This is a genomic window from Ruegeria sp. CJ2, from assembly GCF_056536745.1.
Map to the genome: position 1 here is coordinate 228,163 of NZ_JBQFQF010000002.1, position 54,247 is coordinate 282,409.

A 54,247-nucleotide genomic window follows, 5' to 3' on the forward strand; every position below is an offset into this window, starting at 1 on the left:
TGTCGCACCCAGGGCGAACCCGCCAAACCCGGCGGCCAGAACTGCGGCGCGGTAATTGCTGCCCATCACCGGGAACAGCACCCAGATGACGAACATCACGGCAAACAAGGTCTGCGCGGCCATGATGACAATAATGGCCAGCCCCAATTCGGCAATGGTCCACAGTTGAAGGCTCATCAGCGACATGGCCAGAAACGCGCCCAGCGAGAATTCGGAAATCAGCGCAAGCGATGGCGTCCGAGCGACCGGCGGGGCTTTGGGAAAGAAAGCCGATCTGAGATTGGCGATCACAATACCCATGATCAGGCAGGGCACGAACAGGGGCAGCTTCAATCCGGCCGCACTGATACTCTCATGCAGGACATACCCCGCTATGATGGCGAGGTTGAGATAGAGGATCACCCGCGTGATCGTCAGATGATCGACTTTCGACGCCGCCTCGGTCGGATTGTCCGGCAGACCGACCGTGTGTTCTTCGCCCGGGCGTTCGGGGGTCAGGTTCTTGCCTTCGATCAAGAGGCGGGCAATCGGGCCACCGACCAGGGCCGCAAGCACCAGCCCCAGCGTCGCCACGGCGACGCCCAGCTCCGTCGCACCATTCAAACCCGTAACCGCACCGACTTCGGGTGCCCATGCAATTGCCGTTCCGTGACCCCCGATCAAGGCGGCGGACCCGAACAAAACTCCGGCCTGTGCGGGATAGCCGAAAACCACAGCGCCCAAGGACCCAATCCCGTTTTGCAGGACAATTGTCACCAAAGTTAAAATAAGAAGAAGGACCAGCGGTTTGCCGCCCGAAATTAAGTCAGAAAGCCTTGCGTTCAGGCCAATTCCCGCAAAGAAAACCACCAAAAGGAAGTCTCGAGCTGCTAAGCCGAAGTTAAGCTCAACACCGGCAAATAGGTAGAGGAACAGAAGGAAGAACGAGGCCAGCAAGCCGCCCGTGACAGGTTCGGGAATGTTGAACTGCCGCAGCACGGGAACCCGGGCGTTGATCTCGGCCCCGATCAGGTACACGGCGAAGCCCATCGTCACAGTAAGAAAGTCCGGAACCTCGAGCATTTTATCTAACATCGGATCACTCCTGAGGTCTGGGCGGGCATTCCTCTCCTACGACGGTACCGTCATAGGCTTTTTCACCACAGTTGTTCAGCGCGTGCCAGACGTAGCCCTTCCCGTCTTCGGTAATGGCAATAATGCGATCGACTCCATAGTGGATGTTCTTGACCCCAACAAACGCGCGGGCCTGCCCGGACTTCAAAGCGTCTGCGATCGTTACGGCATCATAACATTCGAACCAACTGGGGGCCGTCAACGGCTCTGGGCTTTCGGCGGGCACCAACCCTGACATTGTCGAGACCTGCTCATCTGTTTCAAAACAAGCCCGATACCGGATCGGAGAGCTGTCGGCATCAATCGCCTGAAATGCCGTGTATGCAAGGGGAATGGACGTTTCGCCATCTTCGGCCAATAGAACGATGTCCTGATCCGAACCGGGTTCGACCGAATAATAGAACCCGTAGACCTGTAGGTAATACATTGCCGCACCAGCGATGCCAGCGGACACAAGCAACAGGATTGCAAGCAGTTTTCCGGTCATAGTTTCCACATCCCGATCACGCGGCCTCTTTCAAACTTGCGAAAAATGCGACAGGTTTCAATCCAGTACAGGTTGAGTTGAGGCACACGGAATGGACCCCACCCTTGCCGCCGGATTTTTCGGCGCGTTGTTCGCGATCATGAACCCGATCACCAACCTGCCGGTCTTTCTGAGCGTGACGGATGGCCTGTCGCCCACTGATCAGAGAAAAGTAGCAACCAAAACCGCGCTCTACTGTCTGATATTGGGTGGAGCGTTCGCCGCCGTTGGCAACAAAACCCTTGGTCTTTTTGGCATCAGCGTGGACGACCTGCGTGTCGCGGGCGGTTTGGTCGTCCTCATGATCGGGCTGAACATGCTGAGCGGCACCGAAAGCACCACCCATCACGGCACGGAAGGGGAAAAGCAGTCCTACCCCAAGCCCGAAACCGTGGCTTTCTATCCGTTGGCTTTCCCCATTCTTGTTGGTCCAGGCACGATCACGACGCTGATCCTCTATGCGCACCACGTTACCAAACCAGTTGACGTCATGGTTTATTCGGGCGTTTTTCTGGCGGTGCTGTTCTTGCTGTTCATCACCTTCTGGAACGCGTCGGCACTGGCCAAGCGGTTGTCTGCAAACGCCCGCGTGATCATGAGCCGTTTCATGGGCATGATCCTGTCGGCCATCGCAATCGGGATGATTGCAGATGGCCTGAAGGTTCTGCTGCCCGGTTTGGCGTGATCGCGGCATCAGGCCTCGAACCCGGCGGCCTCGGTCATCACGAATGCATCGGCACATTGCTTGGCCAGCGCCCGAACCCGCCCGATATAGGCCTGACGCTCGGTGACAGAGATCACCCCGCGCGCGTCCAGCAGGTTGAAAATGTGACTGGCCTTGATGCACTGGTCGTAAGCCGGGTGCGCCATGACGATCCGCTTGCCGGTTTTCGGGTCGTCATGTTCCTGCGCCAAAATGGTGGCGCATTCGGCCTCGGCCTCTTCGAAATGACGCAGCAGAACCTCGGTATTGGCCACGTCAAAATTCCAGCGCGCGTATTCTTCTTCGGTCTGTTTGAAGATGTCGCCATATTTCAACGGGCTGGGGGACTGAGGGTCGTTGAAGGGCATGTCCATCACATGGTCAATACCCAGCACATACATGGCCAGACGCTCAAGGCCATAGGTCAGCTCGCCCGAAACAGGCGCACAATCATGGCCGCCAACCTGCTGGAAATAGGTGAACTGGCTGACTTCCATGCCGTCACACCAGACTTCCCAGCCCAGACCCCACGCGCCCAAAGTCGGGCTTTCCCAGTCATCCTCGACAAAGCGGATGTCGTGCAGCTCCATGTCGATCCCAATCGCCTCAAGCGACCCCAGATACAATTCCTGCAGGTCCGGCGGGCTGGGTTTGATCAGCACCTGATACTGATAATAGTGCTGCAACCGGTTGGGGTTTTCGCCGTAACGCCCGTCAGTCGGACGGCGCGAGGGCTGCACATAAGCTGCCGCCCATGCCTTTGACCCCAACGCGCGCAACGTGGTCGCCGGATGGAACGTACCTGCGCCAACCTCCATGTCATAGGGCTGTAGAATGGCACATCCTTTTGAGGCCCAATAGGATTGAAGCCGCAGGATTATCTCCTGAAAAGAACGAGGTGCGCTGGACTGTTCGGTCATGACTTTCCCTTTGGGCGGATTTGCGCCCGGTTCCGGTGGGTTTTGCCCTTCCTATGCAAGGGGCCAATGGGCGTCAACGTCCCAGTGCGCCTTGGCTGTCACTGGACCGCCACACTGGAAATTCCCCGTAATCGGGGCATGGCGTTCAATGGTCCAAATCGCTTAGTCTGACCCAAAGATAAAACACTGCGGACACGGGCAGACAATGACACGCATATTCACTGCAATTCTATTTCTATTCTTCTTCGGCGTGCGCGCCGTTTTTGCGCAGCAGGACGCGGGCGTCTGGGTTCAGGTCGAAGCACAGCCCTCACTGCGCGAGGCGCAGGAACGGGCGCAGGCCTACGCCAGCGTATTGCCGGACGTGAACGGATTTCGCCTCAACTCTGGCTGGTATGCCATTGTAATCGGACCATATTTGCAAAGCGACGCCGAGCAGGTCCTGAGGGTGTACCGGGCTGAAGGTCAAATTCCTGCAGACAGCTACATTGCGTTCTCGAACTCACTGGAGCAGCAGTTCTGGCCAGTCGGGGTCAACATTCTGGATCGCGGGGTTGTGACGCCTCCCGTCGAACCCGCAGCCGAGCAGCCCGTGACAGGGCTGACGCCGCAAGTTTCAGATGAAAGTCGCGCGCAAGCCCTGCAGAGCGAGCGACTGTTGACCGCGCAGGAACGAAAAGAACTGCAGACGGCGCTGCAGGCCGCGGGGTTCTACAACTCGACAATCGACGGCGCGTTTGGTCCGGGCACACGCCGATCTATGGGCGATTGGCAGCGGTTTAACGGATTTGAGGCCACAGGCGTCCTGACCACCGCCCAAAGGCAGGCACTGATGGATGACTACAATGCGCCTCTGATCAGTGTTGGTATGTCGCGCCATTCTGACCCTCAGGCCGGGATAAACATGGACTTGCCGCTGGGCGTGCTTTCATTCGACCGGTACGAGGCCCCGTTCGCGCATTTCAACGGCACATCAAGTCTTGATGCCAAAGCCCTGCTGATCAGTCAGGACGGCGGCAAGGACACATTGCGCGCGCTCTACGAAGTCATGCAATCGCTTGAGATCGTTCCTTTGGACGGCCCCAGACAATTGCGCGGGGACAGCTTTACGATCGAAGGACGCGGAAACGACATCGTATCCTATACCGAAGCACAGTTGAAAGACGGCGCAATCAAGGGCTTTACGCTTGTCTGGCCTGACGGGGACGAGGCCCGCCGCGCGCGTGTTCTGGCCGCGATGAAAGCCAGCTTCACGACAACTGACGCCGTTCTGGACGCCGGTGCAGGGGCGAACGCAGATCAGCGTGTCGACCTTGTTTCCGGGTTGCAGGTTCGCAAACCGCGTCTTTCACGCTCGGGGTTCTTTGCGGATTCCAGCGGCACGGTTCTTACCGTTTCCGAAGCAGCCGACAGCTGTACACGCGTGACACTGAACGATGAGCAAGAGTTGCAGGTTGCCTGGACCGACACGGAATTGGGTGTCTCTGTCTTGCGCCCCAAAAACGATCTTGCGCCGATCAGCATTGCCGAATTCAACTCTGACACGCCCAGAATTCAGTCCGAAGTGGCGGTATCCGGGTTCTCTTACGAGGGGGCATTGGGGGCTCCGACGCTGACATACGGTCAGGTCGCAGACATCCGGGGCCTGAACGGAGAAGAGGGTGTGAAACGCCTCGCACTGGCCGCCCTACCCGGCGACGCAGGTGGCCCGGTTTTCGACGATAGCGGTCAGGTGGTTGGCATGTTGCTTCCAACCCCGTCAGACGGGCGCACCCTGCCCGCCTCGGTCAGTCTGGCGGCGTCGGCAGCGCGTCTGAATGAGATTTTGGACAAGGCTGGCGTATCGGGGCAATCCGGGCAGGCCACGGCGCAGGTTACCCCAAATGAACTAAATCGTCGGGCCACGGGAATGACGGTATTGGTTCACTGTTGGGACTGACCCACCGCCCACTTATCCAAAGCGCCGCCCTTTCGGGCGGCGTTTTTTAGACAATATCCGGAGTGACCCGGATCAGCGTCGGGACCGGGGCGTCGAGTGCTGCCCGCACAGCCTTTTGCATTTCATCCAGACTGGCAGGTTCTGCCGACAACGCGCCAAACGCCTCAGCCAGTTTGCAGAAATCGGGATTGTGCGCGACGACGGCATTGGGCGCAATCTGGCCATGGACCATGCTGTCCTCGATCTCTTTTAACTTACCGTTGTCCCATAGAATTATGGGCAGTGACAGACCCAGCTCAACCGCGACGCCCAGCTCCATCATCGTGTAGTGGAAACCATAGTCGCCCGCGATGACGGCTGTTGGCTTCCCACGACGGGCAACGGCCCCACCGATCCCCGCAGGCAGCGCATACCCAAGGGTGCCGAACCCCGTGGGGTGATGCCAGAGATAGGGATAGGCCATATCCCAGACCTCTTTCGCGACATAGGCGAACTGGGTCATGTCTGAATAGATCATCGTATCAGCGGGCAACGCGTCGCGCAGCGCGTCGATCACGGGCACAACACCCGGACGTACGGCATCGACTTCGGCTCTCCAACGGGTCCGGGTTTCGGCCACCTCTTCCTTTGTCCAGCCGGTTGCGGGTTTCACGTGGTCAATAGAGGCCCACAAAGCATGGGCGAAACTCTCACCATCCATCTGAAGTTTGACCGCAGCGCGATGGTGATCCGACAGCACTTTGGGATCCAGATCCACGCGGACAAGGCTTGCCGTGTTGCCCAATTCGTTACGCCACAGGTCAACTTCGCCCAGTTCTGCGCCCACCGCCACGACCAGATCGGCCGATGCGATCACCTCGGTGCTGCCCGGCCGCGACAGGTGGGCCCCAAAATCCAACGCATAATTCAAACCCGCCATGCCGCGCCCCGCAAAAGTCGTAAAGCAAGCGGCCCCCAATTGCGTCAGTATCTGACGCCAAAGGTTCGACCGCGTTCCCCCGCCCAATATGATCAATGGCCGTCGCGCGATGTTGAGCATTGACAGAACCGGGGCAACATCCGGCGGCCTGACGCTGGTCCTGAGCCCGAATTGGTTTGGAAACGGCGCGGCGTCTGCCTCAGCCTCAAGCTGGGCAATCGGCACCTGAATATGTTTGGGACGCGGACGGGCCAGTGCAAACTCCTCAAACGCGCGTTCCACCAAGCCATATGCAGCCTGCGCGGTATTGGCCTGACACGACCAGTCGGCCACCGTCTCGGCAGCGGCGCGCTGATCTTTCATCTGGTGCAATTGACCGTTCATGGCCTGCGTTTCATCCAGACAGGAAGAGATAACCAGCATCGGGACAGAATCCGTATAGCCCTGCCCCATCGGAGTCATGATGTTGCACAAGCCCGGTCCGGTTATCACATAGGCCACACCGGGTTTTCCTGTCGCACGTGCATAACCGTCCGCCATGAACCCCGCACCCTGTTCGTGCCGCGCCAAGACATGCGTTATGCCCGCCTCTTCGATACCGCGGTACATCTCTTGGTTATGGACGCCCGGAATGCCAAAAATCACGTCGACGCCGCGCTCTTTGAGCATATGCGATATCTGCGCCCCAAGCGGTCGTTTCATCAACTTCTCCAGAATTGAACGGTGAACAGGGCATACACGGCCAGCAATTCAAGCCGCCCCACCAGCATGCCGACGGAAAGCAACCACTTTGCCGTATCGCTGAGCCCTGCGAAATTCCCGGCCGGGCCGATCTGTTCCCCCAGCCCCGGCCCGACATTGGCCAACGCAGTCGCCGCCCCGGACACTGCCGTGATAAAATCCAGCCCGGTCAAAGCCAGCGCCCAAGCCAGAATGCCCATCGACAGCACGAAGAACATGAAAAAGCTCATGACAGAGGTCAGAACGTCCGTTCCGATGGGTCGCCCATCATAGAGCGGCATGAAGACCCCATGCGGCGATCGAATGCGCCTGATCTGGGTTTTGATCGAGGCAAACAGCAACTGATAGCGGAACACCTTGATGGAACATGCGGTTGATCCCGCACAGCCGCCGATCAAGCCAATCAGAAAGAAGACCATCACGGGGAAGCTTCCCCAGGTCATGTAGTTCACACTGGCGTACCCGGTGCCCGAGATGATTGAGGTGATATTGAACAGGGATTGCCGGAATGCCTGTTCCCAGTGATGCGGGAAGACCCAAAGCAAAAACACCGTCATGACCAGCACAAGCACTATGATGGTGACCAGGAATGCCCGTATCTGGCTGTCCTGCCAAAGGGATCGTGTATTGCCATTTGCAAGCTGAACATACCGCACGAAAGGAAGCGCGGCGAGGATCATGAAAATTGCCGCCGCGTACTCGGTCGGTCCGGAAAACGCCGCAAATGAGTCGTCATAGTTCGAGAACCCGCCCGTTGCGATCGTCGTCATCGCATGCACCAAGGCATCGAAGAAGCTCATGCCAAAGCCCGCATAAACCAGAACGCAGACGAAGGTCAGAAACACGTAGATCAGTGAGATTTGCCCGGCGATCTCCTGCGCGCGCGGCAGGATTTTCCCCATGGTTTCAAACCCTTCGGAACGGAAGATCTGCATCCCTCCGACACGAAGTTCGGGCAGGAAAACCATCGCCACAACGATGATTCCGATACCTCCAAGCCACTGAAGCACACCTCGCCACAGCAGCAACCCCTGCGGAAGATCGTCCAGACCCGAGATAACGGTTGAACCGGTCGTGGTCAGGCCCGACATCGCCTCGAAATAGGCGTCAACGAAGCGCAGTTCAGTCTCGCCGAACAGAAACGGAATTGCGCCAAAGAAGGGCAGGGCCACCCAAACTCCGGTGGTCAGCAAAAAGGTCTGTCGAATTGTCAGACCTTCCCCGACCCCGTTGGAACAGCTCATTGCCAGAACCACACCGGTCAGGACGGTAATAACGCCGCTTTCAAGGAAAACGTGCCATTCGTCGCGCCCCTCGATCAGGTCCGCAATCAACGGCAAAATCATGGTCGCCCCAAGAATGGCGACCAAGAGGCCAATCACATATCCAACCGGGCGCATATCCGTCATGAGGCGCAGCGTTGGCGCGCCTGCACGACGGTGTCAAGCAATAGTCCGGTTTTACTTCTCCGATTTGCTCGCCGGAGTAGGCATTGCCGGAGGTTTAGATGGAGCACGCGTTCGCCGAACGGGGGCCGCAGGCTTGTCCGCCTCGGCCTTCTGCGTGACGGGTTTATTAGCCGCCGGTTTTGCAGCCGCACGTTTTGCAGCCGTCGGTTTCGCGGCGGCAGATTTGGAAGTCGCAGGCTTGCTGGCTGCCGGTTTCGCGGTCACCGGCTTAACAGTTGCTGATTTCGCCGGTTCAGGCTTGCTGGCCATGCGTTTTGGGGCAACTGGTGCTGCCGAAGCCTTGGGCGCAGGTTGAGCAACGGCAGGTTTTTCCTGTGCAACCTTCGCTGCAGGCTTCCGCGCTGCCGCCGTTTTCGGCGCGGCCGGTTTCGCGACAGTTGTTCGACCGGCGCGTGCAGCAGGCTTCGCCGCGACGCTGGCAGGTTTGGCTTTAACCGCAGCCACTTTGGGCTGTGCTGATTCGGCCTTGGGTTTGGTTGCTGTCTTCGCGGCTGCCACGGGCTTTGCCTTCACGGGCGCCGCGGCCTTGCGCGCTGTCTTCCGAGCGGCTGGTTTGACCTTTGGCTTGGTTTTTGGCTTGGGCGCAACCGGAGCAGGTTCAGACGCAGACGCATGCAGGGAATGCACTGAGACAAACGGCATATCCAATGCCGATCGCGTCAAAATTTGCATTATTTTCATTTGGTTACTAACCGCATAGCCCGCCATCCTGATGGCGGCAGCCTGAAATTCCAATGGCTGGATAATCGGGTTCATACGTAGTCTCTCCTCTGAAAGAAACGCAGCCCGCCGAAGTTCAAAGAGCCCTGCCCGCCGCGAAAATTCGGACGGAAAGCGATGTCGCGCAGTGTCAGGCGTCGCACGTCTCAGCTTCCTTCAGGAGTGGCCCATACCGCCAAGAAACGGCCCTGCCACGGCTGCATTCAACCTGAGTCTACTTCAAAGATTGTGCTGTTGCAGCATTTTTTGCTGCAACGCGGCAAGAACGTGCCATTAGGTCGATACTGAGACCTCAAAAGCTCACCCGACGTGGAACAGGGTTGAGAACAACTTTGGGTCCAGGCTGGCTGACACAAAGGTCGGACCTTCTGTCAGGACAGACACTGCGTCATGGCTGTGCAGACTTTCCTGATGGCTGGCGACAACGCGGAAATCACCCACGTGATGATCCGCCAGCAACTCGGCGCAGAACAGCCGCGCGGCATCCTCCACGAAAATAGGGTTGGCGGCGTTCAGTTCTGCAAAGGCCTGCTCATCCTCACGCTTGACCATGACCTGCGTTTCGGTCGGGACAGCCCTGCGGCACAACGCGATCAGGTCTTCGAACCACAGGCAATCTGCGTCGCAATCCACAACAACCGAAATCCGCGCTACCGAGCGCTGCGAATGCGGTGTCGCCAATTGGCCCCGTGTGGACCGTGCATGTTCGCTCAGTTCAAGCGAACAGGGACAGGTCGAGGAATAGACATAGTCAAGATGCATGATCTTCTGGCGCACGCCATTCTGTTCGACCAATTCCAGCGCAATGTCATAATACTGATAGCCCTCAAGCCCGGAACGCAGGCTTTTCACCCTGTCAGGATACGAAAACCGCATCTGTATCCGCGCGTCAAAGCTGTCCAGATCGGTCATGTAGTCGTTCAGCGCAGCCTCCATGACCTCAAAACTGAAGGTCCGCTCGGCATGCTTGTAGAAGGACCGCATGATCCGGGACATGTTGATGCCCTTTTTCTCGGCATCCAGACTGACCGTGCCGGTGACCGAGGTCTCAAGCGTCAGGTCATCGCCCTGTTTGCGGTGGAACCGGATCGGCAGGCGAAAATTCGAGATGCCGACGTGCTGAATCTGCTGTTTCGCCCCTCGGATCAGGCTGGAGGGGCCGTTTTGCAGATCCGGCAACGTGGCGCGATAGGCCGCGTCGACCTCGAACCCCTGCGGATACTCGCGCGACAGCGACGGGTAGTTCACCGGCACCAGCCCCGGCACCAGACGCGCAATGGCGGGATCAAGCTGGCTGATCTCGGCCTCGGTCGCAGTTTCAGCCCATTTGCGCAGCGTCTTAAGCGCAGCAGCGGCTTCATCATTGTCTGGGGCGTCGTCAATGTCACGGGGATGCACGTTCATCGATCGGGTTCCTCGGGGTTGGTCGCCGGACTATATACAGCTTTGGCGTGTTTACCAATTACTCTCTATACGTCGGAAAACACAGCCCGGATCGAATTTTGGTGCGGGATAAGCAATTTACCACCCCACACACAAGTCTTTGACGCGACCCTATCAGGTCCGGAGGCACGCTTAACGCTGAGAAACGTCCAATGCTTGCCTGATATCGGCAAGCAGGTCGCCTGCATCCTCAAGCCCGACCGAAAAGCGGATCAAGCCCGGTGTAATGCCCAACTCGTCCTTTTGTGCGTCGCTCAGGCGTTGATGGGTTGTCGTTGCAGGATGGGTCGCAATCGACTTGGCATCACCGAGGTTGTTGGAAATCACCGGGATCGTCATCGCGTTGAGGAAGGCAAACGCGGCCTCTTTCCCGCCTTTGATGTCCAGCGACAGAACCGTGCCGCCCTTACCACCCAGTTGCGACTGAACCAAAGCGTTCTGCGCGTGAGTCTTGAGGCCGGGGTACAGAGTGCGTTCCAGTGCTGGATGCCCTTCCAGCGCCTCGGCAATGATCTGTGCGGACTCGGCCTGCGCGTTGACCCGCAGAGCCATCGTTTCCAGACCTTTCAGCATCACCCACGCGTTGAACGGGCTCAGCGCCCCTCCGGTGTGTTTCAGATATGGCTCAATGGTGCCGCGGATGAAGTCTTTGGTGCCGATGATGACGCCCCCAAGCGCCCGCCCCTGCCCGTCGATGTGCTTTGTCGCAGAGTAAACCACCACATCCGCGCCTTGCTGGATCGCACGCGAGAAGACTGGGGTCGAAAAGACATTGTCGACGATCACGGTTGCACCGACGGCATGAGCGAGTTTAGCGACGGCTGAGATGTCGATCACTTCAAGGGTCGGGTTCGACATGGACTCGAAAAACACCGCTTTAGTGTCCGGGCGGATCGCTGCTTCCCACGCGTCCAGATCTGTGCCGTCTACGAACGTCACCTCGACACCATAGCGGGTCAGGATGTTTTCAAGGATATACAGGCACGATCCGAACAGAGCCTTGGCCGAAACCACATGGTCGCCCGCCTTCAGCATTGACACCAGCGCCGCGTTCACTGCCGCCATGCCCGATGCAGTGGCAAAGGCGTCCTCGCCGCCTTCCAGCGCGGCGATGCGCTGTTCAAACATGGACACGGTCGGATTGCCGTAGCGGGCATAAATGAACTCGTCCGGACCAGTTTCGATGAACCGCGCCTCGGCCTGTTCAGCGTTTTCATAGACGAAGCCCTGCGTCAGAAAGATCGCCTCGGACACCTCGTTATATTGGCTGCGACGAATGCCGCCATGGACGGCTTGGGTGCGTTTGTTCCAGCTCTCGCTCATCTCATTCCTCTCGGCCCTTGTCTGGCAAGGGCATCAAAAAAACCCCAGACGCGGTCAAGCGAAAGGGGCCTTTCATCCTGACCTTTTAGCGGTGTTGTTTAGCGTGGCCCGCAATCCGGTAACAAATCGCCACGTATTGCGTTGCGCATACGCCTCAGTTGTCAGCGCGTCAACCCTGACCGGCGCAACGTCACGGTTCTGTAACCTTCCTTTCACCGAAGCGTCATAGCGTTATGAAACATCGGCACCACAACATCTTGTGTGAGGCAGAGCAGATGCCAATAATCAGGATTAACGCCGTGGGCGATGCCATGGCGCTGCACCAAAGCCCGCGATCCCCGCGCAGTGTGCTGCGGCAGACCCAAAGCACTGTTGGGCCGGTGATAATCATGACCCATGGCTACAAATACAGGCCAGATGACGAAAAAGCCTGCCCACACAGGCAAATATTGTCCCTGAGACCAACGCCTGTGTCATGGCATTGCCCAAGTTGGCCACAGCAGTTGGGATTTGGATCGGGGTTTGAAGATGAAGGTCTGGGAATTGCGTTTGGCTGGAATGCCCAGGGTCCGCTTTGGGCCGCCCGCCGCCGCGCCATCGAAGCCGGTCGCGCACTGGCCGACCTGATCCAGGAGCTTCATCGGCTAAACCCGAATCGCCCGATCCATTTCCTCGGCCACTCAATGGGGACGGAACTGGCGCTCGAAGCCTTGCACCACATTGAACCGGGATCGCTGAACCGCATCATATCCATGACCGGGGCGGCCTATCAAAGCCGAGCCCAAAAAGCCCTGAGCACCCCGGCTGGTCTACGGGCCGAATTCATCAATGTGACCAGCAGGGAAAATGACCTGTTCGATTTTCTCTACGAATGGCTGATCCAACCGCCCGAACGCGGTGACCGTACGATCGGCAATGGCCTGCACGCCAGGAACGCCGTGACACTGCAACTGGATTGTTCCGAAACACTGGACCACCTGTCGCGGGTCTTCTTTCCGGTCGGAGGCCCCCAGCGCCGGGTCTGCCACTGGTCCAGCTATACGCGCCCCGGTGTTCTCAGGGTCTACAATGCCCTCTTACGCCAGCAGGACAGGCTCAGTTTACCAATCCTGCAAGACGGCCTTCCGGATCAATCGGACCGCCGCTGGTCACGGCTTTTTGCCCTGCCCCGGCCGCAAGAGCTATTGCCCTTCGCTCAGAAAGCCTCATGATCCCCTCAACCTGAGGAGACATCATGATCGACCTGTATTTCTGGCCCACGCCAAATGGCTGGAAGGCCTCCATCGCGCTGGAAGAGATGGAGTTGCCCTACACCACTCATCTCATCAACATCGGCAAGGGCGACCAATTCGACCCCGAGTTTCTGAAAATCGCTCCGAACAACCGGATGCCTGCAATTGTTGACCCGGATGGACCGGACGGCCAGCCAATCTCGGTTTTCGAAAGCGGCGCGATCCTGATGTATCTGGCCCGAAAAACCGGCCGGTTCTATGGCACGACCGAACGAGACCGTGTCGCGGTCGAGGAATGGCTTATGTGGCAGATGGGCGGCGTCGGTCCGATGGCGGGGCAAGCGCATCATTTCCTGAAATACGCCCCCCAACTGGATCCGCCCCAAGACCTGCCTTATGCAAAAGATCGCTACCGCACCGAGGTCGGGCGTTTGTACGGGGTGCTTGATCGTCGGCTGGCCGAGAATGAATATGTTGCCGGTGACTTCTATTCCATCGCCGATATGTCGATCTGGGGATGGGCAAGCTTGTGGGAAGGTCAGCAGCAGGTGCTGGAGGACAAGCCCCACTTTACCCGCTGGCTTGAGACGGTCAGCGCACGTCCGGGGGTTCAGGCAGGGCGCGCGCTTCATGCCGAACTGCGCGGGAGCCAACGTGACAAGCAATCTCAGAGTACTTTATTCAAGAGATAGGCAGGGTCGGTCGACACCTATGTTGTGCCGACAAAGGGCATGACAATGAGCCACGCACTCAGAACGGCCCAGGTAGAAATGAGTGCCCAGTAAAGAACGGGATGCGAGGCTCGTGCGACGGGCTCGATAAAATCCGCTCGTCCCGAGCGGAGCGCGGGCCAGGTCCAAAGAAGAAACAGCGCACCCCAAAAGACCTGAACATCCAGTATGACGGCCAACCAGACACACCCAAGACCCAACATAGCCTTCCACGCAAATCCGCTGCCGGGTTTTGATTGCGCCCTGACTGGGTCTGCGACACTGTCACTGTCGCCCTCGGCCACGCCCTGGATCAGGAAATGCGCCCCCTGCCGGTCCGCGACCAAGGCGCGGTTGCCCGGCAAGTTGTCGTAGTGCTGGCCCTCTCGTGCCAAGATCCGATCCACCGTTTGTTCAACAGAGTGCACCCGGAAACACGGCATCCAATACCGGTATTTTCCACGAATTTCTTCCGGGACTTCCTCAACTTGGGCAATCGTTGTTCCGTCAGGGTGCTGGACATCAAACACTGGCCACTGCGTGCCCGCCTTGCGCCTGAAACTCCACCCAAACAAATCCGCGTAAAACGCCTCGATCAGCTTTACATCGGGAAGATGGTGAAACCGGGTCACCACATCCCCGGCCCCTTTGAAAGCGGGTGCAATCTCGGGCCCTTCATACATCGTGAAACCAGCGCCCGAGGGGTCGCGAACCAGCGCAATGCGCGCTTCATCGCCAAATGCCTGAGGCTCCACTTCGATGATAACGCCCTCGTGGTTTCTGGCTTGTGCAACTTTGACGTCCAGATCGTCCACGTGAACATATGACATCCAAAACGATGGCATGTTCATCTGCGCCAACCGGTTCGGCATTGGAAAGATGGCGGTGACATCCCGCCCCATATTTGAAGCGAAATCATATTGGGGATCGTCCCCAAACGACCAACCAAAAAACTTGTCATAATCGACCCTGGCCGCAGCCATGTCATAAGTTGAAAGGTCTGTCCAAACAAAGTGACCAGATGTCATGAAACCGCTCTCTCCTCTCATCGACCAGATCGAGGTAAATATTGCTTGAGCGGTTTTCCAGTCTTGAACTCAACACCTTACGACACCAGATAGCGGGGCATCGTGTCATTCGCGTGCGTCCATCTGCGCGGTCAAAAAGTCCCTGACGAACGCTGAGATCAGCGTAGAACGACAATGCTCATCAGTTGGGGCTACTGATCGCCCGGATAGGGAAAATCGCGACCAAGCGCTTCACTCGCCTGTTCGTAGATCGGCCGAAGCGCATCGTCCACATCCCATTTCCCGCCCTCGATAAAGTCCGAAAAGCCTACGGACTCGACCGGTATCCCTTGATTCTGAGCAAATGTCTCACGGTCGTTCTCACCCGGAGGGATCGGAGGCTCTGAAAGCGGCGGAGACCACGTGTGCTCTTCGGTAACGGCCATACGCACGCGGATATCGTCCTTGGTGATATTCCACACCATGAAGTCCTCGGCCAAGCTCAACGGTCCATCATAGGTCGTGCGAATGCGTTCTTCCACGCCACCCGCAGTGTCAAAATCGTTGAAGAAATGATAGGCGACCGCGATCCTTGGCTTGATCTCGGACATCACTTTACCAAAGGCTTCTGGCGCAGTGTGTATCTGGGTCCCGACCTGAAGGGCGGATTCCGGGGTAAATCCGAGTTTGCCGACAATATCCGGAACCGCGATAAAACACTCATGGATCGCGATATCGGCGTCCTTCGCGTATTCAATGAACCATTTGTTCGGGTAAGTGTCTGAGCTATAGACAAACTTCAAGTCATTCCACTCAAGCGAAAAGCTCACCGCGCCGTCGATTCCATGAATGGCTGGAAAGCTTCGAACCACAACCCCATTTTCGTCATAAATGACCTGGTTTTCACCTTTATAGTCAAACTCGGTGACGTCCATCTGGTACCCGCGCGGATCCGTTGCACCAACGCGTGCACTGAGATCCCACAGCAGCATGTCTTTCATACTGTCAGTGGCCGCCGCCGTGCCCAACTCCGGGACTGACCCGCTAGGCCCCCATACACGCAAGGGCCTGTTTCTCCCCATCAATGCGCCACCGATGAAAAGCTCGTGCAAAGCTCCAAAATGATCCGTGTGAAGATGGCCTACGAAGACCTTGTCCAAATAGTTGTATGGAATTTGCAGGGATGAAATTCACTCGGATGAACCGGACCCGATATCGAAGAAGAACTTGTCGCCATTGCCCAACTCTACAAGGAAACATGCGGCTGCCTGTGCCGCGCGCGTCGTTGGCATACCTGTCCCGCATGCAATCACGCGCATTTCGCTTGCGTCCAGATCTTCGGTGTTCGGATAATACGCGTCTCGGGGTCTGTCTCTGACAAGAGTGGGTGAAATTTCCTGATCGGCTTCATCCGCCAGGGCCATTCCTGGGCTAAGTGCCTTAAGGGTGCTTTTCAGCACATGGTCTGCCGGGATTTCTGCTCGCTCCATCCACGACCCAACTGCCAAGCCAATTCCGAGCGTTGCACATACTACGGTACCAATGGCCAAGTGTCTCATCTTGTTCCCCCCTTGAGTGCGTTATGCGTATTGAATCCTATCTTTTAGTTATTTGGTATTATTCGGATATTAGCATACATTTGGATTTCTGACGAGTTCCCGCCTACTCGTGCATCTGCGCCTTCCCCTGCACCAGTACATCCAGCATGCCCGAGATATCCTCGATCTCTTCGGCGATCACATGAGTCACCGAATGCGCACGCTGCATGCGCCCCGTAACCCGCAACAACCGGCCCGAGATCACGGCGCGACGAAAGCGTTCGTAAATCGCACGCCAGACCACCACGTTTACGATACCGGTCTCATCCTCAAGCGTCAGAAAGATCACCCCCTTGGCCGTCCCCGGCCTTTGTCGCAGGATCACCAGCCCGGCCACGGTCACACGCGCATTGTCGGGTGGGTCGTCCAACCGGGTGGCAGGCAGACAACTGGGCGGGCGCGGCCAGTCTCGGTTTGAAACCGCAGGGCGAACAGGGGCAACAAGCATGAGAACAAAAATAGAACATGTGACCAGAAAGTCCAGACATGGCGCATCGAGTCGCAAATGAGGCTGGTCAGACCTAAATGCCTTCACTAAGGAAGAATTCGACAATCGAAAAAGGAAGACGCACGCAATGGCAAAGATCACCTATGTCGAGCATGGCGGTACCGAGCATACAGTCGAGGTCGCCAACGGACTGACCGTCATGGAAGGGGCCCGTGACAACAACATCCCCGGCATCGAGGCCGATTGTGGCGGCGCCTGCGCCTGCTCGACCTGCCATGTCTATATCCACCCCGACTGGGTCGAAAAAGTGCCTGCCAAGGACGACATGGAAGAGGACATGCTGGACTTTGCCTTTGAACCCGATCCAGCCCGCTCGCGCCTGACCTGCCAGATCAAGGTCACGGATGAGTTGGACGGTCTGGTCGTTCAGATGCCCGAAAAGCAGATCTGATGCAGCCCAAAGCGCCGCGTCCGCCCGCTCGCCTGTGGCAACGCGGGACTCGCGGCGCGCTGCTAACGTTTGGGTTATGGTTTTCCGGGGTTGGCTGCGCCACTGCCGCCGACACTATAACTGCCGCACGGTATACCGAACCCACCACACGCTATGCCCATGGCGTTTTGGGTGACGACATCGAATATGGTGCACTGGAAATCACCGTTGAAAGCACCGACCCCAAGGAACAGTCGGTGCTTACGATCCGACTTCCGCAGGACCGGGTGTTCGAGGACCTCGCCCCCCGAGTGTCAGACGTTGATCTTGATGAGACAAACGAGGTCATCGTCGTCGAATCCCAGAAAAACACCGGAGCACAGCTCGCCATCTACAATGCACGCGGCGAAAAGATAGCTGCCACACCTCATATTGGCACGCGCAACCGCTGGCTCGCCCCTGCAGGGATTTGGGATCTGGACAATGACGGCCAAATCGAAATCGCCTATGTAGATCGCCCACACTTGGCCAAAACCCTACGCATCTGGCGCTACTCGGACGGCAAACTTACTGAAATCGCAACTCTTCCCGGCCTGACCAATCACCGTATCGGCGATGCATTTATCGCTGGCGGTCTAGTCTATTGTGCGACAGGTCCTGCACTGATCCTGGCCAGCGCCGACTGGTCCCGCATCATCAGTGTCACCTTTAAAAACGGCTGGGTAAAAACCGATCTCGGTCCACTCAAAGATCGCAAGACCCTTACCCAAACCCTGAGCTGCTGATCCGCCCTTCATCTGGCTAAAAATATCCCGGGGAGCGCGAGGGGCAGCGCCCCTCGTCCCAAGAAATCAAGACGGGCGCAGCCCGGCAATTGGATTACAACGCCCGCCAGCCGATATCTCGGCGAAAAAATCCGCCGGGCCAGTCAATCCCGTCCACCATCTCATAAGCCCGGTCGCGCGCGTCCTGCAGGGTTTCCCCCCGTGCCGTCACGTTCAACACGCGACCTCCCGTCGCCAGAATTCGACCATCCTCAGCTTTGGTTCCCGCATGGAAGACCATGTTCTTGCTGTCTTCAGGAAGCGCATCCAAGCCGTTGATCACGCTCCCCTTTTCATAAGTCCCCGGATACCCGTTCGCCGCCATGACGACGGTGATCGCATGATCATCCGCCCAATTCACGCGCGCTTCTGCCAACCGCCCCTCGGCCGCCGCGTGCATCAGGTCCATCACCTGCGCGCCCAGACGCATCATCAGCACCTGGCACTCCGGGTCCCCAAAGCGCACGTTGTATTCCACCAGCCTCGGCTGTCCGTCCTTAATCATGAGACCCGCGTAAAGCACGCCCTGAAAAGGTGTTCCGCGCCGTTTCATCTCATCCATCGTCGGCCGCACGATTTCATCCATTGCGCGCGCCTCAACCTCGGCGCTTAGAACGGGAGCCGGAGAATACGCCCCCATTCCACCCGTATTGAGGCCAGTATCACCTTCGCCAACGCGTTTGTGGTCCTGCGCCGTGCCAACCGACAGGATATTTTCGCCGTCACAAAGCACGAACAGTGAAGCCTCCTCGCCCTCCATGAACTCTTCGATGACAACCTCTGCGCCTGCCCCGCCAAAAGCGCCACCGAACATATCGTCGATCGCCTCCAGCGCGGTTAGCTCATCCATGGCAACGATCACGCCCTTACCGGCGGCCAGACCGTCGGCTTTGACCACAATCGGCGCACCCTGCGCGCGGATATAAGCCTTGGCGGGTTCAGCTTCGGTAAACCGCGCATAGGCCGCCGTCGGAGCACCAGCGGCATCGCAAATCTCCTTGGTAAAGCTCTTGGACGCTTCCAACCGCGCCGCCTCTGCCGATGGGCCAAAAACCAGAACGCCTGCCTCTCGCAACCGATCCGCTACCCCGGCGGCCAAAGGTGCCTCGGGACCGACGATGACGAAATCAATCGCGTTTTCCTCGGCAAAGCTGACAACGGCGCCACCATTTTCGATATCCAGCGCCGCGCAATCAGCAATCTGCGCGATCCCGGCATTTCCCGGCGCCACGATCAGACGGTCGCATTTTGGGTTCTGCATCACTGCCCAGGCCAGGCTGTGCTCGCGTCCCCCGCTGCCGAGAATAAGGATGTTCATGACTGCTCTCCGATCTGCTTGGCCTCGCCTTCCGCGCGTTCTAAGCTGGGCAGGCATTTGACACAAGGCGCTGAAATGTCCGACCTGCTTGACGACCCCATTCCCGGCCAAAACACCCCCGAATACACCGTTTCGGACATCTCAGGAGAGGTAAAGCGCACGTTGGAAGGCGCATTTGGCCGAATCCGTGTGCGCGGTGAGGTCGGACGCGTGTTCAAGGCGCGCTCGGGCCATCTGTACTATGACATCAAGGATGACCGGAACGTGCTGGCCTGTACCACGTGGAAAGGCCAGATCTCGGGCCTGTCCGTGGTGCCCGAAGAAGGGTTGGAAGTTGTCGTCACCGGCCGCCTGACCGCATTCGGCGCGCAATCGAAATACAACCTGAACGTCGATGAGGTCGCCGTCGCAGGCCAAGGCGCACTGATGGCGCTGCTGGAAAAGCGCAAGAAACAGCTTGAGGTCGAAGGGCTGTTCGCGCCTGAACGCAAGAAACCCCTGCCTTACCTGCCGCAGATCATCGGCGTGGTGACCTCACCATCCGGCGCGGTAATCCGAGATATCCTACACCGCCTGCGCGACCGGTTTCCGCGCAAGGTGCTGATCTGGCCCGTCGCCGTGCAAGGATCGAACTGCGCGCCCGAAGTGGCCAACGCAATCAACGGTTTCAACCAACTCACGCCCGGAGGCGCCCTGCCGCGCCCCGACCTGATCATCGTCGCGCGTGGTGGTGGCTCGATCGAAGACCTGTGGGGGTTCAACGAAGAGGCCGTCGCGCGTGCCACCGCCGCCTCGGACATCCCGCTGATTTCAGCCGTAGGGCACGAGACCGATACAACACTGATCGACTTCGTCTCGGACCGACGTGCGCCCACACCCACCGCCGCCGCCGAACTCGCCGTGCCCGTGCGGATGGAGCTGCTGGCCTGGACCGGAGAGCAAGGCGCGCGCCTGTCCCGCTCAGCCAGCGACGCGGTTCAACGCCGCGCCCAGCGTTTGCGCGATCTGTCGCGCGCCTTGCCACGCCCGGACACTTTGTTGAATACCCCGCGCCAACGCCTTGATCTTGTTGCAGATAGGCTGGCCCCGGCGCTTGGTCGCAGTGTTCAAAACCGCCGTTTGCGCGTCGTGGAAATCTCTGCACATCTGCGTCCGTCTACGCTGCGCAATCTGGTGGCAGCCCGGCAAGAAGCTGTTCGCAACCTGTCCTCCCGGCTGTCCCTGCGGCCGATCCAACGTGAAATCGAAACGCAGCGAAACAACGTCGCGCGACTGGCTGAACGTCTGAACATCGCACAGACCGCAAGGCTCGACCGGATGCGCCAGCACCTTGAGGCCACAGACCGGCTGCGCGAAACACTCAGCTACAAAGCGACGTTGGAAAGAGGCTATGCAGTGGTGCGCGCAGAAGGCCAGGTCCTGACGACCAAAGAACAGGCTGGAAAGCACGCAGCCTTCGAGATCGAGTTCGCGGATGGCACACTAAACACTGGTCAGGCAAACCCGTCGCGTCCCCCGCAGAAGAAATCTCCGACCAAGGACACGCCGGATCAGGGATCACTGTTTTGACGGGGTACTAAACGCCGACATCGGGACCGTAGCAGACCATTTCTTCGTCGATCTCATCAGCCTCGTACAGCTCGGTTCGGTCCGGGTTCCCCTCGAACTGGGCAATCAAGCCGTTGCCGGATTCCGTGAACAACCAACATTGCGGGTCCAGACGATCTTCATAAAGAAAACAAATCTGGCCATTCTGTTCGTACCAGACGCCTTCCTTGCAGTCCCCATCCAGAAAAGACCAGATAACTCTGCGGTTTGGCAGGTAACGCTCAACCCCGTATACCTGCCCTTGAAACCCGTAGAACAGAGTTTTCCCGCGTGTGTATGCGTCAAATTCCGAACCTGAAAGACCAGGCTCCGCGCCCATAACCGGACCGGACATTGCCATAAGAATCGCGATAGACCTCAGCATAAGATCATTTTGGCAGATGTGGTGGAGCAACGCCAACTCTGCGCGCAACACCATGCTTACCCAACGTAACCGGTTGAGCTATTGCCGCGTTCCCGGCGACGCTGCACAAAAAACAAAACACGGGGGGTGCCACCAAATGACAGCCTTGTTCCTGATCGCCGCGGCCTGTGCACTGGCCTATTTGCCGATGACACCAAAACCCGCAAATGGGTTGAGGTCTGTCCTAAAGACGCTGTCGGTCGCAGTCCTCGCGGTGATTGCGATACTACAAGGTGCGCCCCTATTGCTGACCGTGGCACTGTCCTTCTGTGCCATCGGCGACGCGCTGCTGTCTCGGGACTCCGACGCCACATTCATGGCCGGTATCGGCGCCTTTGCCGCAGGACATCTGGCCTATATCGCTTTGTTTTTGTCCCACCCGTCCAGCGAAACGGCACTTATCTTCGACAGGCCCGGTTTCTTCTGGTCCCAGATCATATTAGGCATCGTTGCCGCAACCTTGCTCGCCCCGCGCGCCGGAGAGTTGAAGGGACCCGTCCTGGGGTATATCCCAATTATCCTCGGCATGGGTCTGGCGGTACTGGCAGTACCCGAGATCGGCCCTTTGCGTTGGGCGTTGCCCGCAGCGCTGGCCTTCATCGCCTCCGACCTGATCCTGGCGACGGAAAAGTTCCTGCTGCCCCAAAACCATCCAAGCCTCCGCTTCACCCCTTACATGGTGTGGATACTGTATTGGGGTGCTCAGGCCGGGCTGCTGACTGCCTTGCTGTGACCCTTTGCAACTGGGTCAATTCCGCATTAGGTGAGAGGAACATCTGCGGAGACCAAAAATGGCGTTTTTCTCAAAGCTCAAGGACAAGCTGTTCAAATCCTCGTCCCGCCTCGAACAGGGGCTGGACGCCATCGTCGAAGATGGCGGCGAAGAAACGGCAACCCCTGACCCAGTCATTCCCGAGCCAGAGCCTCAACCAGAACCCGTACCGGAAGTCCCGCAGCCGCAGCCTGAACCCCAACCTGTTGAGACCCCTGAACCGGCCCCGGTCGATCCAATGCCAGTCCCCCCGCCGCCCGAGGCAGCTCCGTCCAAAGGTGTTCTGGCACGCATGTTCAGCCGGAGCGAGGCCAAGACCGCCGTTCGCCGCACCCTTGACGACGACATGCTGGAACAGCTCGAAGAACTGCTGATCGCCTCGGATATGGGCGTGGACACCGCCCTGCGCGTCACCTCAAACATGGCCGAAGGGCGTTTTGGCCGTAAACTTTCAGCCCAAGAGATCAAGCAGCTTCTGGCACAGGAAGTTTCCCGCGTGATGGAGCCTGTCGCCAAACCGCTGCCCATCTACCCCAAGCGCCCGCAGGTGGTGCTTGTGGTCGGCGTCAACGGATCCGGTAAGACCACAACAATCGGAAAACTCGCCAGCCAGTTCAAAGCTGCAGGCAAAAAGGTTGTGATTGCCGCAGGCGATACGTTCCGGGCCGCCGCCGTCGAACAGCTTCAGGTCTGGGGAGACCGCGCCGGCGTGCCCGTCCTTACCGCCCCCGAAGGCTCCGACCCCGCCTCTCTCGCGTTTGACGCCCTCACGCGCGCGCAAAAGGACCGAGCAGACCTGTTGATGATCGACACCGCAGGCCGCCTGCAAAACCGCGCCGATTTGATGGAAGAACTCGCCAAAATCGTCCGCGTCATCCGCAAAGTCGACGAAACCGCTCCGCATAATACGCTTTTGGTGCTGGACGCGACCACCGGGCAAAACGCGCTCAGTCAGGTCGAGACGTTCCGTAACCTCGCCGATGTCTCTGGCCTTGTGATGACCAAACTGGATGGCACGGCCAAGGGCGGTGTCTTGGTGGCGCTCGCGGACAAGTTTGGCCTGCCGATCCACGCGATCGGCGTTGGGGAGCAGATCGACGATCTCGCCCCATTTGACCCCGAAGAATTCGCCGCCGCCCTTACCGGCCTTGACCAAGGCTGATCCGCCCCTTCATCTGGCTAAAAATATCCTCGGGGGGTGTGGGGGGCAGACAGCCCCCCACCCTCTCCTCCCAACACAAAGATCTGACACTTGAGCGACTGGCTGATCTCACTCGAAGGCACCGAAGCAGGCCACCAGCTCGCGCTGGGACTGGCTTTGATGGCGGCGTTCCTGCACGCGGCCTTCGGAGCGCTACAGAAGGGCCGGCACGATCCCTGGCTGTCCCGCGGAGCCATCGACGCGTGTTACTGCCTGATGGCCGCGCCTTTTGCCTTTTTTATCGTGCCGTGGCCAGAACCCTATATGTGGCCCATTTTCGCCGTCGTTTGGCTGATTCACATCATCTATAAAATTCTACAGGCCATGGCCTATACTAAGGGATCTTATACGGTCGTTTACCCGGTCGTCCGTGGAACCGGCCCCCTGTTCACCGTTATCGGCGCCTACCTGCTGTTCGGTGAGACCTTTACCGGCGTCCAATGGCTGGGTGTCGCGGTTTTGCTGGCCGGGATATTCGGACTGGCGGCCTATAACTTCCGCTTTCTCGAAACCAACCGCGAAACGCTCGGGATCGCCCTGACGCTGGCAATCGCCACCGGATTGTTCGTTGCGCTTTACACAACCTATGACGCTTATGGCATACGCGCGACCGCCGACCCTTTCACCTTCTTGGCCTGGTTCTTCATGATCGACGGCGCCACCTTGCCGTTCTACGCCTTCCTGAGATGGCGTGCCATGATCAACCGGCCTGCTATCGGCCCCCTGATGCTGCGCGGTCTGGCTGGCGGCATTACTGCCCCGCTGTCCTTTGGCTCTATCATGCTGGCGACGCGACTGGACAAGGTTGGCGAGGCGGCCGTTCTGCGAGAAACCTCGACCGTCTTTGCCGCCCTGATCGGCTGGCTGATTCTGAAGGAAACCGTCGGGCCAAGACGGATCGCTTTGATGGCATTGATTGCATTGGGCGCCGTAATAGTTGAAATGGGCGGGTAAACAGCAGGAAACTGACATGACAGGCAAGAAAGAAATCAATCCATTTCTAAAGCAGGTGCTGGAACTTGGCCCTCCGCTGGCCTTTTTCTTCATCTACCTGCGCTTGCGGGATGACAGTTTCGAATTTGCCGGAACCGAATATTCCGGGTTCATCGTCGCGACCATCATCTTCGTGCCGCTGATGCTGTCTGCAATGGCCGTGCTCTGGTATCTGACCGGGAAACTCAGCCGGATGCAGATCTTCACCGCCTTCATGGTCATTTTCTTTGGGGGCCTGACAGCCTGGTTCAATGACGAACGGTTCTTCAAGATGAAAACTACGCTGGTCTACGGGTTCTTTTCAGTCATCCTTGGCATTGGGCTGCTGCAGGGGAAATCCTATCTGGCCTATGTCCTCGACGAAATGCTTCCCATGCGAAACGAGGGCTGGATGATCCTCACGCGTCGCCTGTGCGGGTGCTTTGCAGTTCTCGCCGTGGCCAACGAATTGGTCTGGCGCACCATGTCCACCGACCTGTGGGTCAAGATCGAGACGTTCGGGTTTCCGATCGCATTGATGGTCTTTCTGATGCTTCAGTTCAGCATGCTGCAAAGCTATATGGACGACCCCGACCATCAGTAAACAGGGTGTTCGAACCAGTCCTGTGGAGCGTCAACGGATAGTCAACTTTCGGAAATCGCATAAAATCCTTGGCTAAACGTCATAGCTGTGGAAAGTTGTGGGACCACTCACCATTGGCAGCCGGAGCACCACATCCACATGACGGCCATCCCAAACAGCGGCTTTCTGGCCGAGGCATCTGACAGGCTCAGGGCCATGCTTTCTGCTCAGGCGACGGAAATATCGCTTGAACAGGGTGAGATCCTGTTTGAACAAGGCGACGAAGGAGACTCTCTTTACGCCCTCAGTGAAGGCACGCTGGAAGTGTCTTTTCTGGCCATGAGTGGTCGAAAACTGTCGTTGAGCCTGATGAAGCCAGGCGAAATCTTCGGTGAAATCGCCTTGTTCGACAACGGACCGCGCACCGCCACGATTGCGGCGGCCGAACCGTCCCGCGTTCTACGCGTGCGGCGCAGCGACGTTATGAACCAAATCCGTCAGCACCCCGATCTTGCGGTCGATTTGATCCGCCTTGCGGGATTGCGTATGCGCTGGATGGGGTCGCAGATGAATGAGCAGGTCTTTCTGCCAATGCCCATTCGTTTGGCACGTAAGCTGCTGCACCTGTCCGGCCTTCAGGACGACCCTGCCAAACGGATCACCCTGTCGCAAAGCGAACTGGCTGAGTTCGTTGGCGCGACGCGGGAAGCGGTCTCCAAAACGATCTCGACCTGGAAGCGCGATAATGTGGTCGAGGCATCACGCGGCGGCCTGATGATCCATGATTTCGAAGCCCTGCGGGAATTGGCGGAATCCGATTTGATCTGATCCGTTGTGACCTGCTTCACATACGACCGCGTCCGTTAAGACTATCTTCATAGTTGTTACCGTAGGAGGTCAGAGAATCATCCCCGATATCTGTCCACTGACCTCTCCCTGTATCAGAGCCACGCGCCTTCCCCGGCGTGTGGCTCACTTCTTTGCGGAACAGAAAAAGGCCGGAGCAAACGCCCCGGCCCTTTCATTCAGGTAGGTCCGATTTTCACTCTTCCAGGCTGAGCGCCACAAAGCGAGGGTCACCGCCACGGCGCACCAAAAGCAGCAGGGATTTTCGCCCGGCCTCTCGCGCTTCGTCCATCCGTGCTTCCAGATCTTCGAACGATGTCACCTTTTGCTGGCCGGCCTCGGTAATGAGGTCACCCGAACGCAAACCCTTGGCATAGGCTTCCGAGGCTTCGTCGACCTGAGTTACAACCAACCCTTCGGCGTTTTCATCCAAGCCCATGTCGGTACGCATCTCATCCGTCAAAGGCGAGATCGTAAGCCCAAGTATGTCGGCATTTTCCTCAACCGGTGCTTCTGACGTTTCTTCCTCATCGTCCTCGGACCGCTCTGCGTCTTCACGCCGTCCCAAGGTCACCAGAACGGTTTGCGTTCCACCATCCCGGTGCACGACCACGCGAACCGACTTGCCCACCGTGGTTTCGCCAACCTGACGAACAAGGCCGCGCGTATCTTCGACCTCAACCCCATCGAAACTGAGGATCACGTCACCAGCCAGCAATCCGGCGTCCTTTGCCGGTCCGTCCGGCACGTCACTGATCAATGCGCCCCCAGGTTTGTCCAGCCCCATGGCTTCGGCCATATCCTCGGTCACGTCCTGAATGCGCACACCCAACCAGCCGCGGCGGGTTTCGCCAAACTCACGCAGTTGATCCACGACCTTCACGACAACATTCGATGCCATCGAAAACCCGATCCCGATCGAGCCACCATTGGGTGACAGGATGGCCGTATTCACACCGATCACCTCGCCATCCATGTTGAACAGCGGCCCGCCCGAATTACCCCGGTTAATCGCCGCATCGGTCTGGATGTAGTCGTCATAAGATCCACTCAGCGCGCGGTTACGGGCCGACACGATCCCGGCCGAAACCGAAAATCCCTGCCCCAAGGGGTTGCCCATCGCAATCACCCAGTCACCCACACGGGCCACGTCGCTGTCGCCAAATTTGACATATTGCAGCGGCCCTGTCGCCTCGACCTTGAGCAGCGCGATATCGGTTTTGTCGTCTGTACCAATTACCTTGGCGGGCAATTCCTTCTTGGGCTGCCCGTCGCCCGGAAAGAATTCGATCAGAATCTCATCCGCTTCGGCGATCACGTGGTTGTTGGTGACGATATAGCCGTCCTCAGAGATCACGAATCCCGAGCCCAGAGCGTTGCTACGTCGCGGAGCGTTCTCGCCATTATTGTCGCGATCCTGAAACTCTCGGAAAAAATCCTCGAACGGTGAGCCTTCGGGAACGATCCCCTGCGGTCCGGTCTGATTTTCGATCAGGGTCGAGGTGGTGATGTTCACCACCGCCGGGCTGATCTTTTCCGCCAACGGCGCAAGGCTTTCCCCGCGCGCGAAAGCCACCGATGTCTGAGCCAGGATTATCAACATCCCCGCGAATGCCAGCCACATCAGCCGCAAAAAACCAACACTGTCGTCCGCTCGGACGGAAATACTGCGCGCTTGTGCCTGCACTTGGGTACTCCTTGTCGTCAATTCTGTGGGATCGCGTGTGAACGCCCCCCTCTTGGCAACCAATGTAGTCGGTTTAATCAGGCCCGCAACTGAGGATCGCGGGGAAATCACCTGCAATTGAAACCACGGCACTAAAACCCGACCTGATACGCGCCCCAAAGCAGGATAAAGCCGCTGACCACGCACAGCAGCCCAGCCAGCCGTCGAGCCTGTTCAGGCAGTGATCGTAGGGCTTCCAGCATCCGTTCAATAAGCGAAGGGGCCAGCGCATAGGCCAGCCCCTCGACAGTCAGTACCAGCCCAAAGGCCAGAAGGATCATACCCATTACCGGGATGCCTGCCCTGTAGGTGACTTCAGATAGTTGAAGAACTCTGAATCCGGGCTGAGAACCATCGAGCTGTTGCTACCGCCCAACGCGCGCTCGTAAGCTGAGAGAGACCGGTAGAACTCAAAGAACTCGGGGTCCTTGCCAAACGCTTCGGCGAAGATCGCGTTGCGTTCGGCGTCGGCCTCACCGCGGATGATCTCGGCCTCACGGTTGGCGTCCGAAACCAGCTCGACCACGGTACGGTCAGCTTGCGCGCGCACACGCTGCGCCGCCTCGTTACCACGGGCGCGTTCGTCGGTCGCCTCACGCTCACGTTCCGCCTTCATCCGGTCGAAGGTGGCTTCGAGGTTGGCCTGCGGCAGGTCGGTCGCCTTCAATCGCACGTCGATCACGTTGACGCCCAGCGCACGGGCTTCGGCAATCGCACTGTTGCGGATACGCAGCATCAGCGCGGCACGGTCCGAGCTCAGGATGTCGCGGGACGAGACCGAACCCAGAACCTCACGCGTTTCGGCGCGCAGGATACGGTCCAGACGATCTTCGGCCACCGGAATGCCGCCGACACCAACGGCCTGACGGAACTGCTCCAGATCGGAAATCCGGTAGCGAGCAAAGGCATCGACCACCAGACGACGGTCATCCAAGGGCGTAACCTCAAGCGGCTGCACGTCGATCGAAAGGATGCGGTCGTCATAGCGGACGACGTCCTGAATCAACGGAATTTTGAAAGCCAGTCCGGGTTCTTCTTTGACGGCGACCACGCGACCAAATTGAAGGACCAGCGCGCGTTCACGTTCGTCCACGATAAAAATCGAAGACAGACCGACCACGCCAATGATCACCAAGGCAATGAGGATAAGGGGTGATTTACGCATCAGTTGCTCTCCTCAGCCTGATTGCGGCGCAACTCGTTGAGCGGCAGGTAAGGCACGACGCCCTGCCCCTGACCGGTCGAGTTTTCGTCCAGAATGATCTTGTCCACGTCGCCAAGCACCTGTTCCATCCGTTCCAGATACAGACGCTTGCGCGTCACGTCCGGAGCTTTGGAATATTCCTCAAGAACCGCGCTAAAGCGGCTGGCTTCACCCTGCGCGCTGTTGATCTGCTGCGCGCGGTAGGCTTCGGCCTCTTCCAGAACCTGCGCGGCTTCACCACGTGCTTCCGCGAGAACGCGGTTGGCATAGGCGTCGGCCACGTTCTGCAGACGGTCACGTTCCTGCGCGGCGGCCTGAACGTCACGGAAGGCGGCGATCACGTCCTGCGGCGGGTCGGCCTTGTCAAAGTTGACGCGGATGATGTTCACGCCCGAATCGTAGCTGTCCATCGTTGTTTGAATCAGTTCCTGCAGGCGTTCGGCAATGACACCACGGTCCCGGTTCAGGATCGGCGCCAGCTCGCTTTGCGCAATAATCTCACGCATGGCCGATTCCGACACGGCGCGGATCGTCTGGCGTGGGTCACGCAGGTTAAAGAGGAACCTGGCGGGGTCGCTGATGTTCCAAACAACCTGATAGTCGATGTCGACCACGTTTTCGTCACCGGTCAACATCAGGCCATCATCGCTGCCGCGCGTACCGCCCATATCTTCGGTTTGTTCGCGCGTTACCGGAATAACCTCAGCCGTAACAAAGGGCCAAGGCGCAAAGTTCAGACCCGGATTACCGACGGCCGAAAACTCACCCAAAAACAGTTCAACCGACTGTTCTTCCGGTTTGACGGTATAGAAACTTGCCGCGCCCCACAGGACTGCACCAACCACAAGACCGATCAGAACGGTTCCCTTGGTAAAGATGGGACCGCCGCCGCCCGAGCCTTTACCGTTTCCGCCACGGCCAGAGCCGCCACGTCCGCCCATAAGGACACGCAGTTGTTCCTGACCTTTTTTCATCAACTCGTCGATCTCGGGGATCTGCGGGCCGTCGCCTTCGGGCGGGCGTTGCCCGTTCCCGTTGTTACCCCGATTTCCTCCGCCACCAGAAGAGCCTCCGCCCCCCCAGGGGCCGCCGCTGTTGCCCGCCATATGTATATATTCCCTTGTGTTGGACCGTGTGATCACGGGTTCCCTTGTAACTTGTGTGCGCGCAGTTGCAAATCAAGCAGTGCGTACAGGTTGCCGCATTGTCACCAGCTCTTCTGCCATGACCGGGTGAACGGCGACGGTGCGGTCGAAATCCTCTTTGGTGGCGCCCATTTTAACGGCGATACCGGCAAGCTGGATCATCTCGCCCGCGCCCGGTGCCACGATATGACATCCCAGCACCTTACGGGTTTCCTGACTGACGATCAGCTTCATCAAAACCCGCTGCGTTCCACCTGCAAAAGCCTTCTGCATGGGTTTGAACGACGTGGCATAAACCTCGATCGGTTCCTGGGCGGCGGCCTCTTCTTCACTTAGGCCGACGGTTCCCATTTCGGGTTGTGTGAAGATCGCCGTTGGGATCAGCTCGTGATCTACCGGGGTCGGGTTGCCTTTGAAGACCGTTTCGACAAAAGCCATACCTTCGCGAATCGCAACCGGCGTCAGGTTCACCCGGTCGGTCACATCCCCAATGGCATAGATCGAAGGCACAGCGGTCTGGCTGTATTCGTCAACAACGATTTCGCCCTTGCGACCGCGTGCAACGCCCAGCGCCTCGAGACCAAGATCGTCGGCATTGGGGGCACGGCCTGTTGCGTACATGACCACGTCGAACCGGTCCTCGGTGCCGTCGGTGGCTTTCACGCGGATCTGTTCGCCCTCTTTGGTCATCTCAAGCACATTGGTGCCCAAGCGGACATCTATACCATTCTGGCGCATCTCTTCGCAGATCAGACCACGGGCTTCTTCATCAAAGCCCCGCAGGATTTGCGCGCCCCGGTAGAACTGAGTGGTCTTCACGCCCAACCCGTTCATGATCCCGGCGAATTCGCTGGCAATATAGCCGCCGCCGACAATCAGAATGCTTTCGGGCAGTTTCTCCAGATGGAAAATCTCGTTCGACGTGATCGCCAGGTCCGACCCCGGAAACTCCGGCACAACCGGGCGACCGCCAGTGGCGATCAGGATATGCTTGGCGGTCTTGCGGGTTCCGTCCGCCAATTCAACGGTATGCGGGTCAACAACATGAGCGCGCTGGTCAAAGCTTTCGACGCCATTGTTCTTCAGGATATTGCGGTAAATACCTTCGAGTCGATCAAGTTCAGCGACCAGCTTGTCGTGAAAGGTGTTCCAGTTGAACGCACCGGGCTGGATATCCCAGCCATAGGCCTGCGCGTCATCAACCATGCCAGAGAATTCACTGGCAAACACCATCAGTTTTTTGGGCACGCATCCCCGGATGACACATGTACCGCCATAGCGGTCTTCTTCTGCAAGTGCGACTTTTGCCCCGGTTTCCCCGGCTGCAACACGCGCCGCGCGGACCCCGCCCGAGCCTCCGCCGATGACAAACAGATCATAGTCAAAGCTCATCCTGAGTTCCCTTGTTCTTTCTAGCCAAAATTCGTTGAGTATCTGGGGTCGATTACCAAACTGCCAACCCTTGATGTTTCAGAAAGTTCACTGAATTCGTTGCAATCGCGCGAAGTTCAGCTTTGCCCACCGTGTTAATCCGCAAGATCGGCGAACAGGTTTTCACCGCCTTCTGTGGGGTGATCCATTTCGGTTGTCCCTTCGTTGATATCGCGCAGCTCGACCCGGCCATCCCCGTAGCCGATCACAACCTTGTCACAGATATCCACGAACAACCCGTTCTCGACCACGCCGGGGACCTGGTTTAGAACCAAGGCCAACTGACGCGCATTCCCAATGCGCTGCAGGTGCAGATCCAGAATGTGGTTCCCCTCATCGGTGACATAGGGCGCCTGGCCAAGCATCCGCAGTGCAGTCGAGGTGCCCAACACATCCATCGTATCCAGCACTTCCTCGATCAATGTGCGCGTGGTTTGCCAGCCAAATGGAATGACTTCGATCGGAAGGGGAAACGCGCCCAGCGTTTCAACCTCTTTGCCGGCATCTGCGATCACGACCATCTGATCGCTGGCTGTGGCGACGATCTTTTCCTGCAACAGCGCACCACCACCGCCTTTGATGAGGTTCAGTTCACCGTCAAACTCATCCGCGCCATCAATGGTTATATCCAGCCATCCAGCCTGATCCAGAGAAGCGACGTCAATCCCAACCTCGCGCGCCAATTGCGCCGTGCGGGTCGAGGTTGGCACGCCCTTGATCTTAAGGCCCTCTTGCTGCACCCGTTCACCCAGCCGACGCACCATCCAGTCCGCAGTCGACCCGGTTCCCAGCCCGACGCGCATGCCGTCCTGCACCATGTCGGCAGCGCGGCGCGCGGCAACATATTTGGCTTTGTCGATGGGTGACAACTCTCCGATCATCGCCGTAAATCCTTATTTTGCTGCCGGACTTATACGGAATGCCCACGGCAACTGCGAGAGCGAATAAAATATTTCACAAAGCTTGCAAGGCGCAAAACTACGCGTTTCCGATTGGAAACGTCGCAATCGAGGGTTTTGCCTGTCCCCCCGCGGTGTACACAGGCGTTATGAACGCGCGCTACCGTCTGCACTATGCCCCCGACAACGCCTCGCTGGTGATCCGGCTGGCGATGGAAGAGATGGGCCTACCCTACGATACGGCTCTGGTCGATCGCAGTCAGAATGCACAGGACGGTGCGGCCTATCGTGCGCTGAATCCCAACGGCCTGATTCCAGTGCTCGAAACCCCTCAGGGCCCGATTTTTGAAACGGCCGCGATTTTGCTTTGGCTGGCCGACACCCATTCGCAACTTGCCCCGACGCCGAATAGCCCCGACCGGGCTGCGTTCCTGAAGTGGCTGTTCTTTGCATCGAACACTCTGCACGCTGACCTGCGCATCCTTTTCTATGCCGAAAAATACATCGAGGCAGCGCAGGCAGATCCTTTGCGCGCAGGAATTCGCCAGAGATTGCGCCAGCACCTTCAGGTTCTGGAAGCCACAGCAGAGCAAGCCCCTGATTGGCTGCACCCCGAGAAACCCTCGGTTCTAACGTATTACCTTGCTTGTCAGATGCGCTGGATGGCTCTCTACCCGGCGCAGTCCGACCGAAGTTGGTACCAATTGCATGATACACCGCGCCTGCGCGACGTGCTTATGCATCTGGAAACCCGCCCTGCGACCCGCGCGGCCATCAAAGCCGAAGGGTTGGGGGTTACACCGTTTACGTCTCCGACTTATGCTAACCCTCCAGAAGGCTCTGCTACCTGATATGTTCCTATCTGTCTTCGATATGTTCAAAGTGGGCATCGGCCCGTCCTCGTCTCATACAATGGGGCCGATGGTGGCCGCTGCACGTTTTCTGGACCTGATGCGCGCCTCCCCGTTCGAATTTGCAGGTCTGCGCGGGTCGCTGCACGGCTCTCTGGCTTTTACCGGTGTTGGGCATGCGACTGACCGCGCGACGATACTGGGGCTGGCAGGGTTTGTTCCCGATACTTATGACCATGAAAAAGCCGAAGCCGCGCTGCTGGCTATCAAAGAGACCCACAGCGTAACCCCGGAAGGATTGCCGACGCTGCATTTCGATCCCAAGGCGGATTTGGTCTTTGACTACGATCACAACCTGCCCGGCCACGCCAATGGAATGATCCTGATGGCCACGGACGCGCAGGGCGACGTAATCCTGCGGCAGGTCTACTATTCGATTGGGGGCGGATTTGTCCTGACCGAAGAAGAGTTGGCCGAAGGCAAAGCCACCGACGAAGGTGCCCCCGTCCCCTTCCCGTTCAAATCAGCGGTCGAAATGCTGGACATGGCCAAGGCCAGCGGTAAAAGCATCGCCGAGATGAAGCGCGCCAACGAGATCGCGCGCGGGTGTGCCGACAGTTTCGCCAAAGGGTCCGCCAGATTGTGGCAGGTCATGAATGACTGTATCGAGCGCGGCCTGCACACCGATGGAATCCTGCCCGGCGGACTGAGCGTGCGCCGCCGCGCCAAGGGTATCCACGACGCGCTTCAGGCTGAACGCGGGATGAACCTGAATGCCCCGCACACGATCAACGATTGGATGAGCGTTTACGCCATGGCCGTAAACGAGGAAAATGCCGCCGGTGGTCAGGTTGTCACGGCCCCTACCAATGGCGCCGCCGGTGTGTTGCCTGCGGTCCTGCGCTATTACCTCGATCACGTGCCGGGTGCGTCTGAAACCCATATCGAGGACTTTTTGCTGACCGCCGCTGCTATTGGCGGGTTGGTGAAGTATAACGCGTCGATCTCGGGTGCCGAAGCTGGGTGTCAGGCCGAGGTCGGCAGCGCCTCGGCAATGGCTGCGGCAGGGCTGTGCGCCGTAATGGGTGGCACGCCTGAGCAAGTGGAAAACGCGGCGGAAATCGCGTTGGAGCACCACTTGGGCATGACCTGCGACCCGGTCGCGGGGCTGGTTCAGGTTCCCTGTATCGAACGCAACGGGCTGGGCGCAATCAAGGCGGTATCGGCGGCGTCTTTGGCACTGCGCGGGGATGGTCACCACTTTGTCCCGCTGGACGCCGTCATCGAAACCATGCGCCAAACCGGGCATGATATGCATGAAAAGTACAAAGAAACATCTTTGGGTGGTTTGGCCGTGAACGTGCCCAACTGCTGATCCCCAAAATCGGAGGAGCGTCATGCGCGGACATTGCCTATGTGGTTCGATAACCTTTGAAGTCGACCCCCCGGTCCTGTCCTGCGTGACCTGCCACTGCGACAGTTGCCGACGCCAATGCGCCGCGCCTATGACGGCTTACTTCGGGATCCGCGACGGTCAGTGGCGCTGGACAGGCAAGGACCCAAAGACCTTTTCGTCTTCGCCCGGTGTTGAACGCAGTTTCTGCCCCGATTGCGGCACTCCGATCTCGTTTCGATCTCAGGCCATGTCCGACATCCTGCATCTATACCTCGCGACGCTGGACAATCCCAATGCAGTGCAGCCGACGCTGCATGTAGCGCACGAAGAAAAGCTGGAATGGCTCAGACTGAATGACGATCTTCCGGTCTGCATTGGGCCGGACTATACCCAAGTACAGCCCTTGCCCGAGGCCCCCCGTTCCCCGTAGCGTCGCGGACATGACTCAGGATCGCCCCGTCTTTGGCATCATCTTGATGCTTGGGTTTTGCGTGCTCGCCCCCTTGGGCGACGCGATGGCCAAGCTATTGGGTGAGACGACGCCTGTTGCGATGCTGGTCTTCGTCCGCTTCGCGGTGCAAGCACTGGTCCTGATCCCTCTGGTTGCTTTGACGGGACGACACTGGCGGATGAGAGGGCGCATTCTGCGCCTGACGGTTATTCGAACGGTTTTGCACATCATCGGCATCAGTGCGATGTTCAGTGCCCTGCAATATCTCCCATTGGCCGACGCGGTGGCTATCGCCTTTGTCATGCCCTTCATTATGCTGTTGCTGGGCCGGTACGTATTGGGGGAAGAGGTCGGCCTGAGGCGGCTTGTGGCCTGCATTGTCGGGTTCGTCGGGACCCTGATGGTTATCCAGCCGAGCTTCATTCAGGTCGGAGCCGCAGCCCTTTTGCCCCTTGTTGTCGCCGTTGTCTTTGCCTTGTTCATGCTCGTCACGCGACAAATAGCAAAGGAAACCGATCCGATTGCCCTTCAAGCTGTTTCCGGCGCGATGGCCACTGCACTGATGCTGCCCCTTCTGATCGCCGGGACTGCGACAGAGGTTTGGCACCTTTCGCTGGTCGGCCCAGCCGAAGGAAACCACATCCTGTTATTAGCGATAGGCCTGCTTGGAACCGTCGCTCATCTGTTCATGACATGGTCGCTGCGCTATGCGCCTTCGGCGACGCTGGCCCCGATGCAGTACCTTGAGATCCCGATGGCCACCCTGTTCGGTTGGCTGATCTTTTCGGACCTGCCCGACGGCATAGCAGCGATAGGAATTATGATTACTGTCCTGGCGGGCCTGTATGTCATTCTGCTCGAGCGGGCCAGCGCCCGGTCTGCCCCGACTGAAACGCCTGCATAACCGCATCCAAGGCCGTCCGGGGAACCATCACCAGCAACCCCGGCGTATCCATCGAAAGCGTAACCTCAGACACTGCCCGGTTCGATGTCCCAACCAGTCCGTCAGGCTCCAACACCAGCGTGTCGATTGGCCATTCCAACCCCGTGCTCTGCCCGGTTACCCGCTGAAATGGAAACAATGAGACGACGTCACCCGGCGCAAGTTCAAGCCGGATATCTGGTGGTGCGTGAAAAACGACCTCATGTTCCCCCAGCAGGAAACAGGGCCGTTCCTGTCGTCTGACCAAACCGTTAAGCACCGCCAATTGGTGATCCAGCCGCCCGCCAAGAAACCCGACCCCCAGAATCAGCGGCGCGTCGATGTTGCGTACCGCCTTGTCAAAGTCCGTGCTGTCTTGTTCACGAATTGGAAACAGACGGTCGGATGGAATCTGCGCTTTATGGGATGCTTCCAACGAATCGAAATCGCCGATCACGGCCTCGGGGATATGTCCGGCCTCGAGCACCGGTATGGCACCGCCGTCAGCGGCCACGATCTTGCCAGCGCGAATCAGCGCGGTTTCCAGATCACGGGGGCCAATTTGCCCGCCACCGACCAGCGTAATTGGCTCGTCAGAGCGCACAATTGGCATATTTTTTCTAAGATTGATCATTTTTCCCGGATTTGGACACATTCAGACCACAAAATGATAGGTTTATAAGCAAAGTTTCGAACCAATAGGGGTGCCCGGACCTGGGCAGGTTGGTTCAGGTAGTTTGTAAAGGACGTGCGTCTGATGGTACAGAATAACAAGGTTTTAACCGTTTCCTACGGAACCTTCTCATGCACTTTGGAAGGCTTTGACGATTCCTTCGAGACGATGAAGGCCATCGCAGAGTATTTTCGCGACCTTGCTGCGGAAGACCGCTACTTTGGGTCAGAACCGCCTCAACCCGACGCCGAGATGTTGGCCCGCATCGCGCAGCGTGACGCATCCACGCACGTGGAAGCCCGCCAGAACGAAAGCGGTTTGCTGTTGCGCGCGACCGAGGTTGCGGCTGCGCCGTCTGAACCAGTAGCGCCGGTAGAACAAACGCCCAGCGCCGCAGAGACAGAGCAGGCCCATTCTGTTTTCTTTGATGATGCGGAAGAGGTTGAAGACGCTTCTGCCCCAGCCGCTGACAGCATTGCCGCTAAGCTGCAGCGTATCCGTGCCGTCGTATCCCATACTGACGAAAACTCGGTCATCTACGCCGAGGACGAGGAAACGACGCTTATGAGAGAGGCCGCTGGTCCCTCGGATGCCGTCGCTGCTGCCTTCGAAGCCGGTTCGCTGAGTGAAGCAGACCTGCAGGAGGACGCCCCGGCAGAAGAGGTCGCCCAAGCCGACCCATCGCCGTTCGAAGCAGAAGACACCGCGCCGTTTGCCGAAGACGACCTGTTGCCCACAACCGAAGCCGTTGAACCGGTTGCTGAACTGGACGAGGCCGACGAAGAATACGATCCGTCGATTGAAGCGGTGATTGAAGCCGTCGAAGATCTGGAAGAAACCCCGGTGTTGCCCACCGAGGACGCGATCGAGGAAGAGATTGCCGAAACTGAGGTTCAGCTTTCGGATGATGAACAGGACACAGACGAAGAGATCCTCAATATCCTCAGCGACGGTGCCGCGGATGATGACGCATTCGAAGTTGAAGAAACCATCGTCGAAGAAGGTGTTCTAAGCGCTGCGGACGAAGAAAACCTTCTTAGCGAAATCTCGGAGGTTGAAGCGTTTCTTGCCAAACGTGCGAACGAGCCCGAGGCCGATTCAGCTGCTTCAGATCAGGACTTGACGCGCCTCATGGACAAAGCCGGTGTTCAGATGGACGATCCGGCGAACACACAGCGCGAGACCTATTCTCACCTCCGCGCGGCTGTAGCTGCAACCGAAGCAGAACGCAAAAATCAGTCCGAGACGGACGATGAGGAAGAAGAATATCGCAATCTGACTTCCTCGGTCGTCAGCCCTCGCCGCCCTGAAGTTCAAGTGACCAGCCCGCGCCCGCAGTCGGATACGTTGGCGCCGTTGAAGCTGGTGGCTGAGCAGCGCATTGACACTCAGGACGAAGATACCGGGCCTGTCATGCCGCGCCGTGTAACGTCCGGGGATGAAGACCCGGCAAGCGACGAAGGTGGGTTTGCATCCTTCGCGCAAGAGCAAGGCGCGCAATCCCTGCCCGATCTGCTGGAGGCTGCCGCCGCTTACCTGTCTTTCATCGAAGGACAGGAGCAATTCTCGCGCCCGCAGTTGATGAACAAAATCCGCTCGCTCAAGCAAGACGAGTTCAACCGCGAAGAAAGCCTGCGCTCCTTCGGTCAGCTGCTGCGTGACGGAAAGATCGAAAAGGCAGGCGGCGGACGATTTGCCGCGTCAAACCAGATTGGCTTTCGTCCGGATGACGAACGCGCCGCTGGCTGACCTTAAACAGCCAAAGAATTAAGGGGCCGGTGCAACGCACCGGCCTTTTCTTTTGCCATTTCAATCTAATGCCCCAGCGCCGGATTGTGACGAAACGTCCTTTTTGCTGCGATGCAGAAAAATGGTAATATAACGCTGCATAATTTGATGTTCCACAATTCGTTCAAGCAGGAGTCGTGCCATGTATGAACTCCCAATTCGGCGCCTTCGAATATACGATAAACCGAAAATAGAAAGCCATTACAAAAACTTAAGCGAAGACGCTCTGACCTCACGGTTTGGCGTCCCGGTCAGACCGGAATTCGTGCAAGAGTATCTGGACGGGATTTTTGACAATGCCGCCCTTGTTTTCGGGGCTTTCCCGGATTCCTGCCTGCGCGGAGTAGGAGAGCTTCGGACGGTACCCGATAGCCACAACTATCTGGCAGAAGTTGCGATGACGGTCGAATCTTCATGGCAAGACCGCGGAATCGGCGACGCCCTGCTCTCTCGGATCATCGCTGCCGCCCGAAACCGGGGCATTCGCGAGGTTCACATGCTGTGCCTGGCGACGAACCAGAAAATGCGCCGTCTGGCGGCCAAACACAAAGCTGACCTGATACTGGTCACCGGACAGGTCGAGGCCACCCTGACCACACCATGGCCAAGCCCGTTCAGCCTGGCCGAAGAACTCTCTGGCGAATATCACGCCTTGGCGCGTGCAATCCTGACTTGGCCTTTGCCAGAGACTGGAAGCAGGCGGTGAAACCTCGCCTATTCCGATGGCTGATCCGGATCTTCTTTACCGACGCCTTTGAACACGAACTTAAACGGCAGGGCCCACAACACGCCAAGCACGATATAGACCAGCAATTCCAACCAGATCGGCGGACGGTCGAGCCAATTCACGATCGTCACCACCGCCACGATATAGGCAGGCAAACCGATCAAAAGCAGCACCATCGACCAGCGCCGGCGCGCCTTGTAGCTTAGACCGGGTTTCTGATCGGTTCCCATCAGTCTGCAAACGGGTCGGTCACCAGAATGGTGTCGTCCCGCTCCGGGCTTGTCGACAACAGGGCAACCGGGCATTCGATCAGTTCTTCTACCCGGCGCACGTATTTGATGGCGTTTGCCGGCAGGTCTGCCCAACTGCGCGCACCTTCGGTGGATTCGCTCCACCCCGGCATTTCTTCATAAATCGGTTTGCAGCGGGCCTGCTGATCCGCTGCGGTGGGCAGATAATCCAGACGCTCACCATCCAGATCATAGCCCACACAGATTTTCAGCGTCTCAAACCCATCCAGCACGTCCAGCTTGGTCAACGAGATACCATTCACTCCGCTGGTGGCACAGGTCTGCCGAACAAGGCAGGCATCGAACCAACCGCAGCGCCGTTTGCGGCCTGTCACTGTGCCGAATTCATGGCCCCGAGTGCCCAAACGGTGGCCGTCCTCGTCATCCAGCTCGGTCGGGAAAGGCCCTTCTCCGACTCGGGTGGTATAGGCTTTGACAATACCCAGAACAAAATCCACCGACCCCGGCCCAATGCCCACGCCCGTTGCGGCCTGCCCTGCGATCACGTTCGAAGACGTCACGAAAGGATAAGTGCCAAAATCAATATCCAGCAGAGCCCCCTGCGCCCCTTCAAACAGAATGCGTTTCCCCGCCTTGCGCTTTTCATTCAGCACTTTCCAGACCGGAGCCGCGAAAGGTAGGATTTCCGAGGCAATCTCTTTCAACTGAGCGATCAGCGCGTCACGATCCACTGCTTCGATTCCCAGACCTTTTCGCAATGGATCATGATGTTGCAGCGCCCGATCAACCCGTGCCTCAAGCGTCGCCTCATCAGCTAGATCAGCAACGCGCACCGAGCGGCGCCCCACCTTATCCTCATAAGCCGGACCAATGCCGCGCCCTGTGGTACCGATCTTGGTACCCTTGCTTGCCGCTTCTTCCCGCGCTCGGTCCAGCTCACCATGGATGGGCAGGATCAACGGCGTGTTTTCGGCAATCATCAATGTTTCCGGGGTGATCTCGACCCCCTGTTTGCGGATCGAGGCAATTTCGTTCACCAAGTGCCAAGGATCCAGAACAACACCGTTGCCGATCACGCTTAACTTGCCGCCTCGCACCACCCCTGAAGGCAGCGCGTTCAGCTTGTAAACTTCTCCATCAATGACCAGCGTGTGCCCGGCATTATGCCCGCCCTGAAAACGCGCGATGACATCTGCCCGCTCACTGAGCCAGTCGACGATCTTGCCTTTTCCTTCGTCACCCCACTGGGCGCCGACAACAACCACATTGGCCATATCTGGTCCTTTTGCGCTGAGATATCAAACTCGGCTCGTATAACGAGGTCAAAGCGGCAGGGAAACCGGTAATTCGCCGCAGATCAGAACCGCGCTGCGCGCGGTGCCTCCGGCGGGGATATTTTGGGCCAGATGAAGACCGGATCCCCTGCTTCATCTGGCTATAAATATCCCGGGGCAGGCGCGCGGAACGCGCGGCGGGGGCAGAGCCCCCTAATCGGCGCTCAATTTAACAGGGCTTCCGTGAGGGGTCGTCAGATACGCTTCTTCCCACGCAATCGAAACATCGTCGATATCACCTGCGCTGGTTTCGCCACCGTCTTCCAGAAGAGCTTCTAATGTCTCAAGCCAGGCGCGGAAATAGTCCTCGCCACCATCCAGCTCTTTCTTCAGACCGTGACGCTTCAACGTGGCAGAAAATCGTGTCGCCCATTCCGGCCAATCGAATCGCCCCGTTTCGTTCAGCGCAACCGTCACCGCAAAGACCTGAGCGTGCCATGGCTCAGCAAATACCGGCTCAGGGGCGGTATGCGTGATGCAATCGTTCATGATGGCTCCAGATAACTTTGCCAGAGGTCCAAGACGACCTCGTCTTTGGGATTCTCGGGTGCCGCCCAGAGTTCCGATGCCGCGAAAGCTACGGCGTAGAGTGCCTCGGGCGCTTCGCCAAGCCCATGCGCATTTGAGTCCGGCAATACATGCGTACCATGAACCCGCAAAACCCGCCCCTCCGCACCGGCTGCGTAAGCTGGCAATCGCGTGTGACCTCCAACCGCCAAACGATTGGAGGCGGGGTGAACCGTTCGAACGCTCTGGCCGGGTTTGTATCGAACAGGCACATTTGAAGGTCGGTCCGCAGGACCACCTTTGGACAACGCCGCACTGACGGCTTCGGCTCTGAGCGCCCTCGACGCCAGAGGATGCGGCCCTTCTTGTTCCGCTCCCTTCAAGTCGGCCAATGTCAGAACACCCTGCTCTACCAGCAAGTCAGCCAAGGCAGATATCCATTTTTCGTAATAGGAAAACCGCGTGTAGTCCTTCGGCGACAAACGCTCGCGCGCATGGCGTGAAATGTCGATGTTCCACTGGCCCAGAAAGCCAGCCGCCAGAGTTACAGCCAACGCGCGCCCATGCCAATCGTGTGAAAAGACCGGCGCGTCTTCCGTATCAGGGGTTACCGGACCATCGCCGAACCGTCCGCCCATGTCGTGAACCCGTGTCATGACGGCACCTTGGGCAATCCTGTGCCGATCATGCTATCGCGTGTTACCAAGGCGGTGAGCGCGTCTTCGTCCAGCGATGCGGTGTCCTTGGGCCGCATTGGAAGAACCAGATAGCGGATCTCGGCGGTCGAATCCCAAACGCGAACGGCGGTTTCGGAGCGTAGAGTGACGCCAAACTCGGCCAGTACCTTACGCGGCTCTCGCACAGCACGCGCGCGGTATGCGTCGGACTTGTACCAGCTCGGCGGAATACCGAGCAGCGGCCAAGGGTAACAACTGCACAAGGTACAGACCACCATATTATGTTGGGCGGGCGTATTCTCGACCACCACGATATGTTCGCCCTGCCGCCCATAGAACCCAAGATCGGCAACAACCGGGGTCGCATCCTCAAGCAAAGCGCGTTTGAATTCCGGGTCCGTCCACGCCTTTGCGACAACCCGCGCACCGTTCTGAGGACCTATCTTGTTCTGGTAGGTGTCGATGATCTCATCCAGTGCGGCGGGATCAATCAGTCCCTTACGAGTCAGAATCGTCTCGAGCGCCTTCACCCGCAAGGCAGGTTCGGGTGGCAAAAGGGCGTGCGGGTTGTCGTGATCGTCATGTGGCATGGCCGCAGGTTGCGTCACCATCCGCCGATCTGTCCAGTCCCTTTGCCGTGATGAGACACATCATCGACCGTGATGGAAACTCGTGACTTGCCCCCGGAACCAAACTTGCATAAGTACCACGCGATACACGCCACGCTGTACAGGACCACCATGGAAAACGTCGTTCTCATCATCCATCTTCTTCTGGCTCTGGGCCTGATCGCCGTCGTCCTGATGCAGCGGTCCGAAGGCGGTGGCCTTGGCATGGGTGGCGGCGGTGGCGGTGCCGTAAGCGGCCGCGCTGCTGCAACTGCGTTGGGTAAGGTCACATGGATTCTGGCGGCGTGCTTTATCGTCACGTCGATCACGCTGACGATTCTGGCGGCTCAGAAATCCTCGGGCAGCTCGGTTATCGACCGGTTGGGCGTTCCTGCCCCGGCTGCAACCGAAGAAAGCACACCGGCGGTTCCGTCGGCGGATGATCTGCTGCCTCCGACACAGGGCGACAACGCGCCGCTGATCCCGCAGGCCAACTGATCCACAAAACCTAGAAACCTGACAGAGAACTGCAACAGCATCTTGCGGTTCTCTTGCGCTATTGGCGCGAATCCTTTATACGTGAAGTCCCGTGATGCAACGGTTTTTCGGAACCGTCGGGCAGCTGATTTTGACGTCTCACGGGAGCAGCCGAAAAACTATGGCGCGTTTTATTTTCATCACTGGTGGTGTGGTTTCGTCCTTGGGCAAAGGACTGGCTTCGGCGGCTTTGGGCGCTTTGTTGCAGGCGCGGGGCTACTCGGTTCGCCTGCGCAAGCTGGACCCCTATCTGAACGTCGATCCCGGCACCATGTCGCCGTTTGAACATGGTGAGGTGTTCGTCACCGATGACGGGGCCGAAACCGATCTGGACCTTGGCCACTATGAGCGGTTCACCGGGGTCGCGGCACGCAAGACCGACTCGGTCAGTTCGGGGCGGATCTATTCCAACGTGTTGGAAAAAGAGCGCCGAGGAGACTACCTTGGCAAGACCATTCAGGTGATCCCGCACGTCACCAATGAGATCAAGGATTTCATCGCCATTGGTGAGGATGAAGTTGATTTCATGCTGTGCGAAATCGGCGGCACCGTGGGCGATATCGAAGGCCTGCCCTTTTTCGAGGCCATCCGCCAGTTCAGTCAGGACAAGCCGCGTGGCCAGTGCCTGTTCATGCATCTGACGCTGCTGCCCTACATCAAAGCCTCGGGCGAGTTGAAGACCAAGCCGACCCAGCACTCGGTGAAAGAGCTGCGCTCAATCGGTTTGGCCCCTGACATTCTGGTCTGCCGCTCGGAAGGTCCAATCCCCAAGAAAGAACGTGAAAAGCTGGCCCTGTTCTGTAACGTGCGCCCCGACAGTGTGATCGCGGCACAGGACCTGAGCACGATCTATGACGCGCCGCTGGCGTATCACAAAGAAGGCCTGGATCAGGCGGTTCTGGACGCGTTCCAGATCAGCCCTGCCCCAAAACCCGATCTGGCGAAATGGGAAGACGTCAGCGACCGTATCCACAACGCCGAGGGCGAGGTGAAGGTCGCCATCGTCGGAAAATACACTCAGTTGGAAGACGCCTATAAGTCGATCGCCGAGGCTCTGACCCATGGTGGCATGGCCAACCGCGTCAAGGTCAAGGTCGAATGGGTTGACGCCGAGGTGTTCGATACCGAAGACGCCGCACCGCATCTGGAAGGTTTCCACGCCATCCTTGTCCCCGGTGGGTTTGGCGAGCGTGGCACCGAAGGCAAGATCAAGGCCGCGCAATACGCGCGCGAGCACAAGGTCCCCTATCTGGGTATCTGTCTTGGCATGCAAATGGCTGTAATCGAGGCAGCCCGAAACGCGGCTGGTATCAAAGAGGCCGGGTCCGAAGAATTCGACCACGAAGCTGGCAAAAAGCGCTTTGAGCCCGTGGTTTATCACCTGAAGGAATGGGTTCAGGGCAATCACAAGGTGGAACGCAAAGTCGGTGACGACAAAGGCGGCACCATGCGTCTGGGCGCCTATGATGCGGTTCTGGCCGAAGGCTCGAAAGTGGCCGAAGTTTACGGTGGCACCAATATCGAAGAGCGCCATCGCCACCGCTATGAGGTCGACATCAAGTACCGTGAGCAGTTGGAAAAGGCCGGGCTCAAGTTCTCGGGCATGTCCCCTGACGGACGTCTGCCGGAAATTGTCGAATGGTCGGACCATCCGTGGTTCATCGGTGTTCAGTATCACCCCGAACTGAAGTCCAAGCCGTTCGATCCGCATCCTTTGTTCCGCGAGTTTGTACGTGCGGCCAAGGACACCTCTCGTCTGGTCTGACATTCGCAGGATCACTGCCTTGTGACAGCCGGTGCGAAAAAATCTGTACGCATCGGCCGTTTGCGCCTTTAACTGTCGTGTCAACAGCGACAGGAGACCGGCCATGACAGATCAGATCAAACGCGCAGAGACCTTTGCCGCCCTGCACAAAAAGGGCGACCCGGTTATCCTGTATAACATTTGGGATGCTGGCAGCGCCGGTGCCGTGCGCGATGCCGGGGCCAAGGCGATTGCCACGGGCAGCGCTCCGGTCGCGATGGCGCAGGGGTTCGGGGATGGCGAGAACATTCCTATGGAGGCCGCGCTGGACAATGCCCGCCGCATTGTGGCCGCCGTCGATCTTCCCGTGACGCTGGATTTCGAAGGTGCTTATGCATCGGATGTGTTGGGCGTGGCCGCAAATGTTGAACGTGCGCTGGAAACCGGCGTGATCGGCTTCAACTTCGAGGATCAGATTGTCGGTACAAGCGACCTCTATGACATCGAAACTCAGGAAGCGCGGGTTCGGGCAATGCGAGAGGGCTGTGATGCCGCCGGAATTCCCGCCTTTATCAACGCGCGCACGGACCTTTTCCTCAAGGCCAAGCCCGACACACATAACGATGACATGCTGGACGACGCAATCGCACGCGCCAAAGCCTATGCTGATGCTGGCGCCAGCGGCTTTTTTGCGCCGGGACTGAAAGATGAGGCACTTATTGCGCGGTTATGCGAATCGACGGACCTGCCTGTAAACATCATCGCCCTGCCCGGAACGCCGGATACCGCGACCTTGGCGGCGCTGGGTGTGGCGCGTATCAGCTATGGCCCCGTTCCATACAGGCAGATGTTGGGGTGGCTGCAGGAACAGGCGACTAAAGCTTTGAACTAAATAGCCGGGCCTTTGGCCTGCTGAACCGCAAACGGCGGAGATTTGACGATTCCAGTCCATGACATGTAGTCCGTGCTTGGCGGGCTACAAAATATGGAATATTCTAAAATCATGTTGAAGAAGTTCTTTCAGGCGTTTCGCCCACCACAGCATGCGAACCTGCCCGACCCAGACGCTGAATTGGCGTTGGGGGCGCTGATGGTGCGCGTTGCGCAGGCTGATCGCGACTATAAGCTGGAAGAAATCAGCCTGATTGATCGGATTCTTGCCCGTCTGTATCAACACAACGCGATTGAGGCCGCAAAGGTTCGCGCAACTTGTGAAAAACTGCACGCGGCGGCCCCTGAAACGGACACGTTCGGCAAACTGATCCGCGAAACCACCGACCTGCACGAGCGACTGGCTGCGCTGGACGCCCTGTGGGAGGTTGTTCTGGCTGACGGCAATTCCGACGAGGGTGAGATGAAAATCGTTGAAGAGGCCCGTATCGCAATGGGCCTAAGCTTCAATGACAGCCAAGCTGCGCGTGGCCGCGTGCAAAGGCGCTTGGAAGAAACCTAGCCGGCCTCTATATCTTTCGACATGTTCAGTGATTTCCTGTCCCGGCTTACGCAGCCTCAGCCCGACCCGCTTGCCGATGACGATGCGCGATTGGCGTTGACCGCCCTTTTGGTCCGCATTGCACGGTCAGATAACGACTATGCCGACAGCGAGATGGCGCGGATCGACCGTATTTCCGCCGAACGCTATGGTCTGTCCCCGTTTGAAGCCGCCGCCCTGCGCGCCCGTGCCGAAGATCTTGAGGCCGAAGCCCCGGACACTGTCCGCTTTACACGCGCGATCAAGGAAGCCGTTCAATATGAAGACCGGCTTGCCGTGGTTCAGGCGCTGTGGTCGGTTGCTCTGGCCGACGGGCACCGCACGGGAGAGGAAGATTCCCTCTTGCGACTGGTGGTCAGCCTGCTGGGGGTCAGCGATGTCGACTCGGCCCTGGCGCGTCAAAAGGCAGCCAAGGCGTGATCGCTGCTTTGGGCATGTATGACATGCCCGCAGTTCGATCCGCGAATGATCGGTTCTGGCTTTTGATTCGCGAAAACCTTGGCTTCGGTCCTGACCGGCTGACGCGGGATGAAGATGTCTGGAATATCTGGCTGAATCCCGACCTTCTGTTTGCCCAGACATGCGGGATGCCCTACCGCACGCGATTGCACGGCAAGGTGCAACTTGTCGGAACACCCGATTACGGGCTGCCGGGATGCCCTTCGGGGTACTACCGTTCGGTCTTTGTTGCGCGGCAGGATGACCCTCGCGGTTTGGGTCAGCTTGCAGACGGAACATTTGCGTATAACGAGGCGCTTTCGCAGTCCGGATGGGCCGCTCCTATGGTCCATCTTGCCAAAGACGACCTGTTTCCGTCTGAATTGCTTAGGACTGGCGGTCACGCGCATTCGGCCCAAGCGGTTGCGGATGGTCGTGCCGACTATGCCTGTCTGGATGCCGTCACCTGGGCGCTGTTGAAGAAACACACCGACTTGGGGTCTGCTCTGCGCACGGTCGAAGAAACGTCCCCGACACCTGCCCTGCCCTTCATCACGTCCATCGGGCAAGATGCAGTCGCAATCGCAAAGGCAACGCGTAGGGCAATTGCGGGACTTTCCGATCAGGATAGGGACCTTCTTCTTCTGCGGGACCTGATCCCCTTCGCCGCAAAAGATTATCTGGCTGTTCCCAATCCACCGCAGGCGGCTGCTGAGTTGCTCAATCCCTGACCGATTTGGCCAGAACGTCTGGTCATTTTGACGGTTTCTGACCGGTAACGCGTCATTTGCGCATTGCATTGCTCAAAAAATTAAGCCCTAGTACCGCACCAACACCAATAACACTCAGGGCTCCCGTGACAGATTCCACTCCGGTCATCGAGATCAAAAACCTACACAAGAGTTTCGGCAATCTCGAAGTGCTGAAAGGGGTGGATATTACGGCCAGACGGGGCGATGTGGTGTCGTTGATCGGGTCGTCCGGGTCTGGAAAATCGACCCTTCTTCGCTGCTGCAACCTGCTGGAAGACAGTCAGCAAGGCGAAATCCTGTTCAAGGGCGAACCTGTCCGTTGGGCTGGCGAAGGACATCATCGCCGCCCTGCCGACGCAAAACAGGTTCTGCGTATCCGCACCAACCTGTCGATGGTGTTTCAGCAATTCAACCTTTGGGCCCACATGACGATCCTGCAAAACGTCATGGAAGCCCCGGTCACCGTGCTGGGCCGCGACAAGGCTGAGGTTGAGGATAGCGCGCGGAAATATCTGGAAAAAGTGGGGATCGGCGACAAATGCGACGTCTACCCCGCGCAACTGTCAGGTGGCCAGCAACAGCGCGCCGCGATCGCGCGCGGCCTTTGCATGGAACCCGAGGCGCTGCTGTTCGACGAGCCAACCTCGGCACTGGACCCCGAGCTAGAGCAGGAAGTCATCAAGGTAATCAAGGATCTGGCCGCTGAGGGCCGCACCATGATCATCGTGACCCATGACATGAAAATGGCGGCCGATATCTCAAGCCACGTGGTGTTCCTGCATCAAGGGCTGATCGAGGAAGAGGGCCTGCCGGAAGACATTTTCACCACCCCTGAATCCGCACGGCTTCAGGGCTTTCTCTCCGCCACTAAGGCGGCTTAAAATCAGGACAGAACTAAACTGGGGAGTTACCAATGAAAAACCTGATTCTGACCACAGCAGCGCTGGCGCTTGGCGCGGGCATGGCCATGGCGGACACTGTCCGCCTGGGCACGGAAGGTGCTTATGCACCGTGGAACTTCGTCAACGACGCGGGCGAGATCGACGGGTTCGAGCGCGAGTTGGGCGACGAGCTGTGCAAGCGCGCCAGCCTGGATTGCGAATGGGTCAAGAACGACTGGGATTCGATCATCCCGAACCTCGTCTCGGGCAACTATGACGCCATCATCGCTGGCATGTCGATCACCGATGAGCGGGACGAAGTCATCGACTTCACCCAGAACTACACCCCGCCAGATCCTTCGGCCTATGTTGCCATGTCCGACGGTGTTGATCTGGCAGGTGGCGTGATCGCTGCGCAAACCGGCACCATTCAGGCTGGCTACATCGCCGATTCCGGTGCGACTCTGGTAGAGTTTGCGAGCCCCGAAGAAACCATCGCCGCTGTCCGCAATGGCGAAGCTGATGCGGTTCTGGCCGACAAGTCCTTCCTTGTGCCCTTCACTGAAGATGGTTCGGGTCTGGCCTTTGTCGGTGACGAAGTTCCGCTGGGCGGTGGCGTCGGCATGGGCATTCGCGAGTCCGACGGTGAGCTGAAAGAAAAGTTCAACGCCGCCATCCAATCCATGAAGGACGATGGCAGCCTGAACGAACTGATCACCAAGTGGGAAGTGTCCTCGACCTTCTAAATTGCTAATTGCGGCGCGCCTGACAACCGGGCGCGCCGCATTCTGAGCCTTTGCCAGTCAAAGAGGCCCGCCATTTTCTCGTTTTGCTCTGATCCCGATACGCTCGGCACGGTTCGTTGGTTCGCTTGCTATCTGACCAACGGCGTGCATTGGCTGTTCTACCTGTCCTTCTTCAAGGTTCTGCTGCTGTTGGCCATTACTGCGCCCGTAGCTTTGGGGTTCGGCTTTCTGGGGGCCATGGCTGCCCGGTCGCATTTCCTGCCGCTGACGTGGTTGGGCAAGGGCTATATCGCCATCGTGCGCGGCGTGCCGGATATCGCGTTTTTCATGTTCTTCGTGATCGCGCTGGATCAGGCGTTTGAATGGACACGGCACAAGATACTGTGCCCTGAATGGACGGATCCGATCCGACAGGGCAATGACTTTATCGTGTGTCAGTCGGCGAAACTGCCACTGGGCACCGCCCCTGAATGGGTGCACGAAACCTATGGCTTCTTTCTGGCCGTGATCACCTTTTCCATCGTGTTCGGCGCTTTTGCCGCCAACGTCCTGTTTGGCGGGATGCGCGCCGTGCCACACGCGCAGCTGGAAACGGCGGCGGCTTATGGGATGACACACCGCCAGACCTTCTGGCGCATCCTTGTGCCCCAGATGTGGGTCTATGCCCTGCCCGGCCTGTCGAACCTATGGATGGTGCTGATCAAAGCCACACCGCTGCTGTTCCTGCTGGGCATCGAAGACATCGTCTATTGGGCGCGCGAACTGGGCGCCTTCAAGAACCCGAAATTCACCCAATACCCGCATGGCGATTGGCGCATGTGGTATTTCCTGGCCCTGCTGGTGTTCTATCTGGGCATGACCCGCGTCTCGGAAATCGGTCTTGAACGGCTGATGCGCCGCCTGTCCCACGGTCAGGCCACATCCGGCGGAGAGCTGCTGCGCAAGGAGACCACCGCATGAGCTGTATCCAGACTATTCAGGACTACGGCCTGCGTTCGATTGGTTTTGGTGAACGGGCCATCCCAAAGGCTGACTTCACCCTCTGCGAACAGTTCACCCTGATCGGTTCGGGCATGATCTGGAACATCTATTTCGGGATTATGGCGCTGGTCACCGGGTTCTTTCTGGCCACGGCGCTGGCAGTGGGCAAGGCCTCGACCAAGAAATGGCTGCGCAAACCGTCGGAATGGTTCATCTTTCTGTTCCGGGGCTCGCCACTGTTCATCCAGTTCTTCTTTGCCTATTTTTTCTTTCTGTCCCTCAAACAGAGTTTTCCGTTCCTTGACGCGCTGACCTCGGCCTGGCTGGGCGCGCTGATCGTGCTGTTCTTCAACACCGCCGCCTATTCGGGCGAAATCTTCTATGGCGCGCTGCGCTCGATCCCCAAGGGCGATATCGAGGCCGCGGACGCTTATGGCATGACCGGTTGGTCCCGCTTCCGCCGCATCATCTGGCCCACCATGCTGCGGCTGGCGTGGCCTGCCTATACAAACGAAGCGATCTTTCTGTTCCACGCCACCACGCTGGTCTTCTTCTCGGCCTTCCCGGTCTGGCAGCAACGGGGCGATGCGCTGTATTACGCAGGGTATTTTGCGGACAAGACCTTCAACCCCTTCATTCCCTATCCAATTCTGGCCTTCTACTTCATCCTTCTGACACTGGTGGTCATCTGGGCGTTCGGCCTTGTCAACAAGCGCCTGAACCGGCACCTGCCCGCGGCCAAGCGCAGTAAAATGAAGCTGAGACTGAATCTGGCGCGCTGATTTCCTGCGCGCCACTTCATTATTTAAGACATGCTTGAACGACGCAGATTGCTGAACAACCAATCTCTAATCGGGGAAAAGTGGTACCGCCTCCCTGGCTTGAACAGGGGACCTCTGGATCCACAATCCAGCGCTCTAACCAACTGAGCTAAGGCGGCACTCGTGAGGGGCGATTTACCGAACGCGCCCGGGGAATGCAAGAGGATTAAAGCCGAATTTTCCAGCTTTGTTCGACAAGATCGACGCCGAAGGAATGGACCGGTTTACTGTCCATCAATTGCCAGCCTGTCGCCTTGTAAAGCGCGCACGCGGCGCGGTGACTTTCGTGCGTCCACAGTGACATCTGGCTGAATCCAACGGTGCGTGCGTGGTCCATACATGTGTGCAACAGGCGTTTGCCCAGACCCATCCCCCGGGCCTCTGGCACAAGGAAAAACAGGCGCAGCTTTGCAGTGTTTTCGTCCAGTCTGACGCAGAAAATGCTGCCTAAACGCTGACCATCTTGTTCTGCAATCCAACCACGCTCAACCTCGGGATCATGGGTCGCAACGAAATCCTCAAGGATCTGTTGAACCAGTCGCGCAAAGGATTTGTCGAACCCTTCATCGCGCTCATAAAGGATCCCGTGCTGTTCAACCAGCCACGGCACATCCGAAGCGCAAAAGGGTCTGATCCGTGCATTGTCCATACTGCATCTGACCGCATCAGCGTCTTGATTCTCAACCCTTTGCGCGATAGCACGAATGCTCATCCCCGGAGGCGCATATGGGCATCAATACCGAACGTGACATTCAGGCCAACCTGCAAATCGGCCCGACCGACCAAGGCATGGTGCGCCTGTTCATCGAAGCCGACGGTCTGGAAATCCCAATGGATTTTGACCCGGAAGAAGCCGAAGAGATTGCGGATGAAATCCGAGCAGCTGCGCAAGCCGCACGCGCGGTAAAAGACTGATCCGTCAGAGTCTTGGATCGCGCAGGGCGTGCAGCCTGCGGGCCGCGTCCGTTGCAAATTTCTGTATCATTTTCTTGCGTCGTGCGGGGGCAATCTTGTCCTCGGGGGCCATGCGCACAATCTCGGCATCGTAGGCGTCGGCGATAATTAGGCCGGTTTCCTGAGGCAGCAGGTCTGTTGGAAAATCAGTATCGACGGCCCAGAAAAACCGGTCGCACCATTCCAGATAACCCTGCCATTTGGAATCCGACTGATAATCCGCGCGGCTCGACTTGCACTCAACCACCCAAAGCTCACCTTTGGGGCCCAGCCCCATAACATCAACACGCAACCCGCGCGCGGGCACAAACTCTTCAACAGAGACGAATCCATGCGCACTGAGATGGCGCGCGACACCGCGTGCGAGTTTCTGTCCGGGCTGCAAGTCCAATACCATCCGGGGAATGTGAACAATTAGCGAACAAAAATCAACCCGCCTCCCCTTGCTTATCCGGTCAGCAACACCTAGTTACACCCGTGGCGGGTTCTGCCCTTCTTGTGATTGGTAGCATTCTGGTGGCCTTAAGCAATTCCGAGGGGGCTGGCTCTGTTCAGGTCCTGGCCTGATTACCTGGCGCCCACCTGTACATACAGGTCCTCGGGAATCACACCGCACGGTTGACTGGCGGTCCCGCCACATTTCCCCAAGCTTTGGTTATTTCCCCGTGGGGGCATCCTGACGAACGACAGCAGGCTCAAAGCTGTGCACAACCGGAGAGCCACGGCGCGGGCCGCCGGGTTTTTCGGCCATGCTCATGATCTTGTATGCGAATTGAACCCCGGCAAAAACGATCCCGTTCATGAACCAGATCATCAGCAGCGCGATCAGTCCGACATCCGATCCGGTGATGAGGTTGCGCAGGTTGGCCACATTAAACGCCAGCAGGACGCCGACAAACACCGCCGAGATCACGAACCCCCAAGCAACCTGAGTAATATACAGACGGATCAGTTTGGGCATGACGGGCCTCCTAACGCTCTGACATTCAGGTTAGCGCATGTAAGGCCCGGGTAAAGGTGTCAGAATGCCTCGGGCTGGGCTTCGCGCGCCATATGATCCAAAACGGCGTTGACGAACTTCGGCTCTTTTCCTTCGGGAAAGAAGGCACGCGCCACGTCGACGAATTCGGTGATCACGACTTTGGGCGGTGTATCGCTTTGAGTCAGTTCGGCCCCTGCTGCGCGAAACGCGGCACGCAAGGTCGGGTCGATACGCGCGATGGGCCATTTGGCGACCAGCGCGCGGTCGGTCATCTGGTCGATGGGGGCCTGATAGTTCACGGCGTCTTCAACCAGTTTGCGGAACAGGCGGATGTCGCCGTCCAGCATTTCCTCGCCCTCATAGACGGCACCGAACCGATGATCCAGAAACTCATTCACAACCTGTTCGGTCGTCTGGCCCGACTGCTCCATCTGGAACAGCGCCTGCACAGCATAAAGCCGGGCGGCGGATTTCATCAGGCGTTTCTGGTTGGCCGGTTTCGGCGCGTCTGTCTGGGTCATGCTGTCGTGGGTCCGTTGCTGTCGCCCGCCACTAGGATGGACTCGGACGGCGGCTTGAAGCCCACGCCCTTTTTGGAAGAGCCCCACTTACGGCTGAGCGCGATCAGATGCAAGGCCGCAGCCGCAGCTCCGCCGCCTTTATTCATCTTTTCTGGATTGGCGCGGACCTCGGCCTGTTCGTCATTCTCGACGGTCAGGATGCCGTTGCCGATCAGCAGGCCCTGTAGACCCATCAACTGAATTGCACGGCTGGAATCGTTGCACACCGTTTCGTAATGCGTGGTCTCGCCGCGAATGACACAGCCCAGCGCAACATAGCCGTCATAGTTGCACTGACGGTCTGCCATGGCGATGGTCGTCGGGATTTCCAAGGCGCCGGGCACTTCGACCACGTCACAGGTTCCGCCTGCGGCCTCGATCTCGGCCTTGGCACCGGCGACCATATTATCAGCGATGGCGCGATAGAACGGGGCCACCACCAGCAGCAGCTTCACCGGCTTGTCGAATGTCGGAGTCGGCAGGACGCCAAGTTTGTCTTGTTCAGCCACGATCAGTCTTCCTTGAGGATGGAACGGGTGCCGACGATGGACAGGCCAAACGCGTCGAGCCCCAGATATACGGTTTCCGGCGAGTCGGTCAGCAACACCAGTTCCTGAATGCCCATCTTGGACAGGATCTGCGCGCCCAGACCGGTTTGCTTGATGGTGCGGGGGCCTTCGTCTTCGGCGGCATAAAGCGAGTTGCGTGGCTGCCGGAACAGGCAAACCACGCCGCGCCCTTCTTCGGCGATCTTTTCCATCGCGCGGGGCAACTCGCGCGAGGATTTGGGGCCCAGCCCCAGAATATCCGGCGCTTCGTGCAGGGCGTGGGTGCGGGTCAGGACCGGCTCGGGCGTAGTGATGTCGCCTTTGATCATGACGACGTGTTCAATGCCGTGGGTCTGGTCGGTGAAAATCCGCATCTCCCACTCGCCGCCATATTCGGAATTGACCGTCTCGCGCGAGGTTTCGACCACCAGATTGTCATTGCGCGAGCGATAG

At 58.2% G+C, this 54,247-nt stretch carries 62 protein-coding genes, 1 tRNA gene and 1 riboswitch (2 of these 64 running past the window's edge); of the genes, 29 read left to right on the forward strand and 34 right to left on the reverse strand.

The window, feature by feature from the left end; translation table 11 throughout:
* On the reverse strand, nt 1-1,074 hold the 5' portion of the coding sequence (gene gltS / locus ACR0MS_RS03470; RefSeq protein WP_480569165.1) for a sodium/glutamate symporter. 141 nt of this gene lie to the left of the window's left edge; only the first 1,074 of its 1,215 coding nucleotides appear in the window; its start codon is at nt 1,072-1,074; the stop codon falls past the left edge of the window.
* Between the two features lie 4 nt (nt 1,075-1,078).
* Complete coding sequence (locus ACR0MS_RS03475) at nt 1,079-1,600, reverse strand: DUF6446 family protein (protein WP_480569162.1); 522 nt, start codon at nt 1,598-1,600, stop codon at nt 1,079-1,081.
* A 91-nt stretch (nt 1,601-1,691) separates the two neighbouring features.
* Here ACR0MS_RS03475 and ACR0MS_RS03480 point away from each other — a divergent pair, with 91 nt between their 5' ends.
* On the forward strand, nt 1,692-2,324 hold the full coding sequence (locus ACR0MS_RS03480; RefSeq protein ID WP_480569159.1) for a MarC family protein: 633 nt from the start codon (nt 1,692-1,694) through the stop codon (nt 2,322-2,324).
* A gap of 8 nt (nt 2,325-2,332) precedes the next feature.
* Here ACR0MS_RS03480 and ACR0MS_RS03485 read toward each other — a convergent pair whose 3' ends face one another.
* Nucleotides 2,333-3,262 carry a glycine--tRNA ligase subunit alpha gene (locus ACR0MS_RS03485; protein ID WP_480569156.1) on the reverse strand — a complete coding sequence of 310 codons (930 nt, stop codon included), beginning with the start codon at nt 3,260-3,262 and terminating at the stop codon, nt 2,333-2,335.
* Between the two features lie 205 nt (nt 3,263-3,467).
* On the opposite strand from ACR0MS_RS03485, the gene ACR0MS_RS03490 reads away from it, so the two are divergent.
* Nucleotides 3,468-5,201, forward strand: a complete 1,734-nt coding sequence (locus ACR0MS_RS03490) for a serine protease (protein WP_480569153.1) — start codon at nt 3,468-3,470, stop codon at nt 5,199-5,201.
* 46 nt (nt 5,202-5,247) lie between these two features.
* On the opposite strand, the gene ACR0MS_RS03495 is transcribed toward ACR0MS_RS03490, so the two are convergent.
* The 5 genes from ACR0MS_RS03495 to metZ all read right to left on the reverse strand — a co-directional run bounded on the left by ACR0MS_RS03495 (nt 5,248) and on the right by metZ (nt 11,816).
* On the reverse strand, nt 5,248-6,822 hold the full coding sequence (locus ACR0MS_RS03495) for a thiamine pyrophosphate-binding protein (protein WP_480569149.1): 1,575 nt from the start codon (nt 6,820-6,822) through the stop codon (nt 5,248-5,250).
* On the reverse strand, nt 6,822-8,270 hold the full coding sequence (locus ACR0MS_RS03500) for a TrkH family potassium uptake protein (RefSeq protein ID WP_480569146.1): 1,449 nt from the start codon (nt 8,268-8,270) through the stop codon (nt 6,822-6,824). Before ACR0MS_RS03500 ends, ACR0MS_RS03495 begins: the two co-directional genes overlap by 1 nt.
* A gap of 51 nt (nt 8,271-8,321) precedes the next feature.
* Nucleotides 8,322-9,086, reverse strand: coding sequence for a hypothetical protein (locus ACR0MS_RS03505; RefSeq protein WP_480569143.1), 765 nt, complete (start codon nt 9,084-9,086; stop codon nt 8,322-8,324).
* A gap of 264 nt (nt 9,087-9,350) precedes the next feature.
* A complete protein-coding gene (folE2, locus tag ACR0MS_RS03510; RefSeq protein WP_480569140.1) occupies nt 9,351-10,454 on the reverse strand; it encodes a GTP cyclohydrolase FolE2 in 1,104 nt (367 codons plus the stop codon).
* Nucleotides 10,455-10,625: 171 nt separating this feature from the next.
* The gene (gene metZ, locus ACR0MS_RS03515) at nt 10,626-11,816 is read right to left on the reverse strand and encodes an O-succinylhomoserine sulfhydrylase (RefSeq protein WP_480569137.1); all 1,191 of its coding nucleotides are present in this window, start codon (nt 11,814-11,816) and stop codon (nt 10,626-10,628) included.
* Nucleotides 11,817-11,881: 65 nt separating this feature from the next.
* Nucleotides 11,882-11,959: riboswitch (SAM riboswitch) on the reverse strand.
* Nucleotides 11,960-12,091: 132 nt separating this feature from the next.
* On the opposite strand from metZ, the gene ACR0MS_RS03520 reads away from it, so the two are divergent.
* Both ACR0MS_RS03520 and ACR0MS_RS03525 read left to right on the forward strand, forming a co-directional pair.
* A complete protein-coding gene (locus ACR0MS_RS03520) occupies nt 12,092-13,027 on the forward strand; it encodes an alpha/beta fold hydrolase (protein WP_480578874.1) in 936 nt (311 codons plus the stop codon).
* Nucleotides 13,028-13,050: 23 nt separating this feature from the next.
* A complete protein-coding gene (locus tag ACR0MS_RS03525) occupies nt 13,051-13,740 on the forward strand; it encodes a glutathione S-transferase N-terminal domain-containing protein (protein WP_480569131.1) in 690 nt (229 codons plus the stop codon).
* Between the two features lie 17 nt (nt 13,741-13,757).
* On the opposite strand, the gene ACR0MS_RS03530 is transcribed toward ACR0MS_RS03525, so the two are convergent.
* The 4 genes from ACR0MS_RS03530 to ACR0MS_RS03545 all read right to left on the reverse strand — a co-directional run bounded on the left by ACR0MS_RS03530 (nt 13,758) and on the right by ACR0MS_RS03545 (nt 16,811).
* On the reverse strand, nt 13,758-14,786 hold the full coding sequence (locus ACR0MS_RS03530; RefSeq protein WP_480569127.1) for a VOC family protein: 1,029 nt from the start codon (nt 14,784-14,786) through the stop codon (nt 13,758-13,760).
* Between the two features lie 191 nt (nt 14,787-14,977).
* Nucleotides 14,978-15,955, reverse strand: coding sequence for a guanitoxin biosynthesis MBL fold metallo-hydrolase GntH (gene gntH, locus ACR0MS_RS03535; protein ID WP_480592725.1), 978 nt, complete (start codon nt 15,953-15,955; stop codon nt 14,978-14,980).
* Nucleotides 15,956-16,324 carry a hypothetical protein gene (locus ACR0MS_RS03540; protein WP_480569124.1) on the reverse strand — a complete coding sequence of 123 codons (369 nt, stop codon included), beginning with the start codon at nt 16,322-16,324 and terminating at the stop codon, nt 15,956-15,958.
* Nucleotides 16,325-16,427: 103 nt separating this feature from the next.
* Nucleotides 16,428-16,811 (reverse strand): OB-fold nucleic acid binding domain-containing protein, encoded by a 384-nt coding sequence (locus ACR0MS_RS03545; protein ID WP_480569121.1) that lies wholly within the window; start codon nt 16,809-16,811, stop codon nt 16,428-16,430.
* Between the two features lie 127 nt (nt 16,812-16,938).
* On the opposite strand from ACR0MS_RS03545, the gene ACR0MS_RS03550 reads away from it, so the two are divergent.
* Together ACR0MS_RS03550 and ACR0MS_RS03555 are read left to right on the forward strand one after the other, a co-directional pair.
* Entirely contained in the window at nt 16,939-17,262 is a 324-nt protein-coding gene (locus ACR0MS_RS03550) for a 2Fe-2S iron-sulfur cluster-binding protein (protein ID WP_170383687.1), read from the forward strand.
* The gene (locus ACR0MS_RS03555; RefSeq protein WP_480569118.1) at nt 17,262-18,026 is read left to right on the forward strand and encodes an FG-GAP repeat domain-containing protein; all 765 of its coding nucleotides are present in this window, start codon (nt 17,262-17,264) and stop codon (nt 18,024-18,026) included. Before ACR0MS_RS03550 ends, ACR0MS_RS03555 begins: the two co-directional genes overlap by 1 nt.
* Nucleotides 18,027-18,120: 94 nt before the next feature.
* Here the strand turns inward: ACR0MS_RS03555 and purD are convergent, their stop codons facing one another.
* Nucleotides 18,121-19,383 carry a phosphoribosylamine--glycine ligase gene (gene purD / locus ACR0MS_RS03560; protein WP_480569115.1) on the reverse strand — a complete coding sequence of 421 codons (1,263 nt, stop codon included), beginning with the start codon at nt 19,381-19,383 and terminating at the stop codon, nt 18,121-18,123.
* A 75-nt stretch (nt 19,384-19,458) separates the two neighbouring features.
* Here purD and xseA point away from each other — a divergent pair, with 75 nt between their 5' ends.
* Entirely contained in the window at nt 19,459-20,952 is a 1,494-nt protein-coding gene (xseA, locus tag ACR0MS_RS03565) for an exodeoxyribonuclease VII large subunit (RefSeq protein WP_480569112.1), read from the forward strand.
* A gap of 7 nt (nt 20,953-20,959) precedes the next feature.
* Here the strand turns inward: xseA and ACR0MS_RS03570 are convergent, their stop codons facing one another.
* Complete coding sequence (locus ACR0MS_RS03570; RefSeq protein ID WP_480569771.1) at nt 20,960-21,331, reverse strand: hypothetical protein; 372 nt, start codon at nt 21,329-21,331, stop codon at nt 20,960-20,962.
* Between the two features lie 160 nt (nt 21,332-21,491).
* On the opposite strand from ACR0MS_RS03570, the gene ACR0MS_RS03575 reads away from it, so the two are divergent.
* From ACR0MS_RS03575 to ACR0MS_RS03595, 5 genes are all read left to right on the forward strand, one after another.
* Nucleotides 21,492-22,127 carry a lysoplasmalogenase family protein gene (locus ACR0MS_RS03575; RefSeq protein WP_480569109.1) on the forward strand — a complete coding sequence of 212 codons (636 nt, stop codon included), beginning with the start codon at nt 21,492-21,494 and terminating at the stop codon, nt 22,125-22,127.
* A gap of 58 nt (nt 22,128-22,185) precedes the next feature.
* Nucleotides 22,186-23,328 (forward strand): signal recognition particle-docking protein FtsY, encoded by a 1,143-nt coding sequence (ftsY, locus tag ACR0MS_RS03580; protein ID WP_480569106.1) that lies wholly within the window; start codon nt 22,186-22,188, stop codon nt 23,326-23,328.
* Between the two features lie 90 nt (nt 23,329-23,418).
* Nucleotides 23,419-24,321, forward strand: coding sequence for an EamA family transporter (locus ACR0MS_RS03585; RefSeq protein ID WP_480569103.1), 903 nt, complete (start codon nt 23,419-23,421; stop codon nt 24,319-24,321).
* A 16-nt stretch (nt 24,322-24,337) separates the two neighbouring features.
* A complete protein-coding gene (locus ACR0MS_RS03590; RefSeq protein WP_480569100.1) occupies nt 24,338-24,943 on the forward strand; it encodes an inner membrane-spanning protein YciB in 606 nt (201 codons plus the stop codon).
* A 138-nt stretch (nt 24,944-25,081) separates the two neighbouring features.
* Entirely contained in the window at nt 25,082-25,750 is a 669-nt protein-coding gene (locus ACR0MS_RS03595; RefSeq protein WP_480569097.1) for a Crp/Fnr family transcriptional regulator, read from the forward strand.
* A gap of 214 nt (nt 25,751-25,964) precedes the next feature.
* Here ACR0MS_RS03595 and ACR0MS_RS03600 read toward each other — a convergent pair whose 3' ends face one another.
* From ACR0MS_RS03600 to rpiA, 6 genes are all read right to left on the reverse strand, one after another.
* A complete protein-coding gene (locus tag ACR0MS_RS03600) occupies nt 25,965-27,455 on the reverse strand; it encodes a Do family serine endopeptidase (RefSeq protein ID WP_480569094.1) in 1,491 nt (496 codons plus the stop codon).
* Between the two features lie 131 nt (nt 27,456-27,586).
* The gene (locus ACR0MS_RS03605) at nt 27,587-27,781 is read right to left on the reverse strand and encodes a DUF2065 domain-containing protein (RefSeq protein ID WP_480569091.1); all 195 of its coding nucleotides are present in this window, start codon (nt 27,779-27,781) and stop codon (nt 27,587-27,589) included.
* Nucleotides 27,781-28,659 (reverse strand): protease modulator HflC, encoded by an 879-nt coding sequence (gene hflC, locus ACR0MS_RS03610; protein WP_480569088.1) that lies wholly within the window; start codon nt 28,657-28,659, stop codon nt 27,781-27,783. The genes ACR0MS_RS03605 and hflC overlap by 1 nt, the downstream gene beginning before the upstream one ends.
* A complete protein-coding gene (gene hflK / locus ACR0MS_RS03615; RefSeq protein WP_480569085.1) occupies nt 28,659-29,804 on the reverse strand; it encodes an FtsH protease activity modulator HflK in 1,146 nt (381 codons plus the stop codon). Before hflK ends, hflC begins: the two co-directional genes overlap by 1 nt.
* A gap of 72 nt (nt 29,805-29,876) precedes the next feature.
* Nucleotides 29,877-31,235, reverse strand: a complete 1,359-nt coding sequence (gene gor / locus ACR0MS_RS03620) for a glutathione-disulfide reductase (RefSeq protein WP_480569082.1) — start codon at nt 31,233-31,235, stop codon at nt 29,877-29,879.
* A gap of 134 nt (nt 31,236-31,369) precedes the next feature.
* Complete coding sequence (rpiA, locus tag ACR0MS_RS03625) at nt 31,370-32,155, reverse strand: ribose-5-phosphate isomerase RpiA (RefSeq protein WP_480569079.1); 786 nt, start codon at nt 32,153-32,155, stop codon at nt 31,370-31,372.
* A 167-nt stretch (nt 32,156-32,322) separates the two neighbouring features.
* On the opposite strand from rpiA, the gene ACR0MS_RS03630 reads away from it, so the two are divergent.
* From ACR0MS_RS03630 to ACR0MS_RS03645, 4 genes are read left to right on the forward strand one after another with little or no spacing between them, the layout of a single operon-like run.
* On the forward strand, nt 32,323-33,024 hold the full coding sequence (locus ACR0MS_RS03630) for a glutathione S-transferase family protein (protein ID WP_480569076.1): 702 nt from the start codon (nt 32,323-32,325) through the stop codon (nt 33,022-33,024).
* 1 nt (nt 33,025) lies between these two features.
* Nucleotides 33,026-34,399, forward strand: a complete 1,374-nt coding sequence (locus ACR0MS_RS03635; protein WP_480569073.1) for an L-serine ammonia-lyase — start codon at nt 33,026-33,028, stop codon at nt 34,397-34,399.
* Between the two features lie 22 nt (nt 34,400-34,421).
* A complete protein-coding gene (locus tag ACR0MS_RS03640; RefSeq protein WP_480569070.1) occupies nt 34,422-34,850 on the forward strand; it encodes a GFA family protein in 429 nt (142 codons plus the stop codon).
* Between the two features lie 10 nt (nt 34,851-34,860).
* Complete coding sequence (locus tag ACR0MS_RS03645) at nt 34,861-35,775, forward strand: DMT family transporter (RefSeq protein WP_480569068.1); 915 nt, start codon at nt 34,861-34,863, stop codon at nt 35,773-35,775.
* On the opposite strand, the gene ACR0MS_RS03650 is transcribed toward ACR0MS_RS03645, so the two are convergent.
* Nucleotides 35,720-36,406, reverse strand: coding sequence for a thiamine diphosphokinase (locus tag ACR0MS_RS03650; RefSeq protein WP_480569065.1), 687 nt, complete (start codon nt 36,404-36,406; stop codon nt 35,720-35,722). The two genes, ACR0MS_RS03645 and ACR0MS_RS03650, sit on opposite strands and share 56 nt — an antisense overlap.
* A 144-nt stretch (nt 36,407-36,550) precedes the next feature.
* On the opposite strand from ACR0MS_RS03650, the gene ACR0MS_RS03655 reads away from it, so the two are divergent.
* Entirely contained in the window at nt 36,551-38,215 is a 1,665-nt protein-coding gene (locus tag ACR0MS_RS03655) for a hypothetical protein (protein ID WP_480569063.1), read from the forward strand.
* Between the two features lie 60 nt (nt 38,216-38,275).
* Here ACR0MS_RS03655 and ACR0MS_RS03660 read toward each other — a convergent pair whose 3' ends face one another.
* Nucleotides 38,276-38,398, reverse strand: a complete 123-nt coding sequence (locus ACR0MS_RS03660; RefSeq protein ID WP_480569060.1) for a hypothetical protein — start codon at nt 38,396-38,398, stop codon at nt 38,276-38,278.
* Between ACR0MS_RS03660 and ACR0MS_RS03665 the strand changes: the two genes are divergently transcribed.
* Nucleotides 38,397-38,960 (forward strand): N-acetyltransferase family protein, encoded by a 564-nt coding sequence (locus ACR0MS_RS03665; protein ID WP_480569057.1) that lies wholly within the window; start codon nt 38,397-38,399, stop codon nt 38,958-38,960. The genes ACR0MS_RS03660 and ACR0MS_RS03665 overlap by 2 nt on opposite strands.
* Before the next feature lie 8 nt (nt 38,961-38,968).
* Here the strand turns inward: ACR0MS_RS03665 and ACR0MS_RS03670 are convergent, their stop codons facing one another.
* The 5 genes from ACR0MS_RS03670 to nthA all read right to left on the reverse strand — a co-directional run bounded on the left by ACR0MS_RS03670 (nt 38,969) and on the right by nthA (nt 42,340).
* Complete coding sequence (locus ACR0MS_RS03670; RefSeq protein WP_480569054.1) at nt 38,969-39,211, reverse strand: DUF2842 domain-containing protein; 243 nt, start codon at nt 39,209-39,211, stop codon at nt 38,969-38,971.
* A complete protein-coding gene (locus tag ACR0MS_RS03675) occupies nt 39,211-40,506 on the reverse strand; it encodes an adenylosuccinate synthase (protein ID WP_480569051.1) in 1,296 nt (431 codons plus the stop codon). Before ACR0MS_RS03675 ends, ACR0MS_RS03670 begins: the two co-directional genes overlap by 1 nt.
* Before the next feature lie 213 nt (nt 40,507-40,719).
* Nucleotides 40,720-41,055 (reverse strand): nitrile hydratase accessory protein, encoded by a 336-nt coding sequence (locus ACR0MS_RS03680; RefSeq protein WP_480569048.1) that lies wholly within the window; start codon nt 41,053-41,055, stop codon nt 40,720-40,722.
* Nucleotides 41,052-41,729 (reverse strand): nitrile hydratase subunit beta, encoded by a 678-nt coding sequence (gene nthB, locus ACR0MS_RS03685; RefSeq protein WP_480569045.1) that lies wholly within the window; start codon nt 41,727-41,729, stop codon nt 41,052-41,054. Before nthB ends, ACR0MS_RS03680 begins: the two co-directional genes overlap by 4 nt.
* Nucleotides 41,726-42,340, reverse strand: a complete 615-nt coding sequence (nthA, locus tag ACR0MS_RS03690) for a nitrile hydratase subunit alpha (protein ID WP_480569768.1) — start codon at nt 42,338-42,340, stop codon at nt 41,726-41,728. Before nthA ends, nthB begins: the two co-directional genes overlap by 4 nt.
* Before the next feature lie 150 nt (nt 42,341-42,490).
* Here nthA and secG point away from each other — a divergent pair, with 150 nt between their 5' ends.
* From secG to ACR0MS_RS03740, 10 genes are all read left to right on the forward strand, one after another.
* On the forward strand, nt 42,491-42,856 hold the full coding sequence (secG, locus tag ACR0MS_RS03695) for a preprotein translocase subunit SecG (protein WP_480569765.1): 366 nt from the start codon (nt 42,491-42,493) through the stop codon (nt 42,854-42,856).
* A 160-nt stretch (nt 42,857-43,016) separates the two neighbouring features.
* Entirely contained in the window at nt 43,017-44,660 is a 1,644-nt protein-coding gene (locus tag ACR0MS_RS03700; protein WP_480569043.1) for a CTP synthase, read from the forward strand.
* Between the two features lie 103 nt (nt 44,661-44,763).
* Complete coding sequence (locus ACR0MS_RS03705; RefSeq protein WP_480569041.1) at nt 44,764-45,531, forward strand: isocitrate lyase/PEP mutase family protein; 768 nt, start codon at nt 44,764-44,766, stop codon at nt 45,529-45,531.
* Nucleotides 45,532-45,642: 111 nt separating this feature from the next.
* A complete protein-coding gene (locus tag ACR0MS_RS03710) occupies nt 45,643-46,092 on the forward strand; it encodes a tellurite resistance TerB family protein (RefSeq protein ID WP_480569762.1) in 450 nt (149 codons plus the stop codon).
* 21 nt (nt 46,093-46,113) lie between these two features.
* Nucleotides 46,114-46,551: a tellurite resistance TerB family protein gene (locus ACR0MS_RS03715; RefSeq protein ID WP_480569038.1), complete on the forward strand. Its 438-nt coding sequence runs from the start codon at nt 46,114-46,116 to the stop codon at nt 46,549-46,551.
* Nucleotides 46,548-47,300, forward strand: a complete 753-nt coding sequence (locus ACR0MS_RS03720) for a phosphate/phosphite/phosphonate ABC transporter substrate-binding protein (RefSeq protein ID WP_480569035.1) — start codon at nt 46,548-46,550, stop codon at nt 47,298-47,300. The genes ACR0MS_RS03715 and ACR0MS_RS03720 overlap by 4 nt, the downstream gene beginning before the upstream one ends.
* 125 nt (nt 47,301-47,425) lie before the next feature.
* On the forward strand, nt 47,426-48,202 hold the full coding sequence (locus ACR0MS_RS03725) for an ABC transporter ATP-binding protein (RefSeq protein WP_480569032.1): 777 nt from the start codon (nt 47,426-47,428) through the stop codon (nt 48,200-48,202).
* A gap of 32 nt (nt 48,203-48,234) precedes the next feature.
* Entirely contained in the window at nt 48,235-48,948 is a 714-nt protein-coding gene (locus tag ACR0MS_RS03730; RefSeq protein ID WP_480569028.1) for a transporter substrate-binding domain-containing protein, read from the forward strand.
* 72 nt (nt 48,949-49,020) lie between these two features.
* On the forward strand, nt 49,021-49,908 hold the full coding sequence (locus tag ACR0MS_RS03735) for an ABC transporter permease (RefSeq protein ID WP_480569759.1): 888 nt from the start codon (nt 49,021-49,023) through the stop codon (nt 49,906-49,908).
* Nucleotides 49,905-50,711 (forward strand): ABC transporter permease, encoded by an 807-nt coding sequence (locus ACR0MS_RS03740; protein ID WP_480569025.1) that lies wholly within the window; start codon nt 49,905-49,907, stop codon nt 50,709-50,711. The genes ACR0MS_RS03735 and ACR0MS_RS03740 overlap by 4 nt, the downstream gene beginning before the upstream one ends.
* A gap of 81 nt (nt 50,712-50,792) precedes the next feature.
* Here the strand turns inward: ACR0MS_RS03740 and ACR0MS_RS03745 are convergent.
* Both ACR0MS_RS03745 and ACR0MS_RS03750 read right to left on the reverse strand, forming a co-directional pair.
* Nucleotides 50,793-50,869, reverse strand: a tRNA-His gene (locus ACR0MS_RS03745).
* Between the two features lie 47 nt (nt 50,870-50,916).
* Nucleotides 50,917-51,399 (reverse strand): GNAT family N-acetyltransferase, encoded by a 483-nt coding sequence (locus ACR0MS_RS03750; RefSeq protein ID WP_480569022.1) that lies wholly within the window; start codon nt 51,397-51,399, stop codon nt 50,917-50,919.
* 77 nt (nt 51,400-51,476) lie between these two features.
* Between ACR0MS_RS03750 and ACR0MS_RS03755 the strand changes: the two genes are divergently transcribed.
* The gene (locus tag ACR0MS_RS03755) at nt 51,477-51,665 is read left to right on the forward strand and encodes a DUF6324 family protein (RefSeq protein ID WP_170383615.1); all 189 of its coding nucleotides are present in this window, start codon (nt 51,477-51,479) and stop codon (nt 51,663-51,665) included.
* Nucleotides 51,666-51,669: 4 nt separating this feature from the next.
* Here ACR0MS_RS03755 and ACR0MS_RS03760 read toward each other — a convergent pair whose 3' ends face one another.
* From ACR0MS_RS03760 to ribB, 5 genes are all read right to left on the reverse strand, one after another.
* Nucleotides 51,670-52,101 (reverse strand): MmcB family DNA repair protein, encoded by a 432-nt coding sequence (locus ACR0MS_RS03760; protein ID WP_480569019.1) that lies wholly within the window; start codon nt 52,099-52,101, stop codon nt 51,670-51,672.
* A 258-nt stretch (nt 52,102-52,359) separates the two neighbouring features.
* Nucleotides 52,360-52,665 (reverse strand): hypothetical protein, encoded by a 306-nt coding sequence (locus ACR0MS_RS03765; RefSeq protein WP_480569016.1) that lies wholly within the window; start codon nt 52,663-52,665, stop codon nt 52,360-52,362.
* A 59-nt stretch (nt 52,666-52,724) separates the two neighbouring features.
* Complete coding sequence (nusB, locus tag ACR0MS_RS03770; RefSeq protein WP_171121002.1) at nt 52,725-53,207, reverse strand: transcription antitermination factor NusB; 483 nt, start codon at nt 53,205-53,207, stop codon at nt 52,725-52,727.
* Entirely contained in the window at nt 53,204-53,755 is a 552-nt protein-coding gene (locus ACR0MS_RS03775) for a 6,7-dimethyl-8-ribityllumazine synthase (RefSeq protein WP_480569013.1), read from the reverse strand. Before ACR0MS_RS03775 ends, nusB begins: the two co-directional genes overlap by 4 nt.
* A gap of 2 nt (nt 53,756-53,757) precedes the next feature.
* Nucleotides 53,758-54,247, reverse strand: the end of a protein-coding gene (gene ribB, locus ACR0MS_RS03780) for a 3,4-dihydroxy-2-butanone-4-phosphate synthase (RefSeq protein WP_480569009.1). 632 nt of this gene lie beyond the right edge of the window; 490 of the gene's 1,122 nt are visible here — the last part of the coding sequence; its start codon lies beyond the right edge, outside the window — the gene reads right to left on this strand; its stop codon occupies nt 53,758-53,760.

What these genes read in the sequence shown, in the direction of transcription:
- ACR0MS_RS03525 (WP_480569131.1), top strand. Translation starts at nt 13,051, where the DNA reads ATGATCGACCTGTATTTCTGGCCCACGCCAAATGGCTGGAAGGCCTCC.
- hflC (WP_480569088.1), bottom strand. Translation starts at nt 28,659, where the DNA reads ATGCGTAAATCACCCCTTATCCTCATTGCCTTGGTGATCATTGGCGTG.
- ACR0MS_RS03640 (WP_480569070.1), top strand. Translation starts at nt 34,422, where the DNA reads ATGCGCGGACATTGCCTATGTGGTTCGATAACCTTTGAAGTCGACCCC.
- ACR0MS_RS03650 (WP_480569065.1), bottom strand. Translation starts at nt 36,406, where the DNA reads ATGCCAATTGTGCGCTCTGACGAGCCAATTACGCTGGTCGGTGGCGGG.
- ACR0MS_RS03555 (WP_480569118.1), top strand. Translation starts at nt 17,262, where the DNA reads ATGCAGCCCAAAGCGCCGCGTCCGCCCGCTCGCCTGTGGCAACGCGGG.
- ACR0MS_RS03750 (WP_480569022.1), bottom strand. Translation starts at nt 51,399, where the DNA reads ATGGACAATGCACGGATCAGACCCTTTTGCGCTTCGGATGTGCCGTGG.
- ACR0MS_RS03655 (WP_480569063.1), top strand. Translation starts at nt 36,551, where the DNA reads ATGGTACAGAATAACAAGGTTTTAACCGTTTCCTACGGAACCTTCTCA.
- ACR0MS_RS03760 (WP_480569019.1), bottom strand. Translation starts at nt 52,101, where the DNA reads ATGGTATTGGACTTGCAGCCCGGACAGAAACTCGCACGCGGTGTCGCG.
- ACR0MS_RS03505 (WP_480569143.1), bottom strand. Translation starts at nt 9,086, where the DNA reads ATGAACCCGATTATCCAGCCATTGGAATTTCAGGCTGCCGCCATCAGG.
- ACR0MS_RS03550 (WP_170383687.1), top strand. Translation starts at nt 16,939, where the DNA reads ATGGCAAAGATCACCTATGTCGAGCATGGCGGTACCGAGCATACAGTC.
- ACR0MS_RS03675 (WP_480569051.1), bottom strand. Translation starts at nt 40,506, where the DNA reads ATGGCCAATGTGGTTGTTGTCGGCGCCCAGTGGGGTGACGAAGGAAAA.
- ACR0MS_RS03700 (WP_480569043.1), top strand. Translation starts at nt 43,017, where the DNA reads ATGGCGCGTTTTATTTTCATCACTGGTGGTGTGGTTTCGTCCTTGGGC.
- nthA (WP_480569768.1), bottom strand. Translation starts at nt 42,340, where the DNA reads ATGCCACATGACGATCACGACAACCCGCACGCCCTTTTGCCACCCGAA.
- ACR0MS_RS03660 (WP_480569060.1), bottom strand. Translation starts at nt 38,398, where the DNA reads ATGGCACGACTCCTGCTTGAACGAATTGTGGAACATCAAATTATGCAG.
- ACR0MS_RS03680 (WP_480569048.1), bottom strand. Translation starts at nt 41,055, where the DNA reads ATGAACGATTGCATCACGCATACCGCCCCTGAGCCGGTATTTGCTGAG.
- ACR0MS_RS03545 (WP_480569121.1), bottom strand. Translation starts at nt 16,811, where the DNA reads ATGCTTGTTGCCCCTGTTCGCCCTGCGGTTTCAAACCGAGACTGGCCG.
- ACR0MS_RS03595 (WP_480569097.1), top strand. Translation starts at nt 25,082, where the DNA reads ATGACGGCCATCCCAAACAGCGGCTTTCTGGCCGAGGCATCTGACAGG.
- ACR0MS_RS03540 (WP_480569124.1), bottom strand. Translation starts at nt 16,324, where the DNA reads ATGAGACACTTGGCCATTGGTACCGTAGTATGTGCAACGCTCGGAATT.
- ACR0MS_RS03705 (WP_480569041.1), top strand. Translation starts at nt 44,764, where the DNA reads ATGACAGATCAGATCAAACGCGCAGAGACCTTTGCCGCCCTGCACAAA.
- gor (WP_480569082.1), bottom strand. Translation starts at nt 31,235, where the DNA reads ATGAGCTTTGACTATGATCTGTTTGTCATCGGCGGAGGCTCGGGCGGG.
- ACR0MS_RS03730 (WP_480569028.1), top strand. Translation starts at nt 48,235, where the DNA reads ATGAAAAACCTGATTCTGACCACAGCAGCGCTGGCGCTTGGCGCGGGC.
- ACR0MS_RS03645 (WP_480569068.1), top strand. Translation starts at nt 34,861, where the DNA reads ATGACTCAGGATCGCCCCGTCTTTGGCATCATCTTGATGCTTGGGTTT.
- ACR0MS_RS03715 (WP_480569038.1), top strand. Translation starts at nt 46,114, where the DNA reads ATGTTCAGTGATTTCCTGTCCCGGCTTACGCAGCCTCAGCCCGACCCG.
- ACR0MS_RS03710 (WP_480569762.1), top strand. Translation starts at nt 45,643, where the DNA reads ATGTTGAAGAAGTTCTTTCAGGCGTTTCGCCCACCACAGCATGCGAAC.
- ACR0MS_RS03575 (WP_480569109.1), top strand. Translation starts at nt 21,492, where the DNA reads ATGACAGCCTTGTTCCTGATCGCCGCGGCCTGTGCACTGGCCTATTTG.
- ACR0MS_RS03570 (WP_480569771.1), bottom strand. Translation starts at nt 21,331, where the DNA reads ATGGCAATGTCCGGTCCGGTTATGGGCGCGGAGCCTGGTCTTTCAGGT.
- secG (WP_480569765.1), top strand. Translation starts at nt 42,491, where the DNA reads ATGGAAAACGTCGTTCTCATCATCCATCTTCTTCTGGCTCTGGGCCTG.
- ACR0MS_RS03490 (WP_480569153.1), top strand. Translation starts at nt 3,468, where the DNA reads ATGACACGCATATTCACTGCAATTCTATTTCTATTCTTCTTCGGCGTG.
- nusB (WP_171121002.1), bottom strand. Translation starts at nt 53,207, where the DNA reads ATGACCCAGACAGACGCGCCGAAACCGGCCAACCAGAAACGCCTGATG.
- metZ (WP_480569137.1), bottom strand. Translation starts at nt 11,816, where the DNA reads ATGAGCGAGAGCTGGAACAAACGCACCCAAGCCGTCCATGGCGGCATT.
- rpiA (WP_480569079.1), bottom strand. Translation starts at nt 32,155, where the DNA reads ATGATCGGAGAGTTGTCACCCATCGACAAAGCCAAATATGTTGCCGCG.
- purD (WP_480569115.1), bottom strand. Translation starts at nt 19,383, where the DNA reads ATGAACATCCTTATTCTCGGCAGCGGGGGACGCGAGCACAGCCTGGCC.
- ACR0MS_RS03765 (WP_480569016.1), bottom strand. Translation starts at nt 52,665, where the DNA reads ATGCCCAAACTGATCCGTCTGTATATTACTCAGGTTGCTTGGGGGTTC.
- nthB (WP_480569045.1), bottom strand. Translation starts at nt 41,729, where the DNA reads ATGACACGGGTTCACGACATGGGCGGACGGTTCGGCGATGGTCCGGTA.
- ACR0MS_RS03755 (WP_170383615.1), top strand. Translation starts at nt 51,477, where the DNA reads ATGGGCATCAATACCGAACGTGACATTCAGGCCAACCTGCAAATCGGC.
- ACR0MS_RS03635 (WP_480569073.1), top strand. Translation starts at nt 33,026, where the DNA reads ATGTTCCTATCTGTCTTCGATATGTTCAAAGTGGGCATCGGCCCGTCC.
- ACR0MS_RS03480 (WP_480569159.1), top strand. Translation starts at nt 1,692, where the DNA reads ATGGACCCCACCCTTGCCGCCGGATTTTTCGGCGCGTTGTTCGCGATC.
- hflK (WP_480569085.1), bottom strand. Translation starts at nt 29,804, where the DNA reads ATGGCGGGCAACAGCGGCGGCCCCTGGGGGGGCGGAGGCTCTTCTGGT.
- ACR0MS_RS03630 (WP_480569076.1), top strand. Translation starts at nt 32,323, where the DNA reads ATGAACGCGCGCTACCGTCTGCACTATGCCCCCGACAACGCCTCGCTG.
- ACR0MS_RS03475 (WP_480569162.1), bottom strand. Translation starts at nt 1,600, where the DNA reads ATGACCGGAAAACTGCTTGCAATCCTGTTGCTTGTGTCCGCTGGCATC.
- ACR0MS_RS03500 (WP_480569146.1), bottom strand. Translation starts at nt 8,270, where the DNA reads ATGACGGATATGCGCCCGGTTGGATATGTGATTGGCCTCTTGGTCGCC.
- xseA (WP_480569112.1), top strand. Translation starts at nt 19,459, where the DNA reads ATGTCCGACCTGCTTGACGACCCCATTCCCGGCCAAAACACCCCCGAA.
- folE2 (WP_480569140.1), bottom strand. Translation starts at nt 10,454, where the DNA reads ATGAACGTGCATCCCCGTGACATTGACGACGCCCCAGACAATGATGAA.
- ACR0MS_RS03520 (WP_480578874.1), top strand. Translation starts at nt 12,092, where the DNA reads ATGCCAATAATCAGGATTAACGCCGTGGGCGATGCCATGGCGCTGCAC.
- ACR0MS_RS03590 (WP_480569100.1), top strand. Translation starts at nt 24,338, where the DNA reads ATGACAGGCAAGAAAGAAATCAATCCATTTCTAAAGCAGGTGCTGGAA.
- ACR0MS_RS03530 (WP_480569127.1), bottom strand. Translation starts at nt 14,786, where the DNA reads ATGACATCTGGTCACTTTGTTTGGACAGACCTTTCAACTTATGACATG.
- ACR0MS_RS03605 (WP_480569091.1), bottom strand. Translation starts at nt 27,781, where the DNA reads ATGGGTATGATCCTTCTGGCCTTTGGGCTGGTACTGACTGTCGAGGGG.
- ftsY (WP_480569106.1), top strand. Translation starts at nt 22,186, where the DNA reads ATGGCGTTTTTCTCAAAGCTCAAGGACAAGCTGTTCAAATCCTCGTCC.
- ACR0MS_RS03665 (WP_480569057.1), top strand. Translation starts at nt 38,397, where the DNA reads ATGTATGAACTCCCAATTCGGCGCCTTCGAATATACGATAAACCGAAA.
- ACR0MS_RS03670 (WP_480569054.1), bottom strand. Translation starts at nt 39,211, where the DNA reads ATGGGAACCGATCAGAAACCCGGTCTAAGCTACAAGGCGCGCCGGCGC.
- ACR0MS_RS03485 (WP_480569156.1), bottom strand. Translation starts at nt 3,262, where the DNA reads ATGACCGAACAGTCCAGCGCACCTCGTTCTTTTCAGGAGATAATCCTG.
- ACR0MS_RS03495 (WP_480569149.1), bottom strand. Translation starts at nt 6,822, where the DNA reads ATGAAACGACCGCTTGGGGCGCAGATATCGCATATGCTCAAAGAGCGC.
- ACR0MS_RS03740 (WP_480569025.1), top strand. Translation starts at nt 49,905, where the DNA reads ATGAGCTGTATCCAGACTATTCAGGACTACGGCCTGCGTTCGATTGGT.